This is a genomic window from Rhizobium sp. NPDC092011, from assembly GCF_044756305.1.
Lineage (GTDB): Bacteria > Pseudomonadota > Alphaproteobacteria > Rhizobiales > Rhizobiaceae > Rhizobium.
Genome location: NZ_JBIVSO010000012.1, coordinates 1 through 57,671, shown reverse-complemented (window position 1 = coordinate 57,671; position 57,671 = coordinate 1). Strand labels below are relative to the sequence as shown.

Genomic DNA, 57,671 nt, shown 5'->3' with positions numbered 1-57,671 from the left:
CGACTATGTGCTGAAGAAGGCAAATGGCGATCATCTTCTGTTCATCGAAGCCAAAAAAGCTGGCGTCTATTTCGACCTGCCTTTCCCATATGTCGACAGCGAGACGCACTGCTACATGTCGATGTCGAAGCTGATGTCGAACGAAAACATCAAAGCGGCGATCAACCAGGTCAAAGGCTATTGCTTCGACACCGGCTGTGAATACGCCTGCATCACCAATGGTCACGAATGGATCTTCTTTAAGACGTTCGAAAAGGGGAAACGCTTTGAAAACCTGCAGGCCTTCGTCATTCGGAGCCTGGCGTTCTTCGACAAGGATTTCACAAAAAGCCAAAACATGTTTTCCTTCGGGGCGATCTTCGATCGCGCTTCGCTCAACGAAGCCCTTTCAAGCTCGCCTCCCAAGGACAGACATATCTTCTTTCCGAAGGAGAAAATCCCTTCGTACGGCCACAAGATCAATTCGAACAGGCTTGCCGGTACGCTCCGGCCGATCGTTAATCATTACTTCGGCGTGATCGGGGACGACGACACGGAGTTCATGGAGCGTTGCTACGTCTCGCAGAGCGACTACACGCAAATGTCCGAGGGGATCAACGTTCTCATCGAGGATTCCTTGAGCCCCTATTTCAAGGGCTACGGCGTCAATCAGTTAGAGAACACCGGAAGGGGCGGGCAGCTTGGAGGTCGTCTCACCAAGAACATCAAGCGTGGCAGGAGGGGCGAGGTCCTCGTACTTTTCGGCGGCAAGGGCGCCGGCAAATCGACTTTCGTGAAGCGGGTCCTACGGCACAATCCGCCAAGGTGGCTTCGCGAGCATTCGGTCATCGCTATCGTAGATCTCCTCAAAGTTCCGGAAGACCAAAGCGTTATCCGTGAAACGATATGGTCGAGCTTGGTCGAATCCTTAGATGTCGACGGATTGCTTCAGTCGGCACGTGATAATCTGTTGAAGGAGCTGTTCGCCGACCGCTTCGAGATTGCACGAAAGCAGGATCTGGAAGGATTCGACAGAAAGTCCGAAATTTACAATTCCCGTCTGAACGCACTCGCCGCCGAATGGAAGCAGGACAAGCCGTACTGTGCCGCCAGGCTCGCGTCTTATTGGGCGTCGAAGGGAAAAGGCGTGATCGTCGTTGTCGACAACACCGACCAGTATTCCCCGGAACTTCAGGACTTTTGCTTCACATCAGCCCAGGAGATCAGCAACCTGCTGAATTGCGTCACTCTGATCTCGATGCGCGAGGAACGCTTCTACAACTCAAAGATTCACGGACTTCTGGACGCATTCCAGAATTCGGGGTTTCACATCAGCTCCCCCAAGCCCTCGACTGTGTTCAAGAAGCGAATAAGCTACGTGAATTCGCTGCTTAACGAACCGCAGCGCCGTCACAAGATCGGCCTCGAGGATACAAATGGGAAGATCATCGATGATTCGATGAACTATCTGTCGATCATTTTTAGGGACTTCAACAGCGAGCAGTCGCCGTTGAACGCTTTCTTGACAGCGTGCGCCCATGGCGACACCCGGTTGTCTCTCGACCTCTTCAGAAGCTTTCTGCTATCCGGCTACACCAACGTCGACGAAATGTTGAGTTCGGGAAATTGGGTCTTCAAGATCCACCAGATCATCAAGCCGGTGATGATCCCAAACCGCTACTTTTACGATGAGGCTCTGTCGGACATCCCGAACGCCTATCAGGTTAGGAATTCCCGGCATGGCTCGCATTTCACCGCGCTTCGGATCATGCGGAAACTGGCCAAGAGCATAGAGCGCACGACTCCTTCCTACGTCTCAGTCGCGGAGCTCAAATCTTATTTCGTGAACACCTTCAACATGGGTGACGACTTCACAGCGAATCTCGACGTTCTCCTGAAGCACGGCTTTGTCGAATCCAACAATCGATTGGACCAGTACTCAGACCAGGTCGACAGCGTTAAGATCACGACCTACGGGCTCTACATGGTCCGCGAACTCGCATACTTCTTTTCATATCTCGATCTCGTGTGCACCGATTGCGGCATCTTCAGCGAGCAGGTTAGCAACTATCTGGTCGACGCCGCCAGACAGGAATTCGATCTGTTTTCGAAGGGAGAGCGTCTCGAGCGCGTCAAAATCAGGCTCGATCGCGTTGAGAAATTCATCGAGTACCTTGCGGAAGAGGAAATGAGGGAGCGAGAGCTTTATTCGCTTGGGATGAAGGAAGAAGACATGTTCACACATACCTTGCGGAAATCGTTCGAGGAAGAAAAGCGCGTCGTAGCGAAAAGCGCCAAGCGCAACTCGGCACAGCGCTCCAACAAGCACTGGTCGCGCGGCCGCCGCTGACAGCGCCTCGTATTACCTTGGTGATATAGACCGGCCATCCGCCCGATAGCTAGTTTCCTTATCACGGACTTCGCCGGCAAGTGGTTGGCCGTCCGAGCGAAAGGAAACACATGACCTCTCTGCTCCCCCCAAGACCCAGTCGGGTACTCCGCCCCGCGCACCGTGCGCTTCCGATCGGGACGGAGCGCTACCTGGCGAAGGGTGGCGGCTCCCTTGCGGTCACCGTGAAAGCTGGCGACGCCGTCAAGATCATTGATAGAGAAGGGCTGCAGCGCGCGGAGGTCAGGCCGACCGACTTCGAGGGGCGTGATGACATTTCCATTCTTGGCCTTTCAGGCGGCGAAGGAACGTTTTGCATTTTCGGATCTGGTCGAGCCGGGGAAAGCGCCGAATTTATCGTGCAGCGCGACGCAACCCTGCATATCTCAGCCCCGGCGGACCAGATGGAGGTGACAGGACAAAACACGGCGACCGATCTGGAGGTGTTTATCCAACGCGCAAACCCAACTGCCGTGAAGGCGGGCGGGGCGCCGCTTCCGAATCCGCTTCGCGATCCGCTGCAGGAAATACGCATTCGCGCGGCGTCTGCTCAGGCTTTTCTTGTCAAGGCGGGCGAGTACATCCAGGTGCTTGACATCGATGGTCGTCAGATGACCGACTTTCAGTGTTTCTCTGCCCGCAAGTTAGATGCAGGGATCGAACACGCGCTCGACGCGACCGTCACGCGCACGCTTACCCATCGTGCGATGCCCATTCCGGGCTTGCCGTCCAAGGCATTTGCGTTCGATTTCGAGCCACTCGTTGAGATCGTTCGGGACACAGTCGGTAGACACGACGCCTTCGCGACGGCCTGCAACTCTCGCCAGTATGACGACATGGGCTATCCAGGCCATATCAATTGCACGGACAATTTCAACGGCGCTCTCGATCCCTACGGCATCGCCGCGCGCAAGGGGTGGGAGGCTTTGAACTTCTTTTACAACTCGAGAATCGACGCGCACGATCAGATCATTTCGGACGAAGCTTGGTCTCGTCCCGGCGACTACGTGCTGATGAAGGCGTTGACCGACATCGTGTGTGTCAGCTCCTCGTGCCCGGACGACATCGATTCAGGAAATGGATGGAATCCCACTGACATTCTCGTCCGCACTTATGCTGCCGACAACAAGTTTTCACGCGCGATCGCCTATCGCCCGACCCCAGATGCGGAACCACAGATGACTAAAGAAACGGCTTTTCATCCGCGCCTCTCCGCGCTTACCCGCCATCATACGGAGTATCGCGGATTCTGGCTTCCAACTCGCTTCAACAACGAGGGTCCGACGGCCGAGTACTGGGCATGCCGTGAGCAATGTGCCGTGATAGATCTCTCGGCGTTGCGGAAATTTGAGGTAACGGGGCCGGACGCCGAGGCCTTGCTTCAGTACTGCCTGACCAGGGACATCCGCAAGCTGGCTGTGGGCCATGTGGTCTACACGGCGATGTGCTACCCGAATGGCGGGATGATCGACGACGGAACAGTCTTCAAGCTCGGTCCCAACAACTTTCGTTGGATCTGCGGTGACGATTACAGCGGCGTCTGGCTTCGCGAGCAGGCGCAGAAGATCGGATACGAAGTCTGGGTCAGATCCTCGACAGATCAGATGCACAACATCGCTGTCCAGGGACCAAAAAGCCGCGATTTGCTGAAGGAGGTCATCTGGACCGCACCCGGCCAGCCGGCACTAGGAGAGTTGGAGTGGTTTCGCTTCAGTGTTGGAAGGATCGGTCATTTCGAGGGCGTGCCCGTGGTGGTCTCGCGCACAGGTTACTCTGGTGAAATCGGCTACGAGATATTCTGTCACCCCAAACACGCACTTGAGGTGTTCGACGCTGTTTGGGAGGTCGGAAAGAACTTTGGTCTGAAGCCAATGGGGCTGGAAGCGCTCGACATGCTTCGCATCGAGGCCGGATTGATTTTCGCCGACCATGAGTTCACGTCCGAGACCGATCCGTTCGAGGCGGGTATTGGATTTACCGTTCCTCTGAAGTCTAAGGCTGACGACTTCATTGGTCGGGAGGCACTTCTTCAACGTAAGGAGCATCCTCGTTACAAGCTCGTCGGGCTCGACTTAGATTCAAACGACGAGGTTGGCCACGGCGATGCCGTCTTTATCGGAAAAGCCCAGGTCGGCGTTGTGACGAGCAGTACTCGGTCGCCAATCCTTCGCAAAAACATCGCTCTTGCACGCATCGACGCACTCTCGTCGGCGATAGGTACTCAAGTCGAGATCGGCAAGCTCGATGGGCACGCGAAGCGGCTGCCTGCGACGGTAGCAAGATTCGCGCACTACGATCCTGAGAAACTGCGGCCCCGCTCGTGAGCGGTAACAAACTTCATGGGCGATGCCGCGAACCGACGTTAAGGCCATGTGTCGCTGCGGCGATCAATGGGCCGAACCTCGCTTCGAACGCCTCCCATAGTAGGTCGTACACGCCATCAAGCTGCCGTTCCAGCGAGCGTACCTGCGTATTGAACTCGCGCTGCATGGTTACGAGACCGGCGCGGAAAGCAATGTCGAGATCAAGTTTGCGGCCGTGTCGGTCGCGGCCGCGCGTTCCGTTGTAGCGATCTATGAAAAGTGAGGCGGTCTCGAACGTCGCATCGTCGTCGGTGAGCTCTAGTTCGACACCGCGGTGAACGCGACTATTTCGCTCAGAACGAACCAGTTCCTGGCTATCTGCGATCGCCTTGAGTTGCCGCCGTAGTTCGGTCGGGATGTCCGCCTTGGCAACTCGTTCGATCGTGCAGGCGCGTTGCGGGAGCCCCATCTCGAAAACCTCGTTGATCAAAAGCAGCGCGCAGTCGACGACGGATACATACCTGACAAGGAAAACATCCTTGGTGATCTGAAGCCACTGGTATCTTGTGAGAGGCATTTTTCTGAAGTTTGGTGGCACTGGGTCGAGCCACAACATGTCGCCAACGATGTTCAGGGATTCCACGCGCCGGGTTAGTGTCTTCATCCACCGCCCAGTGTCATAGGCATATTTGCAGTCAGGATGGCGGCAGAGCTCCTCGTAGCTGTCGAAGTGGTAGGCAACGATGCCCAGCTCCGACAGACGCGTGATGAAACTATGATGGTCGGAGGTCGCGATATGACGTTTCAGAAAGCGTGTTTGGCGACGCGGAGGTCTACTGCGAACGGCAGGTGAGGCCCGATCATTCATTGAGGCAATGGACCACCAGTTCCGCGAACGTGTCCCACAGCGCCGCGAGATGCTCCGATGTTGGAGCAAGGTTTGACGAGTGCACATACTTGTTGAGGGTGTCGACGGATATGATGGCGTCCATGGTCCGAGCCTTACGCACGACCTCGAGATACCGCTTGTCGACCTTCTCCCGCGAACGAAGGTCTTCCGCAACGGCAACGATCTTTTTGACGAGCGGGTCGTTTTCCACCGCCGTAGCGAGCGTGGTTTGCTTGAGGTAATTGTCGACCGACAACTCGATCAACACGCGGCATAGGACGGCGATTGCATTGGGGTGCTCTTCAAGGTCGAGCTTGAACTGAAGCTCCTCCCATATTGCTCGCTGTCGTTGCAGGCGGCCCGTCCACGCGACCCCGGAATCATGTTGAAGGATCAGCGCCGTACGCTTGGTCGGCCGAGGTGCGGTGGTGATCGAAACGACGGTAGCGACGCCACTATTTGTGGCCGCACTTGGCGAGGCGCCGGTCACTGGTTTGGCCGGCTTTGTCCCTCTGGACCCAGGAGAAGGCAAAGCGTCTGCTGCGGTCGGGAGCACTCCCTCCCGTTCCAACGCGTCGAGATAGGCGAGCTTTCGGTCAACGTCCCAAACGTCGTCCAGGGTTTTGCGCTTGGATACGAGATCTTCCGCGATCCGCGATAAAGCCTTCAGCGAAGCCTCTTCGTTGCGAATAAATTCGAAGCGGCCTCTCGCCATCGAAATGCCTACGCGGTTCCGGAATGCTTCTGCGGAAAGAAGGCGACTGAGATTGCTGCGCGGTATCTGACCTGATTTCGGAAGCAGGTCTGCAGCCCTCAATCTGGTTTCAATTTCGTCCGCGATGTTGAACTTACCGCCCTTACCCGTCCGGTTGACGAACGTCGTCTTCATCCGGCCTGTCCACGTGCTCTGTCCGACGCCGGACTGGCTTCCCGTATGACGGCGGTAGAGGATTTCATCGATCACGTCCCTATCGGGTTCAACCCGGCAAAGGATTCGATCGGGAAAATGTCCGACCCACTGGGATCGAAGTTTTTCAAAATACTCTCGAAGCTCGGCGTTCGGCGCACGCTTTGGATCCGCCAACACCTTGAGGCAAGTCGTCCGGCGGTTCCCATCGAATACGATGAACTGACGCCCTTCCTGATAGACCAGAGGCGGCTCGAAGAGCCCTTTGGACTTCACGATGTCTTCGGCAAGTTTTCGCATCTGCCCAAGATGATTGGAGAAAAGCCAGCCTATGGCTGCAGTCTCGTTCTCTAATTCACCGTGACGATCGTTCGAACGATTAACAAGTAGCTCGCTAAGTGCGATAGTACGATATGCCATGTCACCCCCGCCCATGTCGATAAACTTGGAGTATATTCACGCTATAGATGCAAGATCTTTCCGTGAATTGCATCTCATCGACATGGTGTTGTTCACTGAAAAGCGGAGGCAAGGATTCGAAGCGATGTTTGAAAGCTGTGACTTCGCATTGGGAGGCGCTGATCGAGACATCGTCTCCCGCTGCGAGTGCTTCGAATGATTCAGCGACAGTTTAGGCGGTTCGCGTCTCCCTTCCGGTGACGCTGCGCATTTTCCCTGCAGCCAGACCGATTACCCTGTTAGCGACTATTCCGATGATCGCGATCGACAGCCCAGCAAGGAGTCCCCGACCAGTGTCGACCTCGGGGAGCGCCTTGAGGATTTCCTGTCCAAGATCTCGGGATCCAATGAGCGCGGTGATGGAGGTCATGGCGAGAGCCATAAGGATCGTCTGGTTCAGGCCAAGCAGGATTGCTGGCATCGCCAAGGGCAGTTCAACGTATCTGAAGCGCTGTCTTCGGGTTGTCCCACTGGAGATCGCCGCTTCGATGATGGTGGGGGAAACCCCGGAAATGCCTAGATACGTCAGTCTTACAATTGGAACTGTTGCGTACCCTATAATCGCGATGATCGATGCCAGGTCTCCCACACGGAACAACATCACTACCGGGATGAGGTAGATGAACGACGGAAAGGTCTGGAGGGTATCGCAGATGGCCAGCACGCCGCGTGCTAAGCGCGGACTGTGCGCCGCGGCGACGCCGATCGGTACGCCGATCACGATGCAGATGATCACGGAGATGGTCGTGAGATACAGCGTCAACATCGCGGGCACCCATAACCCGGCGACGCCGACGACGGCCACCATGGCGATGTTCGGCAGCGCGAAGTTCAGCCCGCCCATACGATACGACAACCAGCCAAGCAGAAACAAGGTCGCCGGCCATGGTGCGGCGACAAATGCCTTTCGAACCGGAATGAGCACATAAATCGTCGCAAGGTCGCGAAACTCGCCCAACGGGTTGGCAAGCGTGATCGAAAGCCACCGAACGAACGTGTCCCAAACGGGAGCGGTGGTTACCGTCATTGTCCTGGGGAGAACTTGGACCGCGGGGAAGAATTGAGCGAGGGTTACCGCCACGATCAGCGCGCACATAACAATGAGCAGGTGCCCGTGTCGCACGAAAAGGTTCGTTGGCTTCACGTGGTAGTCCGCGGCTTTTCGTGCCCAGGCGCGGGTCAATCTATCCAGAGTGATCGCGATTATTACGATTGCGACCCCACTTTCCAAGGCTCGGCCAATTTGAAGTTGCTGCAGTGCCACCAAGAGGCGATGGCCCAAGCCCGTCGCGCCAACGAGTGCCGAGATCACGGTCATAGCCAACGTCTGCATAACCACCTGGTTGAGGCCCACAAGGATCTCAGGCAGGGAGCTTGGCACTCGGACACGCCAGAGCAGTTGCCACTCTCGACAACCTGCGACGCGGGCGGCTTCGATGGCACTCTCCGGAACGCCGCGCATCCCAAGCAGCGCGCAGCGCGCCATCGGCGGGAAGGCGAAAATCGAGCTTGCGATCATCGCAGGCACAGGGCCGAAGCCGAAGAAGACCGCGATGGGCGCTAGGTATGCGAGATGAGGCGTCGCCTGCATCGCGTCCATGACCACGCTCGCACCTCGTTCCACGCGCTTGTTGCCGAACATCGCAATGCCGAGCATCAGGCCAAAGAATGCCGAACTTGGAACTGCCATAAGAATGAGTGAAAAGGTCCGCATGGCATCTTCCCACAGGCCGAAAACCGCTAAGTATAGGACGCTCGAGCCACCAAGCAGCGCTAACGCTCTTCCGCCTAGCTTGTGACCGATCACCGCGACAGCTATAGCTACGAACGCCCATGGCAGAGGCGGGATGGAATAGGGACGGAAGCCGCGATATAGAAGTCCTTCGAGCAGCCCCAGAGGCGCAGAAATTCCCGCAGCCACAAGGCGGGTCACATCTCGCACGGTCACGCCGTAAACGCTGATGTCGCGCGCGACCCAATTCACGCCCTGCGTCACGTAACGGCCTAGTGGAAATGTCATGATCTCCGGCCATGCCGCGAGTGACTGCGAAAATCGCGAGGCGAGGAGGAGTAGCAGCGAAACAACCACTGCCGGGATCCAATACGGCAGTCGCATTCCCGGAGAAAGCTGCAGGCTCAAATCTGGTTGAAGCATCTTCATTGCGCCATCTCCTCTGGGAAGAGGGCAGCGATCATGCCCTGGCGCGTGATGCGGCCGACCGGCTGGTTTCGGTCGTCCACGACGGTGACGTCGAACTCCGATCGCAAAACACGCGGTGCGGCTTCCTCGATAGAAGTGGACGCCGAAATCGATAAACCATGCGGTACGCCGACGCCCGGCAGCATGATCTTCCCGACAGTCACCAGCTTTTGTCGAGGCGCCGTCTTGGTAAACGCTCTGACGTAGTCGGTCGCCGGGTTCGTGATCAACTCCTCCGGCGTGTCCAACTGGACGAGGACGCCGTCTTTCATTATCCCGATCCGGCTTGCCACTCTCACCGCTTCGTCGAAGTCATGAGTAATGAACACGATCGTCTTCTTGAGGAGGCGCTGCAATCGCAAAAACTCGTCTTGCATCTCACGTCTGATCAGCGGATCGAGAGCAGAGAACGGCTCGTCAAGAAACCAAAGCTCCGGGTCGCCGGCCAGCGAACGAGCGATGCCGACGCGTTGTTGCTGGCCTCCCGACAGTTCATGGGGAAAATAGCTTTCTCGCCCATTGAGCCCGACGAGCTTGAGAAGGTTATGCGCCTTGGTCATTGCCTCCTCAATTGAAAGACCTCGTATTTCCAGTGGGAACGAAACGTTACGTGCCGCGGTTCGGTGGGGTAGAAGCCCAAAATTTTGGAACACCATTCCAAGCTGCCGGCGACGCATGTCTATGAGACGCGACTCGTTAGCCTCGGTGATGTCTTCGCCATTGAATTTGACGGCCCCCGCCGTCGGGTCAATCAATCTGGACAGACACCTTATGAGCGTTGATTTTCCCGAGCCGGAAAGGCCCATGATCACCAGGATTTCCCCCTGTTCGACAGTGAAGGACACGTCGCGGCACGCTCCAACATATCCTTCGCCCGCAAAATCGGCCTCGGACGGATTGTTTTCATGACGGCGCAGGAATTCCTTGGGATCGGCCCCATAGATCTTCCAGATATTTTCGCATGACAGTTTGGGCGTCATCGTTGTCTCCTGAGATTAGGAGTGGGGTCCCTCGTTCGGGACCCCACAGCTTCATTTCATCCAGGCAGTCCATACGGACTCGTTCTCAGCGACCCATTTGGCGGCCGCGTCCTCCGAGGTAAGCCCACTGACATCGACCATCGCCGAAGCGGCTGCGATTTGCTCGTTCGTGAAGTTGATCTGCTTCAGCACCTGAGAAGCGGCTGGCCATTTCGTCTCCAGACCTTTCCACGCGGCCTTTTTGAGGTAGCCGTTGGCTGGCGCGCCGCAGTCATACACGGCGTCAGGGTTGCTTCCCCATTTGGGGTCAGAGAGGCATTCGGCAGAGTATTGCGGGAATTCTACGAATTCGCCTTTGAAGCGAGCTTCAATGAAGTTCGGCGTCCAGTTGAAAAGGACGATAGGCTCTTTGCGATCGTAAGCCGCCTGTAATTCCGCCCAAAGCGTCGCTGCTTGTCCTACAGGCACTTCCTCGAAATTCATCTTCAAGGCCGCAATTCGTTCCGCATAGTGCTTGCCCCAATCGGCAGGGGGTCCGACAAAACGGCCCCTATCGCCGGTTTCTGCCGTGGCGAACAGTTTTGCGCATTTGTTCAACGCCTCCCAGCTCGGAAGGCCGGGGCAAACGCCCTTGACGTATTCCGGATACCACCAGTCTTCTCGGGTGGTCGCAGCGTGGGTCCCGTAGTCCACCAGATTGCCGGTGGCCAGGGCATTGTTGAATGCGGTCAGATGCGAGCCTTCCCACACCTCAATCTGGAAGTCGAGGTCGCCGTCGGCAATGGCCTGAAACTGAAGCTGACCGTCTGACGGGATGTATTCGACCTCGAAACCCTTCTTCTCAAGAAGAATGCCTGCGACATGGGACAGCACATTCTGGCTGGTCCAGTTATTCATGGAGATTTTGATAGGTTCATCTGCCCGAACGAGGCTAGCGGCTGTCATCACTAGCGAAACCGCAATAAGGCCTGCTTTTACCAATGTTGTCATGTTGCTCCCCTTTTTTGAGTTTGGCGCCGCCCTGGGTTCCCATGGGTTCAGAGCGTAGCGGGGAGGCTAGGCGTCAACATGCGGGAGGCACATATGCCTAAATATATAGGCATTTTTGTGCGACATCCCGCTATAAAACCTCAAAAAACTTTGATATATGTGGTTTTGTGTTGGCATCTCGACGCATTCTGAGGTAATGAAATGTCGCAGCCGCAATTAGTGCACTGGGAGGATTCAAATGGACCGTTTTTTTCTCGGGCAAAGTCCCTCGATCGACGCCGGGGCGGTAACCTCCATCTCTTTCCTGATTACCGACCGCTTCTCAATCCTGAGTTTTTCGGCTGCTACGCAGGTTCTGAAGACTGCAAACGATGTGCTGGGCAGAAAGGCCTACGAGTTTGACATCGTCGGATCGGATACGCTCGAGGTAACGAGCGACAGTGGCGTAGTGGTCAGGGCGGACTATTCTTTGAGCGACCTGAGAGTGGAGCCGAGACGGCGACAGCCTGATATTATCTACCTTTTCGCCGGAGCGATCGTCGATAGCACCGACCGTAGGCAGGTGAGCGCTTGGCTGCGAGAACTCGTACGTCGAGGCGGAAGAATCGTAGGCTTCGACACCGCAGCGTTCTGGATCGCAAGCGCCGGACTGCTAACCGGGAAAGTCTGCACGCTGCACTGGGAGTCCATCCCGATTTTCGAGGAGCGTTTCGGCATGCACGTTGAAGTCAGTCGCGACGTCATCGTCGAGAGCGGCATGATTACCACATGCGCCGGTCAGGCGTCAGCCATCGACTACGTCCTTCATCTCATCGCCCGTGACCATGGAGAGCTCGTTGCAACGCGCGTTTCGGAGGCAGCGCTGGTCGACCGTGTCCGGGCGTGCAACGAACCACAACGCGTCCCACTCCAAATCAAACTTGGAATTGCTAACGACCGGCTGGTTCACGCAATAGAATGCATGATGAAAAGCCTAGACCGCCTCGTCGTCATCGATGACATTGCAGACGCCGTCCACGTCTCGCGAAGACAATTGGAGCGCCTGTTCAGGGCGGAGTTCGGGTTGTCCCCATCTCGATACCATATGGTTCTTAGAATGGAGCGGGCACATCTTTTGCTGAGCAGGTCGAATCTTTCGGTCTTGGAAATCGCAGCGAGCTGCGGCTTTGGTTCCCCGCCGCACTTTTCCAAGACCTACAAAGGGATTTATGGCGTGCCGCCACAACAGACGCGTCAGTTAGCGCGCGGCGCCGCGTCCGTCAGCGAGACAACTCAGTCCAAACTGGGCCTTCAACGGCCGATTGGCGCGGCACCCGACGAAATTCCCGAACCCCAAGAGCGGATGCTGGCTCAAGCATCTTAGGACAGGAGAGAAAAGTGTACGACGATTGCAAGTTGGCAATTTTCGACATCGATGGCACCCTTACAGACACTGTAGCGGTTCACCAGGCGTCGTTGCTGGAGACATTATCAGCGTACAATTTCAGCGAATTGAATACCGATTGGGGATCTTACCGTCATCATACCGACAGTGCCATTTTCTATGATGCTTGGAGGGACGGTACGGCCTCGCCTCCCTCCGCTGAAGACAGCAGCGTCTTCTTCGATACTCACGTGGCCTGCTTTAGACGGTTGGCTGAAGCAGGTATCGAAGAGATAGCCGGAGCCAGCGCATTCGTGGACGCTCTCGCTCGCAACGGGTGGGCGGTAGTGTTCGCCACGGGCAGCATACGTCCGTTGGCGATTGACAAGCTCTCCAAAGCAAACATTCCGTTTGACTCCGACGCGCTGGTGACAGCGTCGGAGTTCTATTCCAGGACTGATCTGGTCAGGGAGGCAATCAAGACCGCGGATAGGCTGTTCGGAAAACGCGAATGGCGCGCGGTGTCGATTGGCGACGGTGCGTGGGACCTGAAAACGGCCCGACTTCTCGACATCCCGTTCGTGGGGATCGGCTCGGGCCTGGGCTGCCAAGGGGGCGATTTCCCGGTCCTCGATGATTTTACCAGCATTGACGCCGCGGTACGCGCGGTGGAGGGCGCCGTCAGCAGGAATTCACTCTTGATTTGACAACTCGAACCACAACTCGAAATCGGCATATGACCTGAAAGTGAGGGGCATACTGTGAGACACTCCAATTTCGCCTTCATCAAAGCGGCCTGGCATTCCGAAGTCGTCGATCGTGCGCTGGATGGTTTTCTCGAGGTGGTGAGCGAGAGGCAGGTGGAAGTGTTCACCGTTCCCGGTGCATTGGAACTTCCGCTTCTCGCGCGCGACCTTGCTGCAACGAAGCGCTTCGACGCAGTGGTCGCAACTGCGTTCGTTGTCGATGGAGGAATATATCGTCACGACTTCGTCGCGCAGGCGGTGATCGATGGGCTCGTGCGTGCCGGCCTTGAGACGGGCGTACCGGTGCTGTCGGTATCGCTCACCCCTCACAACTACCAAGAGACGGAGTTTCACACGGCGATCTATAGAGAGCATTTCGTCACTAAGGGGCGAGAGGCCGCCGAGGCGGCGCTGAAAATAACAAGGCTTCGAGCCGAATGCGGGCTTCCGCCCGCTTCGACGGGCAAAAAAGACGAGGTCCGATATGCATGACCACTCTCAGGATAACCTTTCCGGCGCATTTGCCGCGCGAGCTGCAGCCGATCTCGTGAACACCTATGCCAATTGGTCCAGCACCTACGATGACGAGGCGATGAGGCTCGGCTACTGTCTGCCGTTTGTCATAACGGCATGGGTTGCCCGATATGCTGAAAGCCTCGAAAGCAAGATTCTCGATGCTGGCTGCGGTACCGGACTGACTGGCCCATATCTTGCGGCGCTGGGCTACGGCGACTTGCATGGTCTGGATTTTTCTCCTGAGATGCTTGAGCGCGCGGGTCGCCGGGGAGTGTATCGATCACTCACAAGAGGGGAGCTTGGAAAGGCGCTCGACTGGCAAGATGCCACGTTCGATCTGATCCTTTCTGCTGGCGTTTTCACACAGGGGCATGCGCCGGCAAGCAGCTTCGACGAACTTCTTCGGATTTTGAAACCGGGCGGCTATCTTACGTTCACAATCCGAGACATCACACTGGAAACTCACGAGTTCGATGGTGCTTTAAAAGCGATGCTCCACCAACGGCGGGCGAGTCTTGTCGAGAAAAGCCCGCCGTTCAGATCGTTCACGACATCGAACCCAGACATTGCCGTGAATGTCATGGTCCTCCAAAAGTTATAGTGCGCGTGCGTTGATCTTTGTTCCTCGCGAGCGGTGGAAAACATGACCCCGCCATTGTCCCCAGCGAAGTTGACCTCTGCGATCGGCGTCTGCGGCCTCTGACATCTGCAGGGCCTACCCGATACTGGACGAGGTTCTGTTGCGCCGGCCAAGGATGTGTAAAATATTGATCTGCATATCCGGCCTGAAATCTCCAAAAGCGGGAACTCAGGGAAACGGTTCGGCGTTCCCCCCGCAACTGTAATTGACAAGATTTCATTAGTCGTTTGAAGGAATTGCACCGAAATGAGGAAAACCTATATTAAAGCTTGAACGTAACCGCGATACGTCAATCAAGCGTTGACACTTGTGGTGGTAGTTTCTAGGAGTTGGTCAATGAAGCGGAAGGAGTCGACCATGACATTCGTTCACAACATGCGTATCGTGGCGTCCGCCGCTCTCCTCGGCGCTGTTTTGGTCGGGGCGGTTTTGAGCGGTGCCGACGATGGACACTTTCAGGATATGTTGAAGTATGGCGGCGCGTTTATAGGTGCCGCCCTCGCATTGATCGTTCGGTTTAGTCGCTGAGTTTGCATCGGGGACGGGTCGCGGTCGGATATGCCTTTACTTGACGCCGTCAACCGTTTTGCGGACGGAAGCTGGTTCGAAATAGTGTCACTTGTCGTGGCGATCGTGTACGCCGTTCTTCGTTGGACGAAATGTAGCGGGGCTTACAACCTGGTCTCGAGGACAACAGGCTTCGACGTCCTCAATGGCGTCAGTATATTTCCTTTGTTCATGCTTGCTTTGTCGGTCGTTTCTTCAAGCGTTCTTGCATCGATCCTCACATCGAATAAGCTCATACTTTCCACCGCGGGCTTAGTCGCGCTCTTCGCCGTTCTGGAAGATGTCAATCCCAGCAAGAGCGAACGTTAGGCCAGCCTATCGTCGTCGGTGTGAGCATCGGCGAAGAAGCTCCGCCTTTAAAGCGGAGCTTCTTGTAGTCCTACTACTTCAGGAATGCGTCGATGAGTTCAGCGGCACGCTTGGGCTCTTCCCAAAACATGTTGTGGCCGTTTGACTTGAACGTCTCGAATTTAGCTTCTGGGAAAGCGGCCTTGAGCCTCTCTTGGTGAGGTCCGTCGAACATGGGATCCTGGTCGCCCCAAAATATCATCAAGGGCGCTTTAAGTAGAGAGGCGGTGCTCCGCATGTTGCCCACGGAGACATCCCAGAGAGTTTCCTTCCACACTCTGAGTGGAACCGCAGTGCTCTCAGCGCGCATGTGCTTCAGAAATTCCTCATCGACCGGATGCGGGCTCCAGTACCAGTCGAGCATGAATTTACTGTCAGGATCGAATGGCTCTTTCACAGGCATCACGTTGTCCCACAGCCAGGTTCCAGGGCCGCCCGCGATGTCAAACGTCGAGGAAACAAGCACGGCTTTGTTGACCTTTTCCGGATAGCGCTCAGCGAGGGCCTGCGTGGTGAACGAGCCGAGCGAATGGCCCACAACGTCTGCTTTGTCTATGTGGACGGCATCCAGAAATAATTTCGCGTCCGTCGCGAAATCGATAAAGGAATAGCAGCATTCAGGTGCACTGGTCTTTCCATGGCCTCGAAGATCGATCGCGTAGATGTGATAGTCGCCTTTCAGATAAGGAATCATAAGCGACCAGGTGCGCGCGTTGTCAGTAAATCCGTGGATCAACAAGAGCGGTTTCCCAGTCGTATCCCCGATCTCGTTGTAGGCCATCATAACACCGTTTGGCAGTGCGATGGTCTTTTTTGCTCCAGCCCATTCGCTCTGGGTTGGGATGGGAAGTTGTTGAGCGGAAGACATTGTCGGTGCGAGTGCCAGACCGATAAGAACAGACAATAGTTTAACTATTTTCATTGAGTTCCCCTTCGTTGCTAGGTTGACGATTCAGCGGTCGATTTTGCGGGGGAGGCGCGTACAGAGTCTGGTGGGGTTGATTTGCGGCCCCACCAAGGCGATGGCGAAAAATCTTTCAGCTTTTCCGGCGGTCTGGGCGGCCGCGCCAATTGAAATCGCGAAACTCCAGTCGACGGCGCCATCGTGAATATCGCGAAGCGTGCTCGGCCGATATCGGGCGTCTCAGCGATGTGTATGATCGGGTCCGGCGCTGCGCTTGCGGCTCTGCTCGAAAGAAGTTGATTATGGATAACGACGACAAGCTCGATCTTAAGAGGATTCTGTTCGACGTTTTCGTCGGCACGTGGTCGGTCAGGCGCGTCATTCTGGACAGGCTTGGCATGGGGCGTGTCATGTTCACTGGGTTGGCGACGATCGCAACCGATGACTTCGAGGAGCGCGGCGAGACGTTGCTCGGTGGCGGTTATCGCTCACAAAGCAGTCGGCATTACCGTCTACTGCTCTCTGGAGCCAAGCTCGTTGTCTCGTTTCCCGATGGACGCGAGTTTGTTGAAATCGGTGGCCAGCCGGCGCAGTATGTTCGGCACGAGTGCGGCGAAGATACCTATCTCGGCAGGTTCTTTTTCCCTGCGCCAACGGCCTGGGTCGAGGCCTGGTCCGTCAGCGGGCCACGCAAAAATTATCGTAGCTTGGCAAAATATACGCGGCTCGACGATTCATCAACGGCGATGGAAAATACTTAAAGCCTCGAGAGTGCTCAGCGTGGTTGCAGCTTCTTTCGCGGCGTCCGCCGGATCTGCTGCTTTGCCGACCCGTTAAAGTGCTGTCGGTGTTTTAGATTCGTACTGCCACGTCGGCTGTTGGTTGGCCTTTTAGCGGGCGCCCATCAACGCCGCGACGTCCAGCATCCTCGTCGAAAATCCGAATTCGTTGTCATACCATCCGAAGACACGTAACAGACCACCGGGTGCCACCGAAATCTCGGGCCCACAGATAACCAAAGATTCCGGGCGGGCCCGCAAATCTACCGATACTAGCGGGCGGTCGGTCCAGCCCAACACCGAAGAAGCTTCCGCTGCCTGACACAACTCCATCCGAACCTGATCGAGGCTCGGCCCAATTCGAGTTGATACGGTTAGATCGATTGCAGATACGCTCGCCGTTGGCACTCTGATCGCTCGTGCCTCGATCTTGCCCGCCAACCGGGGCAAAACTTTTCCCAAGAGCTTGTGAGCACTCGTGCTTGTCGGCACCATCGACAGCGCTGCGGCGCGACTTCTCGCAAAATCATCGCGTGGCTGGTCAACTGTCGGCTGACTGCCGGTGTAGCAGTGAACGGTCGTCATCTGTCCTCCTGCAATTCCGTAGGCGTCGTCGATGATCTTTAACAGTGGCGCAAGTGCGTTAGTCGTGCATGAAGCATTCGAGACGATCTTGTGGTCACCGATAGCTTCCTCGTTGGCTCCCAGGACAACCGTAACGTCTGCGGCTTCGGCGGGCCCGGCAATGAGAACCCTGGATGCACCCGCCTGAAGCGCACGAGATACAAAATCCCGGCTAGAAGGTTGCCCCGTACATTCAAGGAAAATGTCGACGTCGGTTAGGTCCAAGCCCCGGACGTCGAGTTCTCGGTGGAAGGGTATGAGGCGGGACCCGATCGTCAATGCGCCTTCGAAGCTGCCAACCGGTTGCGGCCACGGTCCGAAGACGCTGTCGTACTGAAACAGGTAGGCGCAACTCTCCAGCGGCGCGACGTCGTTTATCATCACAAGCTGAAACTCGGTTCTTGAATTCAGCAGTATGCGAAGAATGGTGCGGCCTATTCGGCCGAAACCGTTGATCGCAATCCTAATAGGCTTTGTCATTCCACTCGCTCCCCTTTGGCAATCCCCGTTGTGTCGGCTCCTGCCATCTTTTTCAATTCACGCCCGCGCCAGCCCGTTACTCCAACACGCCTGTGCCGCTCCTGATGTCGAGTCCCCGACGAAAATTGATCCAGGCTGGTGGCGCGCGAGCCGCGTCGACCCAGTCTGATGGCTTCGCTAGAACATTCGAGCGCCCCCAGTCCCTAGTTCAAAGGAGCTTGTCGCGCCAAGGGAATAGCTGTGCCGCAGGCATCAACGCCAACCGATTTGGAGGAGCCGCAAACGAGTTATCCAACTGCAGGGAACCTTGCGGTGGTCAGGGAATGGACCGCTCAAATCCGTATGCACGCCGTAGCTCTTAATTTCGGTGTGTGGCCGGCTTGCATCCTCGACAGAAGGGTCGGCAGCATTTATCTATGAATAATGACCGCTGCCACCGAAGACACGCTCGCCAACCGCATCAGCCGCGTTCTCGCGGAGCGTATCGTCACCGGCGCGCTCGAGGCGGGCAGCAAGCTGAGGCAGGACCACATCGCCGACGAGTTCGACACCAGCCACGTACCGGTGCGGGAAGCATTCCGTCGCCTGGAGGCTCAGGGTCTGGCGATCAGCGAAAGTCGAAGGGGGGTTCGTGTTTCCAGCTTTTCGAGGGCCTCTGTCGAAGAGGTCGCGCTCATGCGCTCGGTTCTCGAAGGGCTGGCATTGCGGCAAGCCGCGCCGCATCTGACGGCGTCCATGCTCGACGAGGCAATGTCGGCGGTGGTCGCCGGCGACACGGCGCCGGACGCGCGAGCATGGGATGAGGCGAACCGTCGCTTTCATCAACTGTTGCTCGCACCATGCAAAATGCCGCGACTGCTCACGACGATCGATGATCTGCAGATGGTCGGCTCGCGTTACGTGTTCGCAGCCTATGGTGCTGACTGGACCCCGCGGATAGACTTTGACCATCACTCTATTCTTGATCATCTGCGGCGAGGTGAGGTCAACCACGCCGTGGTGGCTCTTGAACGACATGTGCAGCGGATCGGTCCGATCCAGCGCTGATCGGCGTTTCCGTAAGCGCAAGCTGCGGTCGCGCTGACTCCCGCCGCACTTGCACAAATCTTATCCCTTGTTTCGCCTCATGATTGATTTCCTGCCTCGGTAATTCCCCGGCAGGTTTGTTGCACAACTGCCCCGTTGTCAATTTTATAGATAATTATAGATTCTATCTATCATAAATGACTGGAGGCAAGACATGATGCAGGCGCCTGAGGTGATGGAAGCCCGGATGAGCGATAGTGATGCGACAATTATCTATAATCTTCCGTTCAATGATCTTCTGTATCGGGCCCAGCAGGTCCACCGCGAGACTTTCGATCCGAACGTTGTTCAGATGAGCCGCCTCTTGTCGATCAAGACTGGCGGCTGCGCAGAGGATTGTGGCTATTGCAGCCAGTCCGCTCACTATCCGACCGGTCTCAAAGCTTCGAAGTTGACAGAGATCGAACGAGTCGTCGCCGAGGCTCGCCACGCGCGCGACGGTGGCGCGACGCGCTACTGCATGGGTGCTGCATGGCGTAGCCCCAAGGACCGCGACATGGATACGCTTGTCGCAATGGTTGAGGGCGTCAAGGCGCTTGGCATGGAAACCTGCATGACGCTGGGAATGCTGACACCAAAGCACTCCGAGCGTCTCGCCGATGCGGGTTTGGACTACTACAATCACAACATCGATACCTCTGAACGCTATTATCCAGAGATAATCACTACCCGCACTTTTGGGGAGCGTCTGGAAACCCTCGCCAACGTCCGCAGCGCCGGAATCAAGGTCTGTGCGGGCGGCATTCTTGGAATGGGGGAGACCGTCGGCGACAGGATATCCATGCTGGTGACATTGGCCAACCTGCCAGAGCCGCCAGAGAGCGTACCAATTAACATGCTGATCCCGATCCCCGGATCGAAGCTCGCCGATGCCGAGCCGATCGATCCGATCGAGTTCGTCCGAACCGTGGCGCTGGCCCGCATCCTGATGCCAAAGTCGCATGTCCGCTTGTCAGCCGGGCGCACCGACATGAGCGACGAGATGCAGGCGCTCTGTTTCTTTGCTGGCGCCAATTCTATCTTCGTGGGCGACACACTACTCACGGCTGACAATCCCGGCGAGGACAAAGATGCTATGCTGTTTCGACGCCTTGGCCTTGAGCCTATGGCGTTGGAGCGCCAGCTTTGAGCGTGGTCGCGCTTGCCCGTGTAGAGAAGACGCTCGCCGGCCTTGAGCGAAAGTCTCGTTTCCGTTCCGTGGCCTTGGGATCGGGCATCGATTTCGCCTCCAATGATTATCTTGGCCTCGCTAGCTCGCCGCGTCTCAAGACAGCGATCAACACCGCGATCAAACGAGGCGTGCCCGTCGGGGCGGGCGGCTCGCGGCTCCTGCGCGGTCACCATATCGAGCATGAAATGCTCGAAAACGAGGCAGCGCAATTCTTCGGGGCGGAGAGGGTGCTCTACTTCGCAAACGGATATGCCGCGAACTCTGCGCTCTTCTCGACCCTACCACAGCGCGAGGACCTGATCGTCTACGATGCGCTGATCCATGCGAGCGCATTGGAGGGGATCCTGGCCAGCAAGGCAACGGCGACAGCCGTGCCACACAACGATGTCGACGCCTGCGAGCTCGCGGTCCGGAAATGGCGCCGCCAGGGAGGAAAGGGCGTGCCATGGATCGGGGTCGAAAGCCTCTATTCGATGGACGGCGATAAGGCGCCTCTCGTCGGACTGGCCGAAATCGCCGAACGACATGACGGCTTCCTTGTCATTGATGAAGCGCATGCGACCGGTGTCTTTGGCAAAGATGGTCGCGGGCTCGCCGCCGACCTCCCGACGAGAAATAACATCCTTACACTGCATACCTGCGGCAAGGCGCTCGGGGCCAGCGGTGCGTTGCTGGGCGGCCCAGCCATCATCATCAATTACCTCGTCAACCGCGCCCGCAACTTCATTTACTCAACGGCACCGTCGCCATTGATGGCCGCTGCGGTGCGCGAGGCGCTCCACATTCTGGCCGACGAGCCGGAGAGGCGGGACCATCTGGAGAGGCTGATGGCTCATGCAGGCGACCGACTACAATTGCAGTTGGCCAAGACGCCGAGCGGGTCACAAATTCTTCCCGTGTTGATCGGCGACAACGGTCGCGCGGTTTCAATCGCCCGCCGGATGCAGGCCGAAGGATTCGACGTCCGTGCAATCCGCCCTCCGACCGTTCCCGAGGGAACTGCGCGGTTGCGGGTCTCCGTTACGCTGAACGTCGATGAGGAAAAGATTTCAGCGATGTTCGAACGGCTTTCATTAGCACTTATGGAATCTACACCATGATGGCTCGCTTTGTTGTCAGCGGTACCGACACTGGAATTGGCAAGACAGTCTTCTCGGCGGCCCTCGCCAACGCTCTGTGCGGCTACTATTGGAAACCTGTGCAATCCGGCCTTGATGAGGAAACGGACACGCAAACAGTGCGACGGTTGGGCGATGTGCCAGAGGAGCGCATTGTGTCTGAGGCCTACAGGCTCGCTACCCCTGTTTCGCCGCATCTCTCGGCCCGAATTGACGGCACCTCGATTGACGCGCAAAGGCTGGTCCCGCCGCAAGTCGATGGGCCGCTCGTCATCGAAGGCGCAGGGGGGCTGATGGTTCCGCTGGCAGAGAACCTTGTATTTGCCGATGTGTTTGCTCAATGGCAGATCCCTGTCATCCTTTGCGCAAGAACTACCCTCGGCACGATCAATCACACTCTGCTTTCTATTGAGGCCATGCATCATCGCGCGATCCCGATTTTTGGCATCGCATTCATCGGGGAGGCGAATCCAGAAACCGAGACCGTCATCGCCCGCTTGAGCGGCGTACGGCCGCTCGGTCGACTGCCAATCCTTGCAAGCCTGAAGGCGTCGACCGTGAGCAAGGCTTTTCATGAGAATTTCGATCTCAATAGTTTCGCGGACGCCCGCCCATGACAAATTCGATCATTTGGCATCCATTCACCCAACATGCGTTGGAACCACCAATGAAGCGGATCGCCTCTACGGACGGCGCCTACCTCGTCGATGAGGAAGGAAATCGAATTCTCGACGCAATATCGTCATGGTGGGTCATCACCCACGGCCATCGCCATCCAGTCATCATGGAGGCCATACGCTCGGCGACGGAATCCTACGACCAGATCATCTTTGCAGAGTATTCGCACGAACCGGCAGAACGTCTGGCAGAAGGACTGCTTCATGTCGCTCCAGCAGGGTTGAGGCATGTCTTCTTCTCGGACAGCGGCTCGACCTGCGTCGAAGTCGGCTTGAAGATGGCACTCGGCTATTTCCACAACGTTGGCGAAATGCGTGATCGCATCGTCGTGATGGAGCACGGCTACCATGGAGACACCATCGGCACCATGTCCGCCGGTGAACGTGGCGTGTTCAATGCCGCATACGCTCCAATGCTCTTCGGTGTCGACCGTATTCCCTTTCCCGAACAAGGTCGCGAGCAGCAGACGCTGGACGCCTTCGAAGTCTACTGCCGGACAGGTCGGGTCGCGGCCATCTTGGTGGAGCCGCTTGTTCTGGGTGCAGGTGGTATGAAGATTTACTCCGCTGACGTCCTCAGGTCAGTTCGGACAATCGCGGACCGTTACGGGTGCCTTGTCATAGCCGACGAGGTGATGACCGGATGGGGCCGGACAGGAACCATGTTCGCGTGCGAGCAGGCGGGGGTCTCGCCAGATATCCTATGCACATCGAAGGGCCTTACGGGGGGCGCACTCCCCCTAGCGGCAACACTTTGCACGTCCGACATATTCGACGCGCACCTGTCGAGAGAACGGAGCAAGACGTTCTTCCATTCCAGCTCATACACAGCGAACCCCATTGCGTGCGCCGCGGGCGTTGCGAACCTGGCGGTGTGGAAGCATGAAGACGTAAACGCACGGATCAGGAGCTTGGGCACGCTCCATTGCGAGCACTTGCGAGAATTTGAGGATGACGACCGGTTTTCCAATGTCAGGCAGATGGGAACCATCGCAGCGCTCGATCTGAACGTGACCGCAAGCGGTTATCTGGCCGATGTCGGTCCGCGTATGCGCAAGCTATTTCGTGAACGTGGCTTGCTCATCCGCCCGCTCGGCAATGTGATTTACCTCATGCCGCCTTATTGCGTCAGCGCCTCCGAGCTCGCTCATGCCTATGATGCCATCGACGAGGTTTCCTCCATTGTTCTCGGGAGATCGCGATGAAACAAGCCGCTTCCTCGCGCATGGTCGGGTTCGGGCATGCCGTGCCCGGTCGCCGTGTGTACAATGGTGAGATCGAGAGCTCGTTAGGTCTCGAATCTGGGTGGATAGAACGCAGGACAGGTATTCTAAGCCGCTATTGGGCAGGCGACGGCGATACTCTCAGCGCGCTTGCGGCAGAAGCGGGCCGGATGGCAATCGACAATTCGGGTGTAGCGCCTGACGACGTAGCGTTGACCTTGCTCGCTACGTCGACTCCAGATCATCTGCTTCCGCCGTCGGCGCCGCTGCTCGCCCATCACCTGGGCCTTGTCCGATCAGGCGCGATCGATCTCGCAGGCGCATGCTCGGGCTTTCTCTATGCACTCGCTTTGGCGGACGCCTTCGTCCGCCTGCACGGACGCCCGGTACTGGTGGTGGCGGCGAATATCTTATCACGTCGTATCAACCCCAATGAACGCGCCACCGCCGTGCTGTTTGCCGACGCAGCGGGCGCCGTGCTGCTCGCTCCATCCGACGAGTCAAACGTCGGCTTGATGGCGGTCGAACTCGCCTCCGATGGCAGTGGATACGACTTCATCACCATTCCGGCTGGCGGTAGCAATAGGCCCTTTACCGCCGAGTTGGCCGGCGAAGAATTTCTGATGTCCATGAAGGACGGGCGAGAGGTGTTTTCACGTGCCGTCGAAATGATGTCTAACTGTTCGCGGCGGGCGCTTGTGAGCTCTGGAATTTTGGCATCTCAACTAGATCGGTTTATTCCGCACCAGGCTAACACGCGGATTTTCGATGCCGTCTGTGGAGAACTCGGCATCGAGCCCTCCAGGACAGCGCGAACGATCGAGGCGTTTGGGAATTCGTCTGCTGCGACGATCCCGCTCTCTCTTTCCGTCGCCAATGCGACCGCCCCATTTGTACTCGGTGAACGATTGCTGCTTGCTTCAGCCGGTGCAGGAATGATTGGCGGAGCTTGTGTATGGGTTACATAGTCTACGACGGCTGGTCCGCGCCGTTCACTGGTTGAGTTCCTATGGCCACTGTTGACGCCGAAGCGCATTTTATGGCCGCATATCGAAATGGACAGTGATGATGGGCGGGCGCAACCCATGATGCGTCGGGAGATTTTACACTCCGACGTGAGCGTTTCGCAATTGTTCAGGACGACGGCCGACCGCTTTCGATGCCGAACACCACCGTCATGGCGTTTCGCTGAATATCTTCAGAGTAGTCTCCTTCATAGACTGTCCACTCATGCCAAGATAGTCTCCTACGGCCTCCCAGGTCTCGTCATCGTTGTCGAGTGGCGATCGGAGTTTTTTGCCTATGACAAGATATGTGCGAAGCTCGAACAAGGTTTCCATATGCTCTTTTTCGAAGGGGAGACGGGAGCAACTTGCGGCGAAATGGAATCCTTTACGTATATCGAACAGAACGTCGACGACAGCGCTTCGTAGGTCACCGAATGACTCGAGCATCACGTCTCGTGCCTTGATGACCTCAAGTTGCCAGGCCGATCGGAACTCTTCCACCGGGATGCTAGAGACTATCGTCGCCAGTCCGCTGTCGCCCTCCGCTTCGAGCCATTTCTCGGTTGTACGAGTGAAATAGAAGATCTTAATGGCGTCGCTGCCGTGAATCCTGCTGGCCCTCATTCCGATGCCTGTCACAACAATGTCCTCTTCAGAAATCAACTTTAGTGTCAGTGATCTCTATAGGCCGTGATTGTGAATTCGAACTTGTGAAGATCAACGGCTTTTGACAGATCGTGAGATTGTGTCACGTGAAGGTCGGTTTCGGAGGCGTTTGGCGAGATAGGGCCGTGACGTGATCGAAGATTGAAACTTCTTGCAGGACGGGCCGCTTTTGAGCGTTGCGGCAGGCAGTATGTTCGGTTGTAACGTTTTCGCGAAAACGTTACAACCGAATGAAATCATACTGTTATAAGCGCTGTAGGGCTCCTGTAACCGGAAATAGCTCAACCTTGACTTTGGGTCTGGGGGTGGACCGAAGTGCCGCGCAAAAGCCACTCAGACACCATGCGAACGATTTTGAGCGCGCGATCATCAAAGCGTCACCGCCACATGGGATCGGGCAACCCGTAGGTCGTTAGAGGTTTCGCTGCCGCAGATTAGTCAAATCCGACCTCCAAACCCGCATCCGCAGCTCCCTCAATCTTCGTAGAGCTAAGGCCTAAGCCAAGATATTAACTTCAACGGCAGCGTCCTGGAAGGCTTGACGCGCCTCCGCAAGTGAACCGTAATGCTCGACTGCCAGCCTGCAGGACACTTTGGCGATCTCGAATTTTGGGCCGCGCTCAGCCGGCCATCGATTCCAAAGATAGTCCAGGGCCTCCTTAGGACCATCGATCGGCTCGGTCATACCTCGCCCGATCCGTACGAACACGGGCGTCTCCCACAGTATGACTTCCGAAAAATGATCTTCACGCTCGCTCATTTTCTCCTCCGATCTTCAGTTTTCGGAGCGTAATTTTAGGGCAGCGCGATCGCTCAGCAATAAAAAATGACAAGCGAACCGCTACCTTTTTTTGGGGGTTCATCGACGTCGGGTGACGCCCCTTGTCAGCCGCTCGGTCCTAGACGTCTACGACGCGTTTCCCGATGCTCATTGTCGTCATGATAGGATGGCCGGGGGCCGAACATGCGCTTCATCATCCAACGAGACATGATGGGAACCGCCTTTATTGGGCGGTCGTCGAGCACAGAATAGACATGGTCGCGCAACAATTCGGCGTTCGCCTCGAGGTCAATTGCCACCACGAATTCGACCAGGATATCCGCCCTTTCGAAATACCTCATAAGCCGGGCTCGCAAGCCGGTCGTCAAAGCCGCAGCACAGATAATAAGGCGGTGAATTTGCACTTCCATCTGTAAGCGCGAGATAATAGTCTGCACTTCGAATTCATCCGCTATTACTGATTGGCAGAACGCAATGGTCGGCCTGAGCGGAAGGGGCTCAATCACCTCTTGCGTTACGCAAAAGTTTCGGAACTCATTCGCAACACGATGAGGGAAGATGTGCGTCCATATACCTGCGGCGCCGATCAGTTGGGCTCCAAGTTTATCGGCCACCTTTGCACCGAACTGATCCAGGTCGGGGCCGGAACCAACCACGTATGCTGGCTGCCCGTCCAGCCTTGCGATGAGTTCGTTCGCCGCGAGTTCCGCATGCATCTTTAGCTCAAGCGCAGCGCTTTTTCGATCGGTCAAGGCAAACAAACGATCAATCGACTCCGTCATAGTATTCATCTTCGAGTTCCGTCTCACTTCCGAAGCCACTGATCTTGTTCCAAAATTCATATGGATCACGTGGAAAGTCGTCCCAAAAATCGTCTTCAACCGACGATAGGAGTATGGCAAGCGGGAGGTAAGTCCTTCCTCTTCTCCCGGTAATGACCAGGGTCTGACCGTCGGCGGCAAAATACAAACTCGCACCTAGCGCCTCGTTAAGGGACCATACGAGCTCATTGGTCTCCTGTGTGGACGGCGTGAGCGAACTTATAATATGGCCAGATGAACGACTGAGGTCCTCGAACAGCTCATGTAGTGTGCCCGTCCGCTCCCAATCATGAATCCAGACCGAGTATATGTGATGCCAGATTGCGGCGAAGAACGTTGCGTAGGGTGGCACCAAGCTCAACGCGTCGATATGCCGACATATTTCACGGTCGTGATGAGGCCGCCGGCGAAGCGACATGTCAACGTGCTCAACGGTTACGAAAGAGAGCTCGTAATTGTGTCGCTCAATCTCGAGTTTTTCTGCGAGGTTCGACCGGTGAACTGTTAATCGCAAGTCAGCACGTGGATTCTTTCTGTGCTCGACGATGAACTGCAGTTGCAAATCGGTGTCCCAACCAAGATTCTCTACTGCTTTGATTTGGTGCCGGCGTGAATGGGAGTTCTCCGGCCAATCCATGTGTAAATCATCTGTTTTTGATCCACGTTTCTCTTGAGTGATAAATGGATCATCGGATGGGCCAAGGCAGGTCGAAGCGCTCTCGAGTATCCTAATTACGGCAACCATATCTTGGAAGTGGTAGCCTTTTCCGCCTGCAACGCCACCAATATGCTGTCTCTCTGAGGCAGAGACGATCTCAGCCAGTATTTCATCTTCTGTCGGTCTGCTGCGCATTGTGCCCCCGATAACAAAAATTCGGGGCCGGGATAATGCTACTAGATTAATGAAATCCACCTACGCCGTTCGGGTTGTAACCATCCTTTTTACTGCGGCGCGAGTGCATGTCGGAATGCTTTTGCTGTAGCAAATAACCAGCACCGGTCACTCACAGCGAGGAAACCTCTCAAACGGGTACAATACTGGAAGGCTAACTTCCGGCAATGAATATAATTAAACACAATCATACACTTAGGGCGCAGGTGATATTTTTCCTTCGATTCCGGGCCATCGTTTCAGGTGCAATAGAACCCTTTCGGAGGTTCGTACGGCCATTGTGGGCGACCCGGATCAGCGGCAGCCGCCAGCCTAAGCCCGGCCTTGGCGGAGGACAAGCCGGCCCTTCCGGAGCGTATTGCCGCAACGGGTACGGTGCGCATTGCCGTCAATGCCGCCTATCCCCCTATGGAATCGCGCGATCCGACGACCAATGAATTCATCGGTTTCGATATCGACCTCGGCAATGCACTTGCCGCCGAGCTCGGCCTGAAGGCCGAATGGATCGACGGTCAGTTCTCGCAAACGCTCCCGTCGCTGGTTTCGAAGCGTGTCGACCTCATTCATAGTGCGATGATCGACACCAAGGAGCGCCAGGAGACGGTCGATTTCATCGACTATCTGGTATCCGGCCAGCAGGTCTATGCAATGATCGATGGCCCGATCAAGGCGGTCGAGGACATGTGCGGTCAGAAGGTCGCCGTGAGCAAGGGCACGACGGCGCTCAAGGCGCTTACCAAATGGAACGAGGAGAACTGCGTCGGCAAGGGCAAGCCTGCCGTCGACATGGTTATCGACAGCAGCTTCGGCCAGCAGATCGCCAACATGAAACAGAAACGCACGGTCGCCGGCGTCCAGGGATTGGAAGGCATCGGCCTCATCATCGAAGACTCCAAGGGTACGATGGCGCTGGTTGGCAAGCCGATTACCGCCAGCAATGCGGGACTCGCCTTCCTCAAGGAAGACACGCAGCTGCGTGACGCCTACATGTGGGCTATGAAGCGCAAATTTGCCGACGGCACCTATCACAAGCTCCTCGAAAAATGGAACCTCAAGGCTTCCGCCTATCCGGAGCCCACATTCAACAACAACGCGGAGTGATGTGCATGAGCGCCGAAACGCTTTCCGGGTCGCGGCTCGGCGTATCCGAGGTGACGCTGCCGGGTATCGATGTTGCCACGGCGACCCGGATCCGCAGGTTCAAGCCGTGGCGGCTACTCCAGCTCGCCCTGGCCGTCGGGTTCCTTGTCTTCATCGTCAACGCCTTCGCGAAGGCGCAGATCGAATGGCCTGTCGTGGGGCAATATCTGTTTGCGCCCTCGGTTTTCATAGGGCTCGGCTTCACCGTCTTGATGACGGTGGTGTCCATGGTGATCGGGCTTATCGTCGCCGTCATGGTGGCAGTGGGTTTCGGCTCGCACAATTTCGTCGTCCGGTGGATAGCCAAGTCCTACGTCTGGCTCTTCCGGGGAACGCCGCTGCTCCTGCAGCTGCTTCTGTGGTTCAATATGGCGCTGGTTTTTCCGGCGATCGGGCTGCCGGGCATCGGCTACAAACCCACGGTCGAACTGATGACGCCCTTCATCGGTGCGGCGATCGGGCTCGGGCTCAATGCTGGCGCCTATATGTCGGAGATCATCCGTGCAGGGCTTCTGTCGGTCGACACCGGCCAGTACGAGGCCGCCAAGGCGATCGGAATGACCCGTGGCAAGGCCTTGCGCAAGGTGATCTTCCCGCAGGCGATGCGCGTCATCATCCCGCCGATCGGCAATGAATTCATCGGCATGACCAAAAGCACCTCGCTTGCCAGTGTCATCGGCTTCAGTGAAATGCTCTTTGTCGTGCAGTCTATCTATTTCAACAATTTCCGGGTGATCGAGCTCCTGATCGTCGCGGCCGTCTGGTATCTGGTGGTCACGACGCTGCTGTCGATCGGACAACATTACCTGGAGCAACGGTTCGGGCGCGGTTTCGGGACCGGGAGGCATTGATGGCAGTGATCACGGCAATGAATGTCTGCAAAAGCTACGGCCATTTGCAGGTGCTGAAGGACATCAATCTGGAAATCCAGAAAGGCGAGGTGGTCTGTATCATCGGCCCGTCCGGCTCCGGAAAGACGACGTTCCTGCGCTGCATCAACCAGCTGGAGAAGATCAACGGCGGCTCGCTCTGGGTCAACGGCAACCTCACCGGTTACCGTATCGTCGGCGAGCGGCTGCTCGAACTCGACGAGCATGAGATCGCGCGCCAACGACGCGCAACCGGCATGGTCTTCCAGCGCTTCAACCTCTTCAGCCACCTCACGGCTCAGCAAAACGTTTCGCTCGGTCCGGTCGAGGTGCTTGGCCAGTCGCCAAAGCTTGCGGCGTCCCAGGCGTTGGAGCTTCTCGACAGGGTGGGGCTTGCGCATAAGGCCGGCGCCTATCCTGCCGAACTCTCCGGCGGCCAGCAGCAACGGGTGGCGATCGCCCGTGCCCTCGCCATGAAGCCGGACGTCCTCCTCTTCGACGAACCGACCTCGGCGCTCGATCCGGAACTCGTTGGCGAGGTGCTGAAGGTGATGAAAGAGGTCGCCGAAAGCGGCATCACAATGGTCGTCGCCACCCACGAGCTCAACTTCGCCCGTGACGTGTCGCATCGCGTCGTTTTCATGGCCGATGGCCGCATTGTCGAAGTCGGCAAGCCTGACGACATCCTGCGCAATCCGCAGGAGCCGCGCCTTCAGAAATTCCTGAGCGCGATCGCCAAGGCCCCCCGATCCGAGCCCGCAGATGTGGCAGTGACCGCCCTTGGGCAGGCACTGTGACCGAAATCCTGCCGAAGGCCAAAAGGCTTCCGGTTTCTCCCATGGCTGCGGCGTGCTTGACAGACGTGTCGATCCTTCTCTTCATGCCAATGCGGAAATCTCGCGCAGCAGAAGTAGATGTTGTTCAAGTGCAGCGGTGCGCGGAGCGATGATTGAGCGTAATAGCACGGTGCATGGGAGAGTATAAATGCAAGATAACAAGAAGTTTAACTTATGAATACAGATCGTAGCCAGATGGGGCTTAGAGCCCGCAAGAAACTCGCGCGTCACGAGTCCATACTTGAAGCCGCCAGGCAGGTGATCGGGGACATCGGATATGAAAATGCGAAGCTGGAACAAATAGCAGAGGTGGCTGATGTCGGTGTAGCCACCGTCTACAATTATTTCGGCAAGAAGCACATTCTTCTGTTCAATCTGGCGCTGTACTCGATCGACCGGATGGAGCCGCAGCTCGATGCATGGTCCCCTAAACCGGAATCCACGCTCGAGGAGGCTTTGGTCGAGTGGATTGTTGAAATGGGGACGCACACATTCAACGCCCTCGATCATTCCATCTGGGGTGTGGTGATATCCGAAGAGTATAAAGCCGGCGTCGACAAGAAAGACTATATAGAAATAAAGCAGAGATTTATCGAATTAAATCTCAAGTTTTGGCACCGGCTGATTGCGAGCGGCTACGCTACGAACGAGGTAGAGGGCAGGGATGTGGCGGAGTTGCTGGATTCCATTGCCTCGGAAGTGTTTCGTCAGGCTCATCAGAAGAAAACCGTAAACCGCAATACATACAGGCGCATCGCACGGCGCCTGGTCACGCTCATTGTTCGTGGACTTGCTGCAAACCAGAAACAGTAACGCGCAAGATCCGGTACGGCGCAATCGCTCCTGCACTCCGCCCACAGAAAGAAAGCAATCATGACAGTTTCAACAGGCCAGTATCTGACGACACTTCTGCAGGCGTATGGGGTCGATCATGTCTTCGGTATTCCCGGCATTCACACGGTCGAGCTTTATCGCGGGCTTGAGAACAGCCAAATCCGTCATATCACGCCGCGACATGAACAAGGCGCCGGCTTCATGGCCGACGGTTACGCCCGTGTTACCGGCAAGCCGGGCGTTTGCTTCATCATCTCCGGTCCTGGCATGATGAACATTCTGACGGCGATGGGCCAGGCCTATGCCGACAGCGTCCCGATGCTGGTGATTTCGACGGTGAACGCCCATGGACGCATGGATTCCGGCGACGGCTGGCTGCATGAGATGCCGGACCAACGTGGCGTGGTGGAAAACCTGACCGCCTTCAGCCGTACTGTTCACCGCCCCGAGGATCTGCCCGCGGCAATGGCGCAGGCCTTTGCCGTCTTTGAGGGCGCCCGTCCGCGCCCCGTGCACATCGAGCTGCCCATCAACGTGTTGCGCGCCTCTGCGGACCATCTGCCGCCTCCGGTACGCGCGCCGGTTCTGGCGCCCCCCGCTCCGGCGCATTCCGCTATTCAGGCGGCAAAGGATCTGCTGTCTGGAGCCGCGCGTCCCGTCATCCTCGTGGGTGGCGGAGCCGTGAAGGCGGCGGCAGAGGTGAGGCAACTCGCCGAGAGGCTCGATGCACCCGTGGTCATGACGGTCAATGCCAGGGGCATGCTGGACCACGCACACCCTTTGAGTGTCAGCCTCTCGGCTTCGATGCCGAAAACACGGGCGCTGATCGCCGACGCTGACGTGGTCCTTGCCTTGGGCACCGAGTTCGGCATAACGGACTACGACAATTGGGAGACCGGCCAGTTAGCCATTCCCGGCCAGCTGATCCGGGCCGACCTGGACCCGCAGCAGATCAGGCGTGGCGCGGTGGCCGAAATCGGTCTGGTCGCCGACGCCCTTGAAACGGCGCAGGCGCTTCTTGCCGTACTGCCCGCAAAAGCCGCCCGCGACGGCGCAGCAAGGGCCGGCAAAGCCATGGAGGGGCGCGACGATCTGTCTGCCACCATGCGCGGCGATCTGGCAATGCTGGATGCGATGCGTGATGCGCTGCCGTCGGCGATTTTCGTCGGCGATTCCACCCAGTTGGTCTACGCCGGAAACACAGCTTTTGCCGCCGCCACCCCGTCAAGCTACTTCAATTCGGCTACAGGTTTCGGCACTTTGGGCTATGGTTTGCCCGCGGCCACGGGAGCGGCGCTCGGTTCCACCGGGCGTCCCGTGATTGCGCTGGTTGGCGACGGCGGTCTGCAGTTTTCGCTGGCCGAATTGGCAAGCGCCGTTGAGGCCGAAGTGCCGGTCATCCTGATGCTGCACGACAACAGTGGATACGGCGAGATCAAGTCCTACATGCAATCCAAGGGGATCACGCCTCTGGGTGTCGACATTCTAACGCCGGATCTGGCGGTAATGGCGAAAGCGTCGGGATGGACGGTAAAGCGTCTTGAGAACGGGGACGATCTTACGAAAACATTGCGCGAACTCGCCCAGGCCGCGCGACCTGCAATGCTGATATTTGGAGATGATGTGCGGCAGGCATTCCAGCGAGCGGCCTAAGCAAAGCAGAGTAGGAGCACTCCAGCCAAAGCGGCATCTCTTCTTCGTTGCATTAACGTAGAGCAGCTCCGGCCTCCTGACAACGGCCTTTCCATCCCAAGCCTCAGAGGCAATAGCAATCCTCGTCAAGGGCATGGTGAGAATGCGGATGATGTGCGTAGTTGTTAAGGCAGTAGAAACTGCTTCTACTTGATGGTCGATAGTAAATGAATTGGTCCCTCCCACGAATTGCCGATTTTTAGGCGATGAGTGGAAGGCACCACGAGCGCGCGGCTAGTCTCGTGATAAGTCTGTACTAATGGTACGATTGTGTGCAAAATTCTGGCAATGAGGTCGAAAGTATCGGCGGAAGAGCGAATGCTCCTGTCCCATCTTCGTGATCTGATCATTTCCGCCTAGCACCGTCTGTTGGCACCAGCCGATGGCGGTGACGAAAGCAAATTGAAGAAAATCGTCAGAGGTTTAGACAGGCTATTTCGCCAGTTCATCTATCTGTGAGCTTGGTGACGGTACGGGAAATCAATATGAAAGAACGAAATCGACTTCTTGGGTCAACTCCTCTTGGTGGCGGGCACGCAGAGCGCCCCTCGTCCGTGCAGGTGCGTGGAGCGCGCCAAAACAACCTCAAGAATGTCAATGTCGATATTCCGCGCGATGCCTTCGTGGTTTTTACCGGCATCTCGGGATCGGGTAAGTCGTCGCTGGCCTTCGGCACCCTTTATGCCGAGGCGCAGCGCCGCTACCTTGAGTCAGTCGCCCCCTATGCGCGCCGCCTGATCGACCAGGCCGGCGTGCCGGAGGTCGATGCGATCGACGGGTTGCCGCCCGCGGTCGCCTTGCAGCAGCAGCGCGGCTCGACCAACGCCCGATCCTCCGTCGGCAGCGTAACGACGCTCTCCAGCCTGGTGCGGATGCTCTATTCGCGCGTCGGCGCGTATCCGCGCAATCAGCCCATGCTCTATGCGGAGGACTTCTCACCCAACACCGTGGCGGGAGCCTGCCCGGCCTGCCACGGGATCGGGCGCGTCTATGATGCGACGGAACAGACGATGGTCCCGGACGATACGATTACCATTCGCGAGCGGGCGATCGCCGCCTGGCCGCCGGCATGGCACGGTCAGAACCTGCGCGATATCCTTGTGTCGCTTGGCTTCGACGTAGACACGCCATGGCGCGACCTGCCGAAGAAGGACCGCGACTGGATCCTCTTCACCGACGAAACGCCGACGGTGCCGGTCTATGCGGGCCTCAATCCCGAGCAGACCAGTGTCGCGCTCAAGCGGCGCATGGAGCCGAGCTATCAAGGCACTTTCACCGGCGCACGTCGCTATGTGCTGGAGACCTTTGCCAATACGAAAAGCGCCCTGATGAAAAAGCGCGTCTCGCAATACATCATCGGCCGCGATTGCCCGACCTGCCATGGCAAGCGCTTGAAGAGCGAAGCCCTGTCAGTGACGTTCGCCGGGCTCGATATCGCCGCGTTTGGCGACCTGACGCTGCTCAAGCTCAGGGACTTGCTCACGCCCATTGCGCAAGGTGAGTTCGGAACGGCCGACGCGACCGTGAAGAGCCATATTCTGGGCAAGGCTGCTCGCGATGCGGCGGTTGAGCGAAGGGTTGCCGCCGGTGGTTCTGCCCACAAGAGCGCGCCCGATGTGCGCCGCACACCCAATCTTTCCGATGAAAAGCGGGCCGCTGCGCAACGCCTGGCGTCCGAACTGCTCGAACGACTCGCACCGCTGATCGATCTCGGCCTCGGTTATATCTCGCTCGACCGCAGCACGCCGACGCTCTCCTCCGGGGAGCTGCAAAGGCTGCGTCTCGCCACTCAATTGTCGTCGCAGCTTTTCGGCGTGGTCTATGTGCTGGATGAGCCATCGGCGGGATTGCACCCGGCGGATGGCGAAGCCTTGCTCTCAATCCTCGAGCGGCTCAAGTCGGCGGGGAACTCGCTGTTCGTTGTCGAGCACGATCTCGACGTGATCCGCCATGCCGAATGGCTGGTAGATGTGGGACCGGGTGCCGGTGAGAGAGGCGGCGAGGTCATCTACAACGGGCCGCCTGAGGGGCTGGCCGACGTGGAAAAATCCGTCACACGCCGCTACCTGTTCGCTGAGCCCGTCGCCAACGACAGGACGCCGCGCAAAGCCAAAGCGTGGCTTCGTCTGGAAGGCGTGACCCGCAACAATCTGCACTGCCTCGATGTCGCGCTTCCGATCGGCTGTTTCACCGCGGTCACTGGTATATCGGGATCGGGCAAGTCCAGCCTTGTAAGTCAGGCGCTGCCGGAACTCGTTGCCGAACATCTTGGCGGCACCTCGCCGGCGACCGAAGACGAAGATATCGATCCGCTGCTCGATGTCGTGCAGGGGACAGCCGAGGGGCGCATCGTCGCAGGAATGGAACATATCCGCCGGCTGATCCGGGTCGATCAGAAGCCGATTGGCCGCACCCCGCGCTCGAACCTCGCCACCTACAGCGGCTTGTTCGACCATGTGCGCAAGATCTTTGCCGATACACCCCTCGCCCGTCGGCGTCGATACAGCCCCGGCAGGTTCTCGTTCAATGTGGCACAAGGCCGATGCCCGGTTTGCGAGGGCGAGGGTTTTGTGATGGTGGAGCTGCTGTTCCTGCCGAGCGTTTATGCACCTTGCTCGACCTGCCATGGCAGCCGCTACAACCCGCAAACGCTCGAGATCGAATGGAATGGCCGCACCATCGCCCAGATATTGGACATGACGGTGGACGAGGCTTGCGGCTTCTTCGCCGGCGAGCCACCCGTCATGCGCTCCCTTGATGTGCTGCGTGACATTGGACTGGGATATCTGCGGCTCGGACAGCCGGCGACCGAACTCTCGGGTGGGGAGGCCCAGCGCATCAAGCTGGCAAGCGAGTTGCAGCGCGCACAACGCGGCAACACGATCTACATTCTCGACGAACCGACGTCAGGACTGCATCCGTCCGACGCAGATCGCCTGATGCGGCATCTGCAAGACCTGGTCGATGCCGGCAACACGGTCGTGGTTGTCGAACACGACATGCGAGCGGTCGCCCAGGTGGACTGGGTCATCGATCTCGGCCCGGGAGCCGGTGAAGACGGCGGTCGCATCATTGCGAGCGGTGTTCCCCGCGATATCGCCGAAGCAGAAGTCGGTCTGACCGCCCCCTATCTCAAGGCGGCGCTGTAACTCTCAAGTCGCTCGCCGTCACTAGGTCGAGCATTATCACGGCCTGTGATCGGACCGCGTTGAACCCGGCTACACTGGATGTTTGATACTGAATCCTTCGGGCGAAAACAAAGGCGGCACCCTTTCGAGCACCGCCTTCCAGATTTTGCTTTGGCGGTTACGCTGTGCTGGGGCGATGAACCGTCTTCACTTCGAGGAAGTCCTCCAGGCCGAAGAGACCGCCCTCGCGGCCGTTGCCGGATTGCTTGAAGCCGCCGAAGGGGCTACCGTAGCGATGCGGGCCACCATTGATATGCACCATGCCGGCGCGAATGCGGGCGGCAACGCGCTCGGCCCGTTCCGGATCGCCCGTCTGCACATAGGCGGCAAGGCCATAGGCGGTGTCGTTGGCGATGGCGATGGCTTCTTCTTCCGTATCGAAGGGGATGATCGAGAGCACCGGGCCGAACACCTCTTCCCGCGCGATGCGCATCTCGTTGTTGACGTCGGCGAAGATCGTCGGCTTGACGAAGTAGCCGGTTTCAAAACCGTCCGGCTTGCCGGGGCCGCCGACCAGGACGCGGGCGCCTTCGGCGACACCCGCCTCGATCAGCGCCTGCACGCGGCCGAACTGGACGTGCGAGACGAGCGGGCCGATATGTTCGCCGGCCTCTTCCGGATTGCCAACCCTGGCTTCCTTGCCGGTGCGCTCTGCAATTTCGACGACCTTGTCATAGACCGAGCGTTCGACGAGCATGCGGGTCGGTGCATCGCAGGACTGACCGGAATTGTTGAAGCATTCGCGCACGCTGCCAGCGACGCGGTCTTCGAGGTCGGCATCGGCGAAGACGAGGTTCGGCGACTTGCCGCCGAGTTCCAGCGTCACGCGCTTGACCGTCTCGGCCGCGTCCTTGCTGACGGCGATACCGGCGCGGGTGGAGCCGGTAAAGGACATCATGTCGACGTCCTTGTGCTTGGAAAGGGCTGCACCGCATTCCAGGCCATCGCCGTTGACGAGGTTGAACGTGCCTGCCGGGAAACCGGCCTCGTGGACCATTTCCGCATAGAGCAGCGCATTGAGCGGCGTGAACTCCGAGGGCTTGAGCACGCAGGTGCTGCCCGTCGCCAGCGCCGGCACGACCTTCAGCGCGATCTGGTTGATCGGCCAGTTCCACGGCGTGATAAGACCGCACACGCCGATCGGCTCGCGGCGCACGACGTCGCCGTTCGGCAGCACTTCGCGGGCCTTCAGCCGCTTCAGGCCGTTGATGAAGCCCTGAAGGTGGCCGACGCCGACATCCGCCTGCTGCTCAGTGCTCATCGAGATTGGCGCGCCGAGTTCCAGCGTGATGGTGCGCGCCATTTCTTCATAGCGCCGCTTGTAGATCGCGAGCAGCTTTTCGAGCAGCGCAAGGCGTTCTTCGACGCTGGTCTGGCCATAGGTCGCAAACGCCTTCTTGGCAGCGGCGACGGCGCGGTCGATATCGGCGGCGGTGCCCATGGAGATAACCGCGATCGGCTTTTCCGTCGCCGGATTGATCACCGGAAGGTCATTGGGCTTCAGCGGATCGACCCACTGGCCGTCGATGTAGAATTTGCGCTTGTCGAGCATGTTCGTCTCCCGTCACTTCAGTTTTTCATCGAGCCAGCCGCCGATGAGCTGGCGGTAGCGTTCCCAAGCACCAGGGGGCGGGGCGGCAGCGCGTCGAATTCTCGCAAGTGACGTGGGACCGGCATCGTGTGCCAGTCCACCTCGATCGCGTCGGCGCGACTTATCCTTGAAATCGGAGAACCCGGAACGGGCTGTTCCAGGTTCTCACCAGCGTATTCGAGGCATTGCCGCAGCGCGGAGGTTACTGGTTTCGCCGGATGACGAAATGCTTGCGCACCTTCTCCACGATTTTCCAGGTGCCCTTGAAGCCCTTTTCTACAACAAACGCGTCACCGGGACCGACCTCGACAGAATCCTCACCGTCGGGTGTCAGAACAATCCTGCCCTCCATCAGGTGGACGAACTCCCAGGCCTCGGAGCTTTGCAGATAGGTCCCGGGCGTGGCCTCCCACCAGCCGACGACGGTCGAACCACCATCTGTCGCATATTCGACCCAGGTTTTCATCGTCGGGTTACCTTCGACCTTCGTCCAGCCGGCGGAATCCGTCTCCTTCGGCTGCGCGTTCAACCCGATTTTCGTTACAGGATTGCGTGTCATGTCTTCTCCAATCTGGCGGGACCATCCTCTGACCGACGATGCCCCGCGGGTCAGTTTCTAGAAATTGTCGATGACGATAAGATCCCGCGGGATGCGGGTAAGGCTCATGGCGCCGTCCTCGGTGCACATCACCGTGTCGCCGAGCTTGAGACCGAAGCCTTCATCCTGAAGGCTAATGTTCGGCTCGAGACTGAAGACCATGCCAGGCGCGAACGTGTGACTGTCCCCCTTGATGAGCATGGGCGGCTCCATCCAGCCGGACGGGTAGGCCAGACCCAGACTGTAGCCCATCCGATGGTCACGGCGTCTCCTGAGATCCAGCCGGTCCAGGCGCGCATTGCAGACCTCGTCCGGCACGCCGACGGGGACCCCCGGCTTCACCGAGGCGATCGCGGCCTCAAGCCCCTCCTTGAGGCATGCGGCCACCTCCACCATCCGCGGAGACGGGCGCCCCAGCACGATCGTTCGCATCACGATGGCATGATAGCGGTTCACGCACGCGCCGAGTTCGATACAGATCGTATCCCCGAGCCCGATCGTCTGCCGCGTCGCCATTCCATGAACGAGCGCGCTGCGCGAACCGGAAACGACCATCGGGGGGACGGCGACATACTCGCTTCCGACATCGGCCAGCGCCTTCGCTGCGATACCGGCCAGCTCGATCTCGGACATGCCGGGCCGGATCGCGGCTATTGCCGTGTTGAGGGCGAAATCGGCCATCTGCGCCGCCTGCCACTGGAAGCCGAGTTCCGCCGGGGACTTGATTAGCCGCTCTTCCAGGACCAGATCGGTCGCATCGATCCAGGCAACTTCCGGAAGGTCGCCCCGCAGCATGTCCCACTGTCCGGGAAGCATGGAGACCGACTTAGAAGTAGCCTGAAGGTTGACGCCGATCCTGCCGGCGTTCAATCCGAGATCGGACAGCAGGCGGGACAGCACCTTGACGGGGTTTTCGAGCTCAATGTCGTAGAAGCGGGCGGACCTCAGCCAGGAAGTGTCCCAGAAAATGGACGCTTCCGTCGTTCTCGTGAAAAAGTGGGGTTCGCTATCATTCGCCAGCACGATCAGCCCCTGAAGGTGGGAATAGCTCGTGCAGTCATACCCCGCGAGCCAGCAGATCGACTCGGGCGACGTGACCACGATCGCATCAAGCTCCCTCGACCTCATGCGGGCGCGAACACGCTCCAGACGCTCCAGATACGTCGGCACACTGAACGCTAGTCTCATATCCTTACCTTTCCCAATTCTCTTCAGTTTCCAAAAGCAAGCAACGCTGACGAAGGCCCCGATCCGGCGCGAATACCGGTTTGCCTACGGGTGGGGTTGATCACAGGTAGTCGATGTCGCATGCATCATCCTCCTATGCCGCTGCCCATGCTTGGAGCCTTCGGACACTACAGCTTGTCCGATTTCCTCGACGATCTCTGGCCGTTGATTTTTTGATAGGTCGTAATAATTTTGTAGTCAACTATCAATTTATAGAAGACATTGATTATATCGGCGTCAAGGCAGAATCTCGCGCTTGACCCCGGAGGCGTCTCACCGCCGCAACAGGAGCAGAACCCAGATGGACGAAAACAGAATCTTGCGCGTGGCGCTCGATTGGGAAGTCGCGGGCATCGATCCGCCACGCGCCGGCGGCGGATGGAATACGGGGCGGGTCGTGCAGCATACGCATGAAAGCCTCGTCGAAGACGATTTCGGCGCACCACCCGAAACGCCGGATGCGCCGCCCATGGTCATACCGTGGCTGGCGGAAACGATAGAGATTTCTGCGGACATGAAACACTTCGTGTTCAAGCTCCGCCCCGGTGTGCGCTTCCATGATGGCGCAGTGCTTGATGCCGAGGCGGTGGTGGCAAATTACGCACGGTTCTGGGATGCTCGATCTCCGCTCTATTCGCCGGTGGCGGCCGACTTCAATCGCGCCGGCGTCGAGACCATCAAGCGGATCGAGGCGCTTGACCGGATGACGGTCCAGTTTGTTCACGATACGCCGGCCCCGGATTTCCTGCGGTACATGACGGAGCAGGACGCGCCGGGCGCCCAGGCCCTCGTCAGCCCTAACGCGCTGCGCACCCAGGGTCCGGACGGCTGCATCGATCGCGCGCCCGGGACCGGGCCATTCTGTTTTCACCGCCGGTTCGACACCCAAGGCGGTTCGGCGGTCGAGCTTCGTGCAAATGAGGACTATTGGCAGGGACGGCCATGGCTCAGCGGCATCCGGTTCCTGCCATTTCCCAACCTCGCCGATCGAGTTCGCGCGCTGACCAAAGGCGTCGTTGACATCGCCTACAGCCTCGAGGGCGCCGACCTCGAAGACCTCACCGCACGCGGATTTCAGGTGCCGGCGTTCTCACCCCCTTATCTCTGGTATCTGGTTTTCAATCTTCGCGACCCGGTCATGGCAGACGTCCGGGTACGCCGCGCGATAGCCCATGCGATCGACCGCGATGCGCTCAGTGACGTTCTCTTCCCAGGCGCAACGCTCCCCGCGCGAAGTGCCCTGCCGCCTAGCTCTCCTGCCCATGACACCGACGCCGTCGAGCATTATCCCTACGATCCGGCACGTGCCCGGTCCCTGTTGAACGAGGCGGGTATCAGCGGGGACATCGCGCTCAAGGCGATTGCCGCGCGGGCAGGATCGGCGCAGTTGAACCCGGTGGCGATCCAGGAGCGGATCGCCGAGGATCTCGCCCGGATCGGCATTCGGCTGGAAACCGACATCTACGACGATTGGATCGGCTATTTCAGAAGCTGGCGTCACGGGACAAACCCCGGCGTTTCAATCAGCGAGATGAGCTGGGGCATGTCATCGGATCTCTGGCTCCATCAGGTCCTGCATAGTAGGAACCGCCCGCCGACCGGCTACAATGCAGGCCACGTTGCAGACAAGGCGCTGGATGACCTCCTGGATGCCGCATCCCGCGAGGTGAATGCGACGAAACGGATCAGCCACTATCGGGCGGCCGATGCACGGGTCATGGAGACCCTGCCGATCCTTCCCCTGCTCACGTCACGCCGCGGTATGCTGGCCTTCTCGCGCCACGTCCAAGGGCTGAACGTCGTGAACCAGTGCTGGCAGGATTTTAGCAATGTGCGATTGTCGCGATAAACATGCCGCACGGCCGACCCAGTTGGGTCGGCCCCAATACCTGCCCTCCCCGTTTGAGGTGCGGAACCAGAGCAGCGCCAAACAACCAGCCATGTCAAAGGCTCGACCACAAAATCCGTTGCTTATTCCGCGTAGATCATTTTCTTAGTCATGCCACCATCGACAATCAGCGTTTGCCCGGTAACAAAACCGGCGGAAACCAAGTAGAGCACGGCTTCGGCAATGTCCTGCGGCCGGCCGACGCGTCCGACCGGATGCTGCGCCTCGTCCTTTTCGCTCAGGTTTGTCGCATCCGTAATCCAGCCTGGCGCAATCGTGTTGACGCGGATTTTCGGACCGAGCTGAATAGCAAGCGCCTGTGCAAGGGCCACCATGCCGCCCTTTGCCGCGGCATAGGCAAAATCAACACCTTCCGACATCAAGGCGCGCGTGGAAGCCATCATGATGATGGAGCCGCCATTCCCGAGCAAGGGCTGTGCAGCGCGCGACATCAGGAAGGCGCCGGTCAAATGGCTTCCGATCGTGCTGTTCCACTGTTCCAGCGAGGCTTCATCAAGTCGCATGAACGTGTCAAAGACAAGCCCGCCATTGTTGACGAGAAGATCAAGCCGATCCCAGCCGAGTTTACGAAAAGCTTCATTGACCGAGGCTTCGCTGGAAAGGTCGCAATGGATCTGCAGGCCGAGTGCCCCTTCCTTCAGATCAAAGGATGCAACCTCCCACCCGTCGCGCAGTAAATGTGCGCAAATCGCCTGGCCGATCAGGCCGGAGCCACCTGTAACAATCGCACGTTTCATGAACAATACCTTTCCTACGACAATGTTAAAAAATGGATAGAGCGTTGTTTTACACTGCATCCTAACGAGATTTACAGCGTCATTTTGAGATAGGGCGCGGTCAGACTGCCTTTTGCTTCGGCGAAATCGCGGTGGTCCAGCAGCGCTGACGCGGCCGCCGTCTTCTCCCGCCCCCGAGCCTTGATCGACGACACCTTAGCTAATGCAGGATTGATTTCTCGGGCTTCATTGGCGGCGGCAAATCGCGTTCTCCCAACAGCGACAACATTTCCCGCTCAATCGTACGCTTCAGCGCATAAACCGGAAGACAGTTCGGCTCGAAGCCGAATGGATCTTCCAGCTCGTGGCCAAGAGCATCAAGGCCAAAAAAGGTGTAGGCGATGAGTAACGCTGGCAAGAGCGTCCACCAACCGACCGATCCTGCGAGGGAAAAGGGCAGCATCACACAAAAAATAAGTGCGGTGCGGTGAAGAAGCAGGGAATAAGCGAAGGGCACTGGCGTCATGGATATTCTCTCGCATGCGGCCTGAACTTTGGACAATGAGCGAATTCCGTCTTCGAGGACGGAATAATGGATCGGAGTGATGGAGCCATCCTGCATTAGTGTCAGCAATCGGCGGCCCATCCGGTCGAGCACAGCGTTGGTGACGTTAGGACCTCCCGCTTCACTGCCAATGTCTATCCACGGTTCGATGGCGGTGATTTCCGACTGGCCACGAAGGCGAGCGGCGAGTCCACAGGCAAAGCCACACACGCCACGCAACAGTTCGCGTCGATCGTCTTCCGGCAAGAGCAATGTCTCGCGCCCAAGTGAACGTGCGGAGATGATCAGTTCACCCCATAACTGCCGCCCCTCCCACCAGCGTGCGTAACACGTATTGTTTCGGAAGCTCATGAAAACGGAAAGCGCTATGCCTATCAAAGTGAAAGGGATGGCCGAGATGCGAGCGAAGATGCCGGGATGCTCCTGAGCGGCCAGGACGGCGATAGCACTGACGACGGCAATCAGGCCTAGCTTACCGACGATGCGCGGCAGAATGGAGCCATTCACCGTAAGAAGTATATCCTGAAGTCTGGGTTTCGATCGCACGATCATGGTCGTTAGAATGGCCTTGTAAGTGGTTGGGACGCTATCATCGACTCCGGGTTTCGCCTGTAACGCTTATGGCGCAAGCACCATGCGAATGAGTTGCGCGACCAGTCCAAGCGTGCCGACGCTAGTGACCCAGATGATGACCATCCATGCGAGCCGGCGGGTGAAAGATCGGGGTTCGTCCATCAGTGATAACCGTGAGTGCCTACCTTGCCGCGGAACACCCAATAGGCCCAACCGGTATAGGCAAGAATGATCGGAATGATGACGGCCGCGCCTATCAGCATGAAGAGCTGACTTTGCGGCGGAGCGGCGGCATCCCAAATGGTCACTGCGCGCGGGACGACGTAGGGGTATATGCTGATCCCAAGACCGACGAATCCGAGAAAGAACAGGCCAAGCGCCGTCATGAAGGGAAGCCGCTCAGCCCCGCGCTTCAGGCTCCAGAAAAACGTCACCGCACAAATTGCCACCAGCAACGGAACCTGGGCCGTAAGAAGGACACCAGGCATCGCGAACCAACGTCGCCAGTAATCATAGGTGAGGAACGGCGTGGCCGCGCTCACAGCGCCAAGGGCGAGAAGCGTCGCCACGCCGAGGGACAGTGCAAGACGGCGAGCGCGCTGTTGAGTGCTTCCCTCGGTTTTCCATATCAGCCAGGTGGCTCCGAGAAGCGCGTACCCGACGACGACTGCAGCACCGGTCAGCAGGCTGAACGGGCTCAACCAGTCCAGCCAACCGCCGGCATAGGCATCATTCTCGACGTGCACGCCTTGCAAGATGGCGCCCAGCGTCATTCCTTGTGTGAATGCGGCCAGGACCGAACCAAGGCTGAAGGCGACATCCCAGAATGCCCGATGACGCGCGTCCCTCCAGCGGAACTCGAACGCCACTCCACGAAACACGAGCCCGAGTAACATGGCGATGATCAGCGGGTACGTGGCAGGCAGAATGATGGCGTAGGCGAGCGGGAAGGCGGCGAACAGCCCGCCTCCGCCCAACACGAGCCATGTTTCATTGCCATCCCAGACGGGAGCAATCGAATTCATCGACTGGTCGCGTTCCTCGCCGACCGAAAAGGTCGGAAAGAGGATGCCGATGCCCAGATCGAAGCCGTCCATGACGACATAAGCGAAGACGGCAAAGCCGATGATCCCGGCCCAGATCGTGGTGAGGTCTATGTCTGCCATACTCATGCCTTCCGCTCGGTTGAGGTCGCTACGGCTGCGGCCGGCGTAATTCCAGCCGCGCGTTGCGGAATTTTGGGCGGCTCCGGCTCGCCTGCCTGCGGAGGCTTTGCCATCATTCGGAGCATGTAATAGGTTCCGGCACCAAATGCGCTGAAGTACACGACGATGAACGCGATTAGCGAGGTTGCAACGGCCGCGGCGTCCAAGGGTGAATGAGATTCCGAGGTTCGCAACAGGCCATAGACGGTGAAGGGTTGCCGCCCGACCTCGGTCGTTACCCAGCCGGCGAGCACTGCGACAAAGCCCGATGGCCCGAGGGCGATCGAAGCGCGATGCAGCCAGCTCCAGTCATAGAGCGCGCCACGCCAACGTGCGAGAAGGCTCCATAAGCCCAGCCCAAGCATCGCAAAGCCGAGGCCGACCATGATCCGGAACGACCAGAAGACAATCGGGACCGGTGGCCATTGATCGCGAGGGAAGTCGGAAAGTCCGGGCAGTGGTGCGTTCGGGTCATGCTTCAAAATCAACGATCCGAGGTGAGGCACCTCGATCTTGTAGTGGACCTCCGCCGTCTCATTGCTCGGCAATCCGAACAGGATCAGTGATGCGCCATTGGGACTGGGCTCGTAATGCCCTTCCATTGCAAGCACCTTGGCAGGCTGATGTTCGAGAGTATTGAGGCCATGGGCGTCGCCGACAAAAATCTGGATCGGCGTCAGAAGCGCGGCCATCCACATCGCCATCGAGAACATCTTGCGCGCGCCAGGGTTGGCACGGTCCCGCAAGAGGTGCCATGCCCCGACAGCTCCCACGACCATCGCCGTTGTCAGATAGGCGCCAATTACAGTGTGGACGAGGCGGTAGGGAAAGCTTGGATTGAAGATGATCGGAAGCCACGAACCAGCCGGGACGAACTGCCCCTTTTCATTGATCGCATAGCCGGCTGGTGTCTGCATCCAGCTGTTGACCGAAATAATCCATGTCGCCGAGATCAGCGTTCCGAGAGCGACCATACAGGTGGCGAAGAAATGCAGCCTTTTGCCGACCTTGTTCATCCCGAACAGCATGACGCCGAGGAAGCCTGCTTCCAGGAAGAACGCGGTGAGAACCTCATACGCCATCAACGGGCCGATGACGGGACCGGCCTTGGTCGAGAAAACCGACCAGTTCGTTCCAAACTGATAGGACATGACCACACCGGAGACCACGCCCATACCGAAAGCGATGGCGAAGATCTTTAGCCAATAGCGGTAGAGATTGGCGTAGACGCCGTTTCCCGTTTTCAGCCATAATCCCTCAAGCACCATAAGGTAGCTTGCCGTGCCTATGGAGAAGGCCGGGAAAATAAAATGAAAAGAAACCGTGAACGCGAATTGCGCGCGGGCTAGGATCACTGCATCGAGATTCTCAAACACGATTTTTCCTTCCTACTTGTTCCCGACCAGATCATCAGGCACCATCGTCTCCTCGGTCGCGGCATAGACGCGACCGATCCCGTGGCATGTCGGGCAGGCCCGGCCACGATGTTGGGTGAGAGATCCTATCGGCTGATGGCGCGGATATCCGCGCCATCCATGACTACGCTCAGAGGTAGATGAACTGGCGATATAGCCTGTCCAGCCGCTGGCGAATGTCTTCTACTTGGCTTTCGTCACCGCTATCGGCTGCTGCCAGCAGACCGTGCTCGGCGGTGGTGATACGATCACAAAGATCGGACAGGTTTTCGCAAAACTCCTCCGTGTGAATCGAAGGTTCAACAGCGGGCGATTGCTCGGATGCGAGCTTTCGCATGGATGAGGAAGGCGTAACACCGTTCTCTTCGTTGAAGGCAATCTGACGCTCCCTGCGGTTGCTGGTCTCGTCCATCGCCCGCCTCATCGCCGGCGTCACGATATCAGCATAGAGGACCGCTTTGCCGTTCACGTTGCGGGCGACGCGTCCGATCATCTGGATGAGAGCTTGTGCCGAGCGCAGGAATCCGGCGCGGTCCGCGTCGAGAATGGCGATCAGGGAAGCCTCTGGAATATCCAGCCCCTCGCGTAGAAGGCTGATGCCGATCAGGACGTCGAATTCTCCGGCACGCAGACCGTTGATGATCTCGATCCGGCTTTCGACCTTGATATCCGAATGCATGTACCGCACCCGGATACCCTTGCTCTCAAGGAAGGCATTCAGCTCTTCTGTCGCAACTTTCGTGAGCGTCGTCACGAGCACCCGCTCGTTTCTTTTCGCGCGCTCCGTTATCTCATTGAGCAGATCGTCTATTGCCCCTTCGGATGGTCTGACTTCGACTTCCGGATCGAGCAGCCCCGTCGGCCGCGCAATCTGCTCGACGACGTGATCTTTCGACACGTTCAGCTCGTATGTCCCAGGGGTCGCGGAAACAAAGATCGTCTGAGGCTTGATGGCCTCGAATTGCTTGAAGCTCAGCGGATGGCTGTTCTTCGAGGACGGCAGACGGAATCCAAAGTCGATCAACGTGTCCTTGCGGCTCTGATCGCCGCTGTACATGGCCGAGATTTGCGGAATCATCACATGCGACTCATCGACAAACAGCAGGCCGTCCTTCGGGAGGTAGTCGAGCAAGGTGATCGGAGGAAGGGAAGGATCGCGGCCGTTCAGGTAGCAGGCGTAGTTTTCCATCCCGGAGCAATAGCCGACCTGTCGCAACATTTCGGCGTCATTTGTAATGCGCTCGTACAGGCGCTCCGCTTCCACGAGACGGTTCTCGCTGGTCAATTCGGCGACCCGCTTTTCCATTTCCTCGAGGATTGCCGTGGCGGCCGTCTCCACCTGGCTTGCTGACGCCGCCAGAACCGTCTTCGGGGAGACCAGATAATGATCGATGCTCTCAAGCTGTCGTCCGGTGGCGGCATCGATCCAGTCGAGCGTGTCGATCACGCCATTCGACAGCTTGATGCGGATGGCCTTGTATTCCGAGTCCGCCGGAAAAACTTCGATCACATCGCCAGTGATGCGATAGGTCCCACGTTTGAGCTTGTGCTCGGTCCGATCGTATTGAAGTCTGGCAAAGCCAGAAAGAAGCTGGTTCAGGCTCAACCTCGCGCCCGGCGAGAGCGGAACTTGCAGCGCCCGATAGTCATCGGGATCGCCCATTCCATAGATGGACGATACCGAGGCGACGACGATCGTATCGCGGCGCTCGATGAGCGATTTGGTCGTGGACAGCCGCAGGCGCTCAAGGTGTTCGTTGATAGCGGAGTCTTTCGGTATGAACCGATCATTGCCGGGGATGTACACTTCCGGTTGGAAATAGTCGTAATACGAAACGAAATACTCCACCGCGTTCTCGGGGAAGAATTGCTTCATCTCGTCATAAAGCTGGGCGGTCAGCGTCTTGTTCGGCGCCAGGATCAACGTGGGGCGATTCTGGCGATGAATCACATTCGCCATCGTGAAGGTTTTGCCCGAACCCGTGATACCTTTCAGGGTCTGATGGTGTGCTCCATCCTCTATACCGGAGATCAGCCGAGCGATGGCTTCGGGCTGATCACCCGCAGGAGTATATTGGGAATGCATTATGAATACGCCGGTCGACATTAGAACTCCTCCTGCCTGAGCCAAGCTATCGTTGATATGCGCCAGCTATCGCCGGCAGATCGCCGGATCATATTCGATCCTTCGGGGTTGGCAGTCCATGGTCGTTATGAGAATGCCTGATCCGCCGAACGGTCCACCAGATCGCAACCAGTACGACGGGAACGAACCCCGAAATCACCAGTTCGGGCGCCACAACATCGTGAAGGCCCGGAAGACCTTTGATGAGATAGGCCAAGAGCCCGATCACATAATAGGAGATCGCGGCGACAGACAGACCTTCCACTGTCTGTTGAAGTCGCAATTGCAGCTTCGCCCGATTGTTCATCGAGGCCAGCAAATCGCTGTTCTGCCGTTCGAGCTGCACATCGATCCAGGATCGCAAGAGCGAGGTGGCGCGCGCCAGCTTGTCGGACAGGTTGGCTTGGCGCTCCTCGATGGTCCGACAGGTCCGCATCGCCGGCGCAATCCGGCGATGAAGGAAGCTGCGCCAGCGGTAGCAGCCGGGAACGAAGGTTTCGCCGAGCGCGGCGAGCCGCTCCTCGACGATTTCATAATAGGCGCGGCTGGCACCAAAGCGATAGAGGCTCGACGCCGTTTCGGCCTCCAGTTCGGCCGACAGGTCCGTCAATCTGGAAAGCAGTTCCTCGCTGTTACGGCGCGCGGACTGACGCATTTCGTCCGTGATGGCGGCAAGGCGCTTCTCGATGTCGCGCAGATGCGGTCCAAGCTTTTGGGTCAGCGGAATGCTGAGAAGGGCAAGCGTCCGGTAGGTTTCGATTTCGAGAAGCCTCTGAGCCAGCGCACCAAGCCGTATCGGCGTCAGTCCGCGATCGAGGATGAGAATGCGGGTCAGCCCATCGGCATCCTGTCGAAAGTCGGTGACGATATCGGCCATTCCGTCCTCGACAAGCGAGTGACACCGGCTGATCGGATCGAAACGGTCAATGTACTTCGCAGTTTCCTCCGTCCACGCCACCACGTCCAGCCGAATGCCGCAAACGACTTGTCCTGGGGGTGTAAACCCATGCCTGAACGGATCTTCACCGGCGAGCTTGCTCGTGTCGGGATCGAGGGGCGCGCTCCACAGATAGGTCGAAAATTCCGTGTGCTTTTCGCAGTGCAGGTCGCCCTGATCCCACGTCAGACCGTGATGGGGCGTGTTCTGATCCGGCAACGACACGCCCATTCGGCTCGATATTTCCGCGAGCGTCACCTTATCCTTCGCCGGATTGCCTTCGTTCATGAAGGCGAGCTGCACGAGGGCACGCGGATGTTCGATCAGGAGATATGGACGGGCATGAACTTCGTCGATGGCGACCTGCCTGTTTCCGAAGGCGGGGATACCATAGACATTCGAACCACCCTGCGAAGCGCTGCCCTCTTCACTCAATCGACGTTCCTTCCGTAGGTTTCCTTGTTGACGCATCGCGATGATCGAGATCGCCATTCGTAATGAGACGTGAACCACGATATCCGATACTGTGCGTCCACATCCAGCTCAGGGCAACGCTAAGCCGGTTTTGCGCGCCGATCAGGAAGTAGATGTGGATGAGCTTCCACATCCACCACGCCGGAGCACCGCGCAATTTGAAGCGCCCCATGTCGACGACGGCAAGCCTGCTGCCGATCGTCGCCAGATTTCCTTGATGCCGATAGTGAAAGGGCTTTTCGTCATTCAGCCCCTTCATCCTCTGGCCGATGAGACGCGCTACATACTGCCCCTGCTGCTTGGCAGCGGGCGCAAGGCCAGGAACGGGTTTTCCATCACCTCCGGTCGAAGCTGCCGTGTCACCGATTACGAAGATGTCGGAGTGACCGGGAACCGTCATGTCCGGTCCTACAATCACGCGTCCAGCGCGGTCGGCTTCGGCATTCAACCAGCGCGCCGCCGGCGATGCTTGGACGCCCGCAGCCCACAGGATCGTTGTTGCTGCGATGTCCTCGCCGTTGACGATCACGCCGTCGGCGCTACAGGCGGTGACCGGCTTGCCGAGCTTCACCTCCACACCCAGCTTTTCGAGGGACTTCCGCGTGTATTCGGAAAGTTTCTCGGGAAAAACCGGAAGCAGGCGCTGTCCGGCCTCCATCAAAACAACGCGGGTCGCGCTCGGATCGATGGACCGGAAATCACGTTTCAGTGTCAAGTGGGCGAGTTCGGCGATCGTGCCAGCCAATTCGACGCCAGTCGGGCCACCACCGATGATCACGAAGGTCTGCAGGGCGGCCCGCCGTGCCGGATCCGGTTCACGCTCGGCTCGCTCGAATGCAGCCAGAACACGGCGGCGAATGGTCGTCGCATCCTCGAGCGATTTGAGACCCGGCGCAAAAGGTTCCCACTCGTCATGTCCGAAATAGGAATGCCGCGCCCCAGTCGCTAAGATGAGGATGTCGTAAGCGAGCCTCGAACCATCATCCAATATCACCTGACGCGTTTGCGTGTCGACATCCTCGACCTCAGCGAGAAGCGTGCGTACATCCGGTCGCTTACGGAAAAGCGATCGGATCGGCCAGGCGATTTCGGATGTCGAAAGCGAAGCTCCGGCGACCTGATAGAGCAAAGGCTGGAACAGGTGATGATTGCGGCGATCGACGAGCGTGATCTCAGCCCCTTTTCCGGCGAGGCGGTGGACAACTTCCAGCCCGCCAAATCCGGCTCCGACCACAACGACGCGAGGGCGCGAAGCAGCAGCGCTTTGAGTGGCGCCGGTTTCGCGATCAACCGTTGAGTATCCGTGCCCGTCCCTCGTTGCTGCCTGTCGCATGGTCTTTTCTCCGATTGTTAATCAGGACAACGCCGCAGCATGATGCGCGAAGTGGTAGCTGATAAGACTGTCTATGAAGTAATAGCTATGGTCGTAGCCGGGCCACTGGTTCAGAACGAGTTTGTGTCCCGCCGCATCGCACGCAGCCTGCAGCAGGTTTGGGCGAAGCTGTTCCTGAAGAAACTCGTCATCTAACCCCTGGTCTACGAGCAAGGGCAAACGCTCCCTGGCGTTTTTGATCAGTTCGACCGTATCGTATTGCTTCCAGGTTTCGCGATCATCGCCCAGGTAGGACGTGAAAGCTTTTTGTCCCCATGGCACCTGCGATGGCGCCACGATGGGGGAAAATGCGGATGTGCTCCTGTAGCGTCCGGGATTTCTCAAGGCGATCATCAGAGCGCCATGCCCTCCCATGGAGTGACCTGAGATCGCCCGACGGTCATTTGCGGGGAACGTAGCCTCCACCAACGCAGGCAGTTCATCAACCACATAGTCATACATGCGGTAGTGATCGGCCCACGGTTGCTGGGTCGCATTCACATAAAATCCGGCTCCTTGGCCAAGATCGTATGCGGTATCGTCCGCAACGCCCTCGCCACGCGGACTGGTGTCGGGCGCGACGACGATGATACCATGCTCGGCAGCGAAACGTTGCGCGCCGGCCTTGGTTATGAAGTTCTGCTCTGTGCAGGTAAGGCCGGAGAGCCAGTAAAGCACCGGCACCTTACCGCGCTTCGCCTGGGGCGGCAGATATACGCCAAACTTCATCGCGCAGCCCAGGGTAGAAGACTGGTGTAGATAGACCTCTTGCGAACCGCCGAAACTGGCGTGATGTTCGACACGTTCCATATTTTTTCCTCACTTCGGCGGTGGACTTGAGATCCAAACTGGTGCGAAGCATGGCCGCAGACTTCGTCCACGGCCATGCTCCAATCTGTATGATCAGGCACGCCATAACGTTCGAGACAAAATGATCACCGGTATGGGTCGTGCCGCTTACCCTCAGACGAAGCTGTAGGCGCAGACCTTGTTGCCGGCCGGATCACGCAGATAGGCGGCATAGGCACCCGGCAGGTGGCCGCGCGGACCGGGCTGACCCTCATCGGTGCCGCCAGCGGCAAGGCCGGCTGCATGGAATGCATCCACTTCAGCAGTCGTGGCGGCAGCAAAGCCGACCGTCGCGCCATTGCTGGAGGGTGCTTCACCATTGCCGGGTCGGGCGATGATGAAAGCCGGCTTGTCGCGGCCGTAAAGCACCCAGCCGTTGCCAAAAGGACCGAGGTTCTTGACGCCTAGCGCGCCCAGGGTGGCGTCATAAAACGCAACCGACTTCTGCATGTCGGCGGCGCCGAGAAAGACGTGCGAAAAGACGCCGTTGCCGGAGATAACTGGATCAGCCATTGTAAGTTTCCTTGATACTTGCTGTTGAACTGCTTTGGGTGGTTGATGAATCAGTAGTGAATGACGGTGCGGATCGACTTGCCTTCGTGCATCAGTTCGAACGCCTCGTTGATCTCGTCGAGACCCATCGTGTGAGTGACGAAAGGCGCAAGGTCGATGTCACCCCGCATTGCGTCTTCGACCATGCCGGGGAGCTGCGTCCGTCCCTTGACACCGCCAAAGGCCGATCCCTTCCAGACGCGGCCCGTGACGAGCTGGAACGGCCGGGTCGAGATCTCCTGTCCGGCGCCAGCAACGCCGATGACGATCGACTGGCCCCAGCCGCGATGTGCTGCTTCGAGCGCGGCGCGCATGACATGGACGTTGCCGATGCATTCGAAGGTGTGGTCGATGCCCCAGCCCGTCATCTCGATTAGAACCTCTTGGATAGGCTTGTCGTAGTCCTTCGGGTTGATGCATTCGGTTGCACCGAACTGACGCGCCAGGTCGAACTTGGTCGGGTTGGTGTCGATCGCGATGATCCGCCCGGCCTTGGCCTGACGCGCACCCTGGATCGCAGCCAAACCGATACCACCGAGGCCGAATACCGCGACGGAATCTCCCGGCTGGACCTTGGCCGTGTTGTGGACTGCACCGATGCCGGTGGTAACGCCACAGCCAAGCAGGCACACGTGCTCGTGATTGGCATGGGGGTTGATCTTGGCGAGAGAAACTTCCGCCACGACCGTATATTCGGAGAAGGTCGAGCAGCCCATGTAGTGATAGATGGGCTGGCCTTTGTAGGAAAAGCGGGTGGTGCCGTCCGGCATCAGACCCTTGCCCTGCGTGGCGCGAACGGCGACACAAAGATTGGTCTTGCCCGAGCGGCAGAATTCGCATTCGCCGCATTCAGCCGTGTAGAGCGGGATAACGTGGTCGCCCGGCTTGACGCTCGTGACGCCCTCACCGATCTCCACGACGACACCAGCGCCCTCATGACCGAGAACCACCGGGAAGATGCCTTCAGGATCGTTGCCCGACAGGGTGAAGGCATCCGTATGGCAAACGCCGGTGTGGGTAACTTTGATCAGAACTTCGCCCTTCTGGGGCGGGGCGACGTCGAGCTCGACGATTTCGAGTGGCTTTCCTGCCTCGAAGGCGACTGCGGCGCGTGATTTCATTTGCGTGTTCCTGCCTGGTTGAATGGACACATTGAGAACTTGCTGGAATGCGGATTGATCGCCGCTGACGGCGACGCCTTCATACTCCATGGGAGTATCAATTACTATACTCCCATGGAGTATGCAAGATAAAATTCTATGTCATGGTTTGAAAATGAAGGGAGGTCGTAAGGGCGACCATTTTTTTGGGTTTGGGGCTCGGGAAGCCTCTTCGGAGATCGCGGTGATTCATTCAAACCAGCGAACTCACTTCCAGAGCGGTAATCGTACAAACGGGCCGTCTCCCACCAAAAACAGTGAGAGACGACCTCATGAACGCGCCATTCAAGCAATTCAGTGTTTTACCGAGCCATGCGGGTCGATCACATACTTGAATGCAGAGCCGGCATCGAACTCCTTGTATGCCTGCGGAGCATCTTCCAGCTTGATGAACTTGATATTCATCATCGGCGAGAGATAGGGCATGCGATCGTTCAGGATCGCTCGCATGAGAGCATGATTGTAATTCGCTGTCGGCGACTGACCTGCAGACATACGCGGCGACTTGATCCAGGACGTCGACCACTCCAGATCCATGATGCCCTTCTTGCCTTTTGGATCTTTCGAAATCGGATTGGCGCAGTAGACGCCGACCGTGCTGGTCATTCCGCCGAAGCGAACATATTTGAGCAAGGCATTCGTGACGGCGCTTTCGACGATCTTGTCGGATTCTGCACCAAATCCCCGGCAATCCACGCCCACATAGTCGATAACGCGGTCGACTTGTCTGTTCCCGGTGATACGCTCAAGATGGTCCTCGATCGGAACACCATCGGAAAGATTGATTGTTTCAATCCCATGAGGTTTGAGGAGGTCGAGGCGTTCCTGGATGTAGTCGGCGACGATGATGGCGCCGGCACCCAAAAGCCTTGCGCAGGCAGCGCCGGCTCGACCGACCGGGCCGGCACCGAAGATCAGCACGTTTTCCCCGACGACATAGGCTGGCGCCGCAGGCCAGTCAGGGCCGGCAAAGCCATGGAAGGCGGTTGGCAATACGTCGGACAGAAGCGTGAGATCACGGATCTTGTCGAGAGCAGCATCCTTGTCGGGGAATACCAGCAGGTTGAAGTCGGCGTAGGGCACAAACAGGTAATCGCCCTGTCCGCCAGCCCAACCGCCGAGATTGAAGCCGTATGCGCCGCAATCCATTTCCGGATTGGTGTTCTCGCAGACATCCGAGCGCATGTGCTTGCAGTTATAGCAGCGTCCGCAGCCCACATTGAAAGGAACGGAAACAATGTCGCCTTTCTTGATGTACTCGACGTCGGAACCGACTTCGATGACTTCGCCGGTCATTTCATGACCCATCGTCATCCCCTTGGGAACTTCGAACGAGCCGCGATATATATGGAGGTCGCTCCCACAAATGTTTGTGGTGACAATTTTCAGTATCACGCCATGGGGCGCGCTTTTTCCCTGAGGGGTGACGAGTTCCGGAAATTTGAAGGTATTGACCTTCATTTCCATGGGCTTTTCGAAAGTGACAATCCTATTTCCCGTTGGGGCCATCGTTTTATCTCCTTGGGTCTCTAAGCCTTCCTTCAGTAATGATTAAGTGTATGACTGGCGCGCTCAGGCGCACACGACGAATAGAATCGCCGCGTGCAAGTCTAACGATACCAACCTCCCATTACTGTTTGCGGAGCATGGCGGTTTCGACTTGCGACGGCAAACTCGAAGTTTCTATCTGGAGATAGGAAATGTCTATGAGCGTTCTACGAGGCGCTCTCTGGCTCAGTTTCAGCCCTCTTCGGGCTGGAACTGACGATGCAGCGCTAGGGCTTCCTGTATCGAAGCGGCAAGCTCGGGAGTGTGGACCATTTCGAGGAGCGCGGCCGAAGCGGTCGACTTCAGTCCGCCCTTCGGGGCAACGAAGCCCACGTTGGCATGTGACCCTTCACCCGAGACCGCAACTGCCCGAACGTCAGGAATGTGAGCCAGAAACGTAACAAGCGATTGTGGAAGAACGGTCGCGTAACGCCCTGTCGCCACATGCGCGGCCAGAACCTCCACGGCGTTGGTTCGGATCGTTTTGGCTGCGCACCGCGAAAGCTGAGATTGCGCGGCGTTAGGTAGTGCAGAATTCAGGATGCACAGCGGCATGCTTACGACATGATCCCATGGGACCCTTCTTGGCTGCCGTTCTTTGGTTACCTGAAACAGGAAGACGCCTTCGCGATAGAGAAGATGGGTGTCGAAGTCGTCCTCAGACACGTCTTCGAGATATGTCAGCGCCATATCCATTTCGTGAGCCAGAAGGGCGTTCGACAGTGACTCGGTTTGAGACGCCGAGATGGATTGTTCGAGAAGGGGTATTCTCTCTGCAAGCGCCACGCTCAGAATCGGAGCAACGACCGACGTGCCAGCAACGACACCGAGACGAAACAGGCCCTCCAGGCCCTTCTTGAGCGCCGAAAGCTCTCGCTCGAGCCCATCGCAATCATTGTACATCTTCCTCGCCCAGGCGAGCACGGATTCGCCTTCCTGCGTCAGGCCATCATAGCGACGGCCATGCCGTACAATTTGGACGTCCAAATCCTCTTCCAATTGCTTGATTCCTGCGGAGAGTGTGGGTTGCGACACGTTGCAGCTTTTGGCGGCTCGGCCGAAATGTCCTTCGTGAGCAAGCGCGAGGAGATACTCGAAGTTTTTGACGATCATAAATTCCTCCCGAGTCGGCAAGATGCCAGGTTGTATAAACCTGTCCCCTGGTTGCATAGGCCAAGTGTTTGTGGACAAAAAACAAACGCATCCGCAAAAAGTGCCTGCGCCTCGTTGAGTAAACTAAACAGCGCCGGAAAACCGACCCGCGCTACTAAATATCTGCGCGCAATTTTCATCACACCTTCCACGTTTTCATCATAGACGCCGAGGTTATCCTTGTCAGCCGAGTCGACATCCGGACTGAAAGTCTCTCGGAGATGACTCTCCATTACTTCAGCAATCAGTCCGTTGGCGGCGCCGCGCATGGCTACAATCTGCTGAAGGAGAGCGGCGCAATCGGTGCCAGCCTCAATCGCACGTTCTTGGACTCTGCCTGCCCCTTGATGCGGTGCAGACGAGTTATCGCTCGCTTCTTTTCTTCCGGTGAATTTTATTGCTCACTCCTGGTAGGGTTGCGACCAAGGCATCGAGCTCGTCGTCATATTCATCAGTAGATTTGCTAACATATTGTCGCAACGGATCAATTGGTCTGCGCTGACGAATTCATCCGGCTTATGACCTTGCTCCATGAATCCTGGCCCGCAGATGACAGTGGGTATGCCGGCAACGCTGTCGAAAAGGCCGCCTTCCGTGCCGAATGCAACCTTGATGGTGGATTGGGTGCCGATGAGCGATCGAACGAAATCCACTGCCGGCGACGTGGCCAGTGTATCCAGGCCCGGATATGCGTTGACAACCGTGATATCGATGGCGGCTTCGGAAGCGACGCACGTGGCCTTCTCCGCGATACGCCCGGCTTCGGATGTAAGCCGGTCGAGAATCATTCCGGGATCGTCGCCGGCGATATTGCGGATCTCGAAGTCGATTTGGCACAAATTGGGGACGATGTTCAGCGCGACGCCGCCATTCATCCTGCCAACATGGACGGTCGTGTATGGGACATCGTAATCATCGTCGCGCGCGCCTCCAGCAGAAAGACGTTCCTGTTCCTGGCGCAATGCCGTGACGAAGTCACAGCCGAGATGGATCGCGTTGAGGGCGAGAGGCGCCAGAGCAGAGTGGCCCTCCCGCCCCTTGCAGGTGGCGCGGGCCGCGACCTTGCCCTTGTGGCCGGTCGCCACCTTCATGCCGGTAGGTTCACCGACAAGGCACAGCAGAGGCTTATGAGGCACGCTTTCCAGGAATTCGATCAGGCTGCGGACTCCAAGGCAACCCAGTTCCTCATCGTAGGACAAAGCCAGATGCAGAGGCGTTTGCAAATCCATGGAGGATGCTTTTATACAGGCGGCCAGCGCGCTGGCGACGAAGCCTTTCATATCCGCAGTTCCACGCCCGTAAAGCCGTCCGTCTCGCTCCGTCATACTGAATGGCGGGGATGACCATTCCTGCCCGTCCACGGGCACCACGTCGGTATGGCCGGACAGCACGATCCCCGGACGGTCATTTGGGCCTATGGTCGCGAAAAGATTTGCCTTGCGGCCATCTTCGCTGCGGATGAGGTGCGAAGCTATCCCGTGCCGGCGAAGAACCTCCACGACGAATTCGATGAGATCGAGATTCGAATCGCGACTGACGGTTGGAAAACCGATCAGCCGCTCGAGGATATCGCGGGTGCTCATGCCATCCATGCCGCCGACTGCAGTCTTCGCCTGGCCCCTTTCCTGGGCGACAGACG

Annotated in this window: 51 protein-coding genes and 1 pseudogene (1 of these 52 running past the window's edge); 22 read left to right on the top strand and 30 right to left on the bottom strand. The window is 57.8% G+C overall.

Annotation, left to right across the window (positions count from 1 at the left end; genetic code table 11):
• Both ACIQJ2_RS30595 and ACIQJ2_RS30590 read left to right on the top strand, forming a co-directional pair.
• On the top strand, positions 1-2,329 hold the 3' portion of the coding sequence (locus ACIQJ2_RS30595) for a hypothetical protein (protein WP_052227454.1). 173 nt of this gene lie to the left of the window's left edge; the window shows 2,329 of its 2,502 coding nt (coding positions 174-2,502); the start codon falls outside the window, past its left edge; the stop codon is at positions 2,327-2,329.
• Between the two features lie 110 nt (positions 2,330-2,439).
• A complete protein-coding gene (locus ACIQJ2_RS30590) occupies positions 2,440-4,692 on the top strand; it encodes a DUF1989 domain-containing protein (protein WP_047627408.1) in 2,253 nt (750 codons plus the stop codon).
• Positions 4,693-4,705: 13 nt separating this feature from the next.
• Here the strand turns inward: ACIQJ2_RS30590 and ACIQJ2_RS30585 are convergent, their stop codons facing one another.
• Positions 4,706-5,539, bottom strand: coding sequence for a Cthe_2314 family HEPN domain-containing protein (locus ACIQJ2_RS30585; protein WP_047627407.1), 834 nt, complete (start codon positions 5,537-5,539; stop codon positions 4,706-4,708).
• On the bottom strand, positions 5,532-6,524 hold the full coding sequence (locus ACIQJ2_RS30580; protein ID WP_400674173.1) for a hypothetical protein: 993 nt from the start codon (positions 6,522-6,524) through the stop codon (positions 5,532-5,534). Before ACIQJ2_RS30580 ends, ACIQJ2_RS30585 begins: the two co-directional genes overlap by 8 nt.
• A 42-nt stretch (positions 6,525-6,566) precedes the next feature.
• Between ACIQJ2_RS30580 and ACIQJ2_RS30575 the strand changes: the two genes are divergently transcribed.
• Entirely contained in the window at positions 6,567-6,821 is a 255-nt protein-coding gene (locus tag ACIQJ2_RS30575; protein WP_400674176.1) for a hypothetical protein, read from the top strand.
• Positions 6,822-7,098: 277 nt separating this feature from the next.
• Here the strand turns inward: ACIQJ2_RS30575 and ACIQJ2_RS30570 are convergent, their stop codons facing one another.
• The 3 genes from ACIQJ2_RS30570 to ACIQJ2_RS30560 are packed head-to-tail and all read right to left on the bottom strand — an operon-like array spanning position 7,099 to position 11,096.
• Positions 7,099-9,087, bottom strand: a complete 1,989-nt coding sequence (locus tag ACIQJ2_RS30570; protein ID WP_052227453.1) for a proline/glycine betaine ABC transporter permease — start codon at positions 9,085-9,087, stop codon at positions 7,099-7,101.
• A complete protein-coding gene (locus ACIQJ2_RS30565) occupies positions 9,084-10,106 on the bottom strand; it encodes a glycine betaine/L-proline ABC transporter ATP-binding protein (RefSeq protein ID WP_047627405.1) in 1,023 nt (340 codons plus the stop codon). The genes ACIQJ2_RS30570 and ACIQJ2_RS30565 overlap by 4 nt, the downstream gene beginning before the upstream one ends.
• 51 nt (positions 10,107-10,157) lie before the next feature.
• Positions 10,158-11,096, bottom strand: coding sequence for an ABC transporter substrate-binding protein (locus tag ACIQJ2_RS30560; protein ID WP_047627404.1), 939 nt, complete (start codon positions 11,094-11,096; stop codon positions 10,158-10,160).
• Positions 11,097-11,334: 238 nt separating this feature from the next.
• Between ACIQJ2_RS30560 and ACIQJ2_RS30555 the strand changes: the two genes are divergently transcribed.
• From ACIQJ2_RS30555 to ACIQJ2_RS30535, 5 genes are all read left to right on the top strand, one after another.
• Positions 11,335-12,459, top strand: coding sequence for a GlxA family transcriptional regulator (locus ACIQJ2_RS30555; protein ID WP_052227452.1), 1,125 nt, complete (start codon positions 11,335-11,337; stop codon positions 12,457-12,459).
• Positions 12,460-12,473: 14 nt separating this feature from the next.
• On the top strand, positions 12,474-13,166 hold the full coding sequence (locus tag ACIQJ2_RS30550; RefSeq protein WP_052227451.1) for an HAD family hydrolase: 693 nt from the start codon (positions 12,474-12,476) through the stop codon (positions 13,164-13,166).
• Between the two features lie 54 nt (positions 13,167-13,220).
• Entirely contained in the window at positions 13,221-13,697 is a 477-nt protein-coding gene (locus ACIQJ2_RS30545) for a 6,7-dimethyl-8-ribityllumazine synthase (protein WP_052227450.1), read from the top strand.
• A complete protein-coding gene (locus tag ACIQJ2_RS30540; RefSeq protein ID WP_047627402.1) occupies positions 13,690-14,322 on the top strand; it encodes a class I SAM-dependent methyltransferase in 633 nt (210 codons plus the stop codon). The genes ACIQJ2_RS30545 and ACIQJ2_RS30540 overlap by 8 nt, the downstream gene beginning before the upstream one ends.
• A 396-nt stretch (positions 14,323-14,718) precedes the next feature.
• Positions 14,719-14,889: a hypothetical protein gene (locus ACIQJ2_RS30535; protein WP_156151427.1), complete on the top strand. Its 171-nt coding sequence runs from the start codon at positions 14,719-14,721 to the stop codon at positions 14,887-14,889.
• A 421-nt stretch (positions 14,890-15,310) separates the two neighbouring features.
• Here the strand turns inward: ACIQJ2_RS30535 and ACIQJ2_RS30530 are convergent, their stop codons facing one another.
• The gene (locus ACIQJ2_RS30530) at positions 15,311-16,198 is read right to left on the bottom strand and encodes an alpha/beta fold hydrolase (protein WP_047627399.1); all 888 of its coding nucleotides are present in this window, start codon (positions 16,196-16,198) and stop codon (positions 15,311-15,313) included.
• A gap of 284 nt (positions 16,199-16,482) precedes the next feature.
• Between ACIQJ2_RS30530 and ACIQJ2_RS30525 the strand changes: the two genes are divergently transcribed.
• Positions 16,483-16,941: a DUF6314 family protein gene (locus tag ACIQJ2_RS30525; protein ID WP_047627397.1), complete on the top strand. Its 459-nt coding sequence runs from the start codon at positions 16,483-16,485 to the stop codon at positions 16,939-16,941.
• Positions 16,942-17,070: 129 nt separating this feature from the next.
• Here the strand turns inward: ACIQJ2_RS30525 and ACIQJ2_RS30520 are convergent, their stop codons facing one another.
• Positions 17,071-18,063 carry a type I glyceraldehyde-3-phosphate dehydrogenase gene (locus ACIQJ2_RS30520; protein WP_047627395.1) on the bottom strand — a complete coding sequence of 331 codons (993 nt, stop codon included), beginning with the start codon at positions 18,061-18,063 and terminating at the stop codon, positions 17,071-17,073.
• Positions 18,064-18,486: 423 nt separating this feature from the next.
• On the opposite strand from ACIQJ2_RS30520, the gene ACIQJ2_RS30515 reads away from it, so the two are divergent.
• The 6 genes from ACIQJ2_RS30515 (at position 18,487) to ACIQJ2_RS30490 (ending at position 24,306) form a co-directional block, all read left to right on the top strand.
• Positions 18,487-19,110 (top strand): GntR family transcriptional regulator, encoded by a 624-nt coding sequence (locus ACIQJ2_RS30515; protein WP_047627394.1) that lies wholly within the window; start codon positions 18,487-18,489, stop codon positions 19,108-19,110.
• A gap of 193 nt (positions 19,111-19,303) precedes the next feature.
• Complete coding sequence (gene bioB, locus ACIQJ2_RS30510; RefSeq protein WP_047627393.1) at positions 19,304-20,278, top strand: biotin synthase BioB; 975 nt, start codon at positions 19,304-19,306, stop codon at positions 20,276-20,278.
• Entirely contained in the window at positions 20,275-21,420 is a 1,146-nt protein-coding gene (locus tag ACIQJ2_RS30505; protein WP_047627391.1) for an 8-amino-7-oxononanoate synthase, read from the top strand. The genes bioB and ACIQJ2_RS30505 overlap by 4 nt, the downstream gene beginning before the upstream one ends.
• Positions 21,417-22,055, top strand: coding sequence for a dethiobiotin synthase (gene bioD / locus ACIQJ2_RS30500; RefSeq protein WP_047627389.1), 639 nt, complete (start codon positions 21,417-21,419; stop codon positions 22,053-22,055). Before ACIQJ2_RS30505 ends, bioD begins: the two co-directional genes overlap by 4 nt.
• A complete protein-coding gene (locus tag ACIQJ2_RS30495; protein WP_047627387.1) occupies positions 22,052-23,320 on the top strand; it encodes an adenosylmethionine--8-amino-7-oxononanoate transaminase in 1,269 nt (422 codons plus the stop codon). Before bioD ends, ACIQJ2_RS30495 begins: the two co-directional genes overlap by 4 nt.
• Positions 23,317-24,306 (top strand): beta-ketoacyl-ACP synthase III, encoded by a 990-nt coding sequence (locus tag ACIQJ2_RS30490; RefSeq protein ID WP_047627385.1) that lies wholly within the window; start codon positions 23,317-23,319, stop codon positions 24,304-24,306. The genes ACIQJ2_RS30495 and ACIQJ2_RS30490 overlap by 4 nt, the downstream gene beginning before the upstream one ends.
• A gap of 207 nt (positions 24,307-24,513) precedes the next feature.
• Here ACIQJ2_RS30490 and ACIQJ2_RS30485 read toward each other — a convergent pair whose 3' ends face one another.
• The 4 genes from ACIQJ2_RS30485 to ACIQJ2_RS30470 form a co-directional block, all read right to left on the bottom strand.
• On the bottom strand, positions 24,514-24,984 hold the full coding sequence (locus ACIQJ2_RS30485; RefSeq protein ID WP_147413883.1) for a hypothetical protein: 471 nt from the start codon (positions 24,982-24,984) through the stop codon (positions 24,514-24,516).
• A 523-nt stretch (positions 24,985-25,507) separates the two neighbouring features.
• Complete coding sequence (locus ACIQJ2_RS30480) at positions 25,508-25,771, bottom strand: DUF982 domain-containing protein (RefSeq protein WP_047627383.1); 264 nt, start codon at positions 25,769-25,771, stop codon at positions 25,508-25,510.
• Positions 25,772-25,896: 125 nt separating this feature from the next.
• Positions 25,897-26,583, bottom strand: a complete 687-nt coding sequence (locus ACIQJ2_RS30475) for a hypothetical protein (RefSeq protein ID WP_147413882.1) — start codon at positions 26,581-26,583, stop codon at positions 25,897-25,899.
• Positions 26,558-27,466, bottom strand: a complete 909-nt coding sequence (locus ACIQJ2_RS30470) for a hypothetical protein (RefSeq protein WP_147413881.1) — start codon at positions 27,464-27,466, stop codon at positions 26,558-26,560. The genes ACIQJ2_RS30475 and ACIQJ2_RS30470 overlap by 26 nt, the downstream gene beginning before the upstream one ends.
• A 363-nt stretch (positions 27,467-27,829) precedes the next feature.
• On the opposite strand from ACIQJ2_RS30470, the gene ACIQJ2_RS30465 reads away from it, so the two are divergent.
• The 6 genes from ACIQJ2_RS30465 (at position 27,830) to ACIQJ2_RS30440 (ending at position 36,025) form a co-directional block, all read left to right on the top strand.
• The gene (locus ACIQJ2_RS30465; protein ID WP_400674188.1) at positions 27,830-28,606 is read left to right on the top strand and encodes an ABC transporter substrate-binding protein; all 777 of its coding nucleotides are present in this window, start codon (positions 27,830-27,832) and stop codon (positions 28,604-28,606) included.
• Positions 28,607-28,611: 5 nt separating this feature from the next.
• A complete protein-coding gene (locus ACIQJ2_RS30460; protein WP_006470606.1) occupies positions 28,612-29,496 on the top strand; it encodes an amino acid ABC transporter permease in 885 nt (294 codons plus the stop codon).
• The gene (locus ACIQJ2_RS30455) at positions 29,496-30,311 is read left to right on the top strand and encodes an amino acid ABC transporter ATP-binding protein (RefSeq protein WP_006470605.1); all 816 of its coding nucleotides are present in this window, start codon (positions 29,496-29,498) and stop codon (positions 30,309-30,311) included. Before ACIQJ2_RS30460 ends, ACIQJ2_RS30455 begins: the two co-directional genes overlap by 1 nt.
• Positions 30,312-30,524: 213 nt before the next feature.
• Positions 30,525-31,163, top strand: coding sequence for a TetR/AcrR family transcriptional regulator (locus ACIQJ2_RS30450; protein ID WP_006470604.1), 639 nt, complete (start codon positions 30,525-30,527; stop codon positions 31,161-31,163).
• Between the two features lie 60 nt (positions 31,164-31,223).
• Positions 31,224-32,837: a 5-guanidino-2-oxopentanoate decarboxylase gene (locus ACIQJ2_RS30445; RefSeq protein WP_006470603.1), complete on the top strand. Its 1,614-nt coding sequence runs from the start codon at positions 31,224-31,226 to the stop codon at positions 32,835-32,837.
• Between the two features lie 524 nt (positions 32,838-33,361).
• A complete protein-coding gene (locus tag ACIQJ2_RS30440; RefSeq protein ID WP_369523081.1) occupies positions 33,362-36,025 on the top strand; it encodes an excinuclease ABC subunit A in 2,664 nt (887 codons plus the stop codon).
• A 157-nt stretch (positions 36,026-36,182) separates the two neighbouring features.
• On the opposite strand, the gene ACIQJ2_RS30435 is transcribed toward ACIQJ2_RS30440, so the two are convergent.
• The 3 genes from ACIQJ2_RS30435 to ACIQJ2_RS30425 all read right to left on the bottom strand — a co-directional run bounded on the left by ACIQJ2_RS30435 (position 36,183) and on the right by ACIQJ2_RS30425 (position 39,441).
• Positions 36,183-37,616: an aldehyde dehydrogenase family protein gene (locus ACIQJ2_RS30435; protein ID WP_151577112.1), complete on the bottom strand. Its 1,434-nt coding sequence runs from the start codon at positions 37,614-37,616 to the stop codon at positions 36,183-36,185.
• Positions 37,617-37,857: 241 nt separating this feature from the next.
• Positions 37,858-38,214, bottom strand: a complete 357-nt coding sequence (locus ACIQJ2_RS30430; protein ID WP_151577111.1) for a cupin domain-containing protein — start codon at positions 38,212-38,214, stop codon at positions 37,858-37,860.
• A 57-nt stretch (positions 38,215-38,271) separates the two neighbouring features.
• A complete protein-coding gene (locus ACIQJ2_RS30425) occupies positions 38,272-39,441 on the bottom strand; it encodes a Xaa-Pro peptidase family protein (protein WP_006470599.1) in 1,170 nt (389 codons plus the stop codon).
• Between the two features lie 364 nt (positions 39,442-39,805).
• Here ACIQJ2_RS30425 and ACIQJ2_RS30420 point away from each other — a divergent pair, with 364 nt between their 5' ends.
• Positions 39,806-41,329 (top strand): ABC transporter substrate-binding protein, encoded by a 1,524-nt coding sequence (locus ACIQJ2_RS30420; RefSeq protein WP_400674215.1) that lies wholly within the window; start codon positions 39,806-39,808, stop codon positions 41,327-41,329.
• Positions 41,330-41,451: 122 nt separating this feature from the next.
• Here the strand turns inward: ACIQJ2_RS30420 and ACIQJ2_RS30415 are convergent, their stop codons facing one another.
• The 16 genes and pseudogenes from ACIQJ2_RS30415 to argE all read right to left on the bottom strand — a co-directional run.
• The gene (locus ACIQJ2_RS30415; RefSeq protein WP_151577109.1) at positions 41,452-42,126 is read right to left on the bottom strand and encodes an SDR family NAD(P)-dependent oxidoreductase; all 675 of its coding nucleotides are present in this window, start codon (positions 42,124-42,126) and stop codon (positions 41,452-41,454) included.
• A 71-nt stretch (positions 42,127-42,197) separates the two neighbouring features.
• Positions 42,198-42,320: a hypothetical protein gene (locus ACIQJ2_RS30410; RefSeq protein WP_400674196.1), complete on the bottom strand. Its 123-nt coding sequence runs from the start codon at positions 42,318-42,320 to the stop codon at positions 42,198-42,200.
• Positions 42,321-42,325: 5 nt separating this feature from the next.
• Positions 42,326-43,222, bottom strand: a complete 897-nt coding sequence (locus ACIQJ2_RS30405) for a bestrophin family protein (protein WP_151577108.1) — start codon at positions 43,220-43,222, stop codon at positions 42,326-42,328.
• Between the two features lie 66 nt (positions 43,223-43,288).
• Entirely contained in the window at positions 43,289-43,405 is a 117-nt protein-coding gene (locus ACIQJ2_RS30400; RefSeq protein WP_082572716.1) for a DUF2474 domain-containing protein, read from the bottom strand.
• Positions 43,405-44,409 carry a cytochrome d ubiquinol oxidase subunit II gene (gene cydB, locus ACIQJ2_RS30395; protein WP_151577107.1) on the bottom strand — a complete coding sequence of 335 codons (1,005 nt, stop codon included), beginning with the start codon at positions 44,407-44,409 and terminating at the stop codon, positions 43,405-43,407. The genes ACIQJ2_RS30400 and cydB overlap by 1 nt, the downstream gene beginning before the upstream one ends.
• A 2-nt stretch (positions 44,410-44,411) precedes the next feature.
• Complete coding sequence (locus ACIQJ2_RS30390) at positions 44,412-45,824, bottom strand: cytochrome ubiquinol oxidase subunit I (RefSeq protein ID WP_062654192.1); 1,413 nt, start codon at positions 45,822-45,824, stop codon at positions 44,412-44,414.
• 169 nt (positions 45,825-45,993) lie between these two features.
• A complete protein-coding gene (uvrB, locus tag ACIQJ2_RS30385) occupies positions 45,994-47,970 on the bottom strand; it encodes an excinuclease ABC subunit UvrB (RefSeq protein WP_151577106.1) in 1,977 nt (658 codons plus the stop codon).
• 67 nt (positions 47,971-48,037) lie between these two features.
• Positions 48,038-49,360 carry a DUF3422 family protein gene (locus ACIQJ2_RS30380; protein ID WP_006470592.1) on the bottom strand — a complete coding sequence of 441 codons (1,323 nt, stop codon included), beginning with the start codon at positions 49,358-49,360 and terminating at the stop codon, positions 48,038-48,040.
• Positions 49,353-50,732 (bottom strand): NAD(P)/FAD-dependent oxidoreductase, encoded by a 1,380-nt coding sequence (locus ACIQJ2_RS30375; protein ID WP_006470591.1) that lies wholly within the window; start codon positions 50,730-50,732, stop codon positions 49,353-49,355. The genes ACIQJ2_RS30380 and ACIQJ2_RS30375 overlap by 8 nt, the downstream gene beginning before the upstream one ends.
• A 21-nt stretch (positions 50,733-50,753) precedes the next feature.
• On the bottom strand, positions 50,754-51,581 hold the full coding sequence (gene fghA, locus ACIQJ2_RS30370) for an S-formylglutathione hydrolase (RefSeq protein WP_006470590.1): 828 nt from the start codon (positions 51,579-51,581) through the stop codon (positions 50,754-50,756).
• Between the two features lie 153 nt (positions 51,582-51,734).
• A complete protein-coding gene (locus tag ACIQJ2_RS30365; RefSeq protein ID WP_006470589.1) occupies positions 51,735-52,133 on the bottom strand; it encodes a VOC family protein in 399 nt (132 codons plus the stop codon).
• Positions 52,134-52,183: 50 nt separating this feature from the next.
• On the bottom strand, positions 52,184-53,293 hold the full coding sequence (locus ACIQJ2_RS30360) for an S-(hydroxymethyl)glutathione dehydrogenase/class III alcohol dehydrogenase (protein WP_006470588.1): 1,110 nt from the start codon (positions 53,291-53,293) through the stop codon (positions 52,184-52,186).
• Between the two features lie 333 nt (positions 53,294-53,626).
• Positions 53,627-54,841 (bottom strand): glutathione-independent formaldehyde dehydrogenase, encoded by a 1,215-nt coding sequence (locus ACIQJ2_RS30355; RefSeq protein WP_006470587.1) that lies wholly within the window; start codon positions 54,839-54,841, stop codon positions 53,627-53,629.
• Positions 54,842-55,072: 231 nt separating this feature from the next.
• Positions 55,073-55,993 carry a LysR family transcriptional regulator gene (locus tag ACIQJ2_RS30350; protein WP_151577105.1) on the bottom strand — a complete coding sequence of 307 codons (921 nt, stop codon included), beginning with the start codon at positions 55,991-55,993 and terminating at the stop codon, positions 55,073-55,075.
• Positions 55,994-56,148: 155 nt separating this feature from the next.
• A pseudogene (locus tag ACIQJ2_RS30345) lies at positions 56,149-56,399 on the bottom strand (metal/formaldehyde-sensitive transcriptional repressor); the annotation flags it as partial.
• 34 nt (positions 56,400-56,433) lie between these two features.
• Positions 56,434-57,671: acetylornithine deacetylase (gene argE, locus ACIQJ2_RS30340; RefSeq protein ID WP_400674206.1), on the bottom strand; the 1,238-nt coding region annotated here is incomplete at its 5' end.

Coding starts and splice junctions, on each gene's coding strand:
- cydB (WP_151577107.1), bottom strand. CDS start 44,409: ATGGCAGACATAGACCTCACCACGATCTGGGCCGGGATCATCGGCTTT.
- ACIQJ2_RS30460 (WP_006470606.1), top strand. CDS start 28,612: ATGAGCGCCGAAACGCTTTCCGGGTCGCGGCTCGGCGTATCCGAGGTG.
- ACIQJ2_RS30570 (WP_052227453.1), bottom strand. CDS start 9,087: ATGAAGATGCTTCAACCAGATTTGAGCCTGCAGCTTTCTCCGGGAATG.
- ACIQJ2_RS30360 (WP_006470588.1), bottom strand. CDS start 53,293: ATGAAATCACGCGCCGCAGTCGCCTTCGAGGCAGGAAAGCCACTCGAA.
- ACIQJ2_RS30480 (WP_047627383.1), bottom strand. CDS start 25,771: ATGAGCGAGCGTGAAGATCATTTTTCGGAAGTCATACTGTGGGAGACG.
- ACIQJ2_RS30490 (WP_047627385.1), top strand. CDS start 23,317: ATGAAACAAGCCGCTTCCTCGCGCATGGTCGGGTTCGGGCATGCCGTG.
- ACIQJ2_RS30470 (WP_147413881.1), bottom strand. CDS start 27,466: ATGCGCAGCAGACCGACAGAAGATGAAATACTGGCTGAGATCGTCTCT.
- ACIQJ2_RS30425 (WP_006470599.1), bottom strand. CDS start 39,441: ATGAGACTAGCGTTCAGTGTGCCGACGTATCTGGAGCGTCTGGAGCGT.
- ACIQJ2_RS30430 (WP_151577111.1), bottom strand. CDS start 38,214: ATGACACGCAATCCTGTAACGAAAATCGGGTTGAACGCGCAGCCGAAG.
- ACIQJ2_RS30590 (WP_047627408.1), top strand. CDS start 2,440: ATGACCTCTCTGCTCCCCCCAAGACCCAGTCGGGTACTCCGCCCCGCG.
- ACIQJ2_RS30455 (WP_006470605.1), top strand. CDS start 29,496: ATGGCAGTGATCACGGCAATGAATGTCTGCAAAAGCTACGGCCATTTG.
- ACIQJ2_RS30400 (WP_082572716.1), bottom strand. CDS start 43,405: ATGGACGAACCCCGATCTTTCACCCGCCGGCTCGCATGGATGGTCATC.
- ACIQJ2_RS30495 (WP_047627387.1), top strand. CDS start 22,052: ATGACAAATTCGATCATTTGGCATCCATTCACCCAACATGCGTTGGAA.
- ACIQJ2_RS30405 (WP_151577108.1), bottom strand. CDS start 43,222: ATGATCGTGCGATCGAAACCCAGACTTCAGGATATACTTCTTACGGTG.
- ACIQJ2_RS30435 (WP_151577112.1), bottom strand. CDS start 37,616: ATGCTCGACAAGCGCAAATTCTACATCGACGGCCAGTGGGTCGATCCG.
- ACIQJ2_RS30350 (WP_151577105.1), bottom strand. CDS start 55,993: ATGATCGTCAAAAACTTCGAGTATCTCCTCGCGCTTGCTCACGAAGGA.
- uvrB (WP_151577106.1), bottom strand. CDS start 47,970: ATGTCGACCGGCGTATTCATAATGCATTCCCAATATACTCCTGCGGGT.
- ACIQJ2_RS30560 (WP_047627404.1), bottom strand. CDS start 11,096: ATGACAACATTGGTAAAAGCAGGCCTTATTGCGGTTTCGCTAGTGATG.
- ACIQJ2_RS30565 (WP_047627405.1), bottom strand. CDS start 10,106: ATGACGCCCAAACTGTCATGCGAAAATATCTGGAAGATCTATGGGGCC.
- ACIQJ2_RS30530 (WP_047627399.1), bottom strand. CDS start 16,198: ATGAAAATAGTTAAACTATTGTCTGTTCTTATCGGTCTGGCACTCGCA.
- ACIQJ2_RS30575 (WP_400674176.1), top strand. CDS start 6,567: ATGTCCGACCCACTGGGATCGAAGTTTTTCAAAATACTCTCGAAGCTC.
- ACIQJ2_RS30555 (WP_052227452.1), top strand. CDS start 11,335: ATGGACCGTTTTTTTCTCGGGCAAAGTCCCTCGATCGACGCCGGGGCG.
- ACIQJ2_RS30515 (WP_047627394.1), top strand. CDS start 18,487: ATGACCGCTGCCACCGAAGACACGCTCGCCAACCGCATCAGCCGCGTT.
- ACIQJ2_RS30520 (WP_047627395.1), bottom strand. CDS start 18,063: ATGACAAAGCCTATTAGGATTGCGATCAACGGTTTCGGCCGAATAGGC.
- ACIQJ2_RS30450 (WP_006470604.1), top strand. CDS start 30,525: ATGAATACAGATCGTAGCCAGATGGGGCTTAGAGCCCGCAAGAAACTC.
- fghA (WP_006470590.1), bottom strand. CDS start 51,581: ATGGAACGTGTCGAACATCACGCCAGTTTCGGCGGTTCGCAAGAGGTC.
- ACIQJ2_RS30540 (WP_047627402.1), top strand. CDS start 13,690: ATGCATGACCACTCTCAGGATAACCTTTCCGGCGCATTTGCCGCGCGA.
- ACIQJ2_RS30475 (WP_147413882.1), bottom strand. CDS start 26,583: ATGAATACTATGACGGAGTCGATTGATCGTTTGTTTGCCTTGACCGAT.
- ACIQJ2_RS30415 (WP_151577109.1), bottom strand. CDS start 42,126: ATGAAACGTGCGATTGTTACAGGTGGCTCCGGCCTGATCGGCCAGGCG.
- ACIQJ2_RS30445 (WP_006470603.1), top strand. CDS start 31,224: ATGACAGTTTCAACAGGCCAGTATCTGACGACACTTCTGCAGGCGTAT.
- ACIQJ2_RS30375 (WP_006470591.1), bottom strand. CDS start 50,732: ATGCGACAGGCAGCAACGAGGGACGGGCACGGATACTCAACGGTTGAT.
- ACIQJ2_RS30440 (WP_369523081.1), top strand. CDS start 33,362: ATGAAAGAACGAAATCGACTTCTTGGGTCAACTCCTCTTGGTGGCGGG.
- ACIQJ2_RS30525 (WP_047627397.1), top strand. CDS start 16,483: ATGGATAACGACGACAAGCTCGATCTTAAGAGGATTCTGTTCGACGTT.
- ACIQJ2_RS30585 (WP_047627407.1), bottom strand. CDS start 5,539: ATGAATGATCGGGCCTCACCTGCCGTTCGCAGTAGACCTCCGCGTCGC.
- ACIQJ2_RS30355 (WP_006470587.1), bottom strand. CDS start 54,841: ATGGCCCCAACGGGAAATAGGATTGTCACTTTCGAAAAGCCCATGGAA.
- bioB (WP_047627393.1), top strand. CDS start 19,304: ATGATGCAGGCGCCTGAGGTGATGGAAGCCCGGATGAGCGATAGTGAT.
- ACIQJ2_RS30365 (WP_006470589.1), bottom strand. CDS start 52,133: ATGGCTGATCCAGTTATCTCCGGCAACGGCGTCTTTTCGCACGTCTTT.
- bioD (WP_047627389.1), top strand. CDS start 21,417: ATGATGGCTCGCTTTGTTGTCAGCGGTACCGACACTGGAATTGGCAAG.
- ACIQJ2_RS30535 (WP_156151427.1), top strand. CDS start 14,719: ATGACATTCGTTCACAACATGCGTATCGTGGCGTCCGCCGCTCTCCTC.